Here is a 57,671-nt window from a genome sequence, read left to right on the forward strand (position 1 = left end):
TATGACAGCAGCCTGATGGGTAACGATCTGCATCCCTACTGGCCGAGAACGGTTGAAGTGAACGCGGATAAAGCCAATGTGTTTCAAGCGGAGAGCAAAGTGCTGGAAATCCCCGTGTCCTGGTACCTCGACGATTTCCCTCAAATGGAGTACCTGACAGGCGGACAAGAAGGGCAAAGGCCTACGCAAGACATATTTGACCGTTGGGCCTCCATATACGATTATGCTTGCGATCAGGAAGAAGGCGCCTGCTATGTGCTGACGACGCATCCGCAAACGATCGGCCGGGCTCACACGATTCAAATGCTGGAGAAATTGATTCAATATATGGAATCACGCGGTGCCTGGTTCGCGACCCTCGGAGAAATCTACGACAACTATTACGAAGAATAAAAAAACGATGCGCCAAGTCCTCCACATATACGGGGGACTTTTCTCAAAAGAATGTAATGTCATGGAGGAATAACGATGAGAAAAGTAACGATATCCGCCTGCCAATTCCGTGTTGAACGCGCCCCGAGCTTTGATGCTTTTAAGCAGCAGGTGACTGAACTGATGGATCAGGTTCCGCCGCAGTCGGACTATGTCATTTTCCCGGAATTGTTCACAGTCGGTCTGCTGACCAGCTTTGAAGGCAGCGATGCCTATTCCGCAGCCGATCTGGTGAAGATCGACCAGTACACGGAGGATTACAAACATTTGTTCGGTAAACTGGCGAAAGACAGACAACAGGTGATCATCGCCGGCTCGCACCTAGAGCGCAGAGGCGACAAGTATTACAATATCGCCTACATTTTCAAGCCTGACGGCACGTATGTCGAGCATAAGAAAACACATATTTTCCCGGCGGAAGCGAATTGGCAAACCTCGGAGGGCGACGAATTGCAGGTGTACGACATCGGTCCGGCCAAGATTGCGCTTGCCGTGTGCTATGAGGCGGAAATTCCGGAAATTTCGCGAATTCACAGCATCAACGGAGCCGAAATTATTTTTTGTCCGTCCTACACGTTCACGGAATACGGGTTCTGGCGGGTTCGCCATTGCGCACAAGCCCGCTGCATTGAGAACCAAGTCTATTTCGTTCACTGCCCTACCGTAGGCGAACCCGGGTCGCCGCTGCCGAACGGGTTCGGCCGGGCATCGATCTTAAGCCCGTGCGATACGGCATGGTCGCCTGACGGCGTTGTCGCTGAAGCGGAAACGAATGTAAACATGGTCGTCACCGGTGTTGTAGACCTTGACGAATTGTACGTAAACCGAAAGACCGGGGCTGCAACGACCTTCGTTGACCGTACCCGGAGAGAGAACGTATATACCCGATACGAGCCTTACAAATCCTATAACCGGAAATAAAAGAGTAGAGTTGAATCCCGATTGCCCGAGGAGCATTGCTGCTTCTCGAGCCAATCAGGGATTTTTTTATGTAAAGACGCTGGCTGTTGAACATGTTCGAACCGATTTGAATCTGATGATAGGGGGGTGTATAATTTTACGTGTGTGCTGCAGATAAGCATGTTCCCGTTCCTTCGAGAAAGCGCTTAATTTCGGCGGGCGCAGGACGACAAGATGGGGTGAACTTCTTTGTACTTTAGCATTAAATACAAATATATGATCTTATACTCCCTCTTGACGATTTTCCCCTTAATTATGCTGGAACTGCTCATTTATCAATTTTGGACAATCAAGTATTACGACAACGCCGTGGACGCGCAGACCAGAATGATTCAGCAGCTCGATCATTCCATGACGGTTATTTATGAAAAATGGGGCTCTGATACGGAGAAGCTATTCAGCGTCCAAGACGGTCTGGTGCAAGATCTTGCCGGAGGGCTTCATTTTAACGTACCCAGCGATTTGCTCATTATGAACGCTAACGGACAGATTCTGTACACTTCGAATGACCGGATTAACGGTTCCTCCTCCATTGAAAGTGAAGTTAACGCCAGGGCACCCGAAAGCGGCAATTTCACAATCAAAGAAAATAAACGGAAAATGCTTGTGATCTATCAAAAAAATCCGGTTACAGGGCTTCGTTCGATCAGCATAACGGAAGTGGCGGCTATTTATGAAAATAACGACTACCTCAAAAAGTGGATGACGTATCTGATCCTATTGTCTACGGTGTTCAGTGTGTTTTCGATTGTCCTCATTTCCTTACACGTTGCCGCACCGATTCGTTCTTTGAGAAAACAAATCAATGCGATTGATGATGGGGAATTCAAGAACACATCGGATCAGGTTGTCATCATCAAGGACGAAATTTGGGAGATCGGCATCAGCTTTCAGAAGATTATGCTTAAATTGCAAGAGCAGATCAATCTTCAATTCCAATTGAAAATGGCGACCAACCAATCGAAATTCAAGGCGCTGCAATCTCAAATTAATCCTCATTTCCTTCACAACACGCTGGAAACGATCAATTCGCTTGCGATCATTCATGAGGTGCCGCTAATCGCCCAGATTTCCCGTTCCTTATCCAAGATGTTTCGTTACAATACGGTTCAGGATGCGGAGGATGTGCTTCTGAAGGAAGAACTGGATCACGTAGATCATTACTTGAAGGTCCAGCTGATTCGTTTTGACGGCTGGATCGAATGCGAACAGCGGATTGACCCTCAAATTCTGGAGCATCGGACGATCAAATTTATTCTTCAACCCATTGTGGAGAACTGCTTCACGCATGCTTTCAATCATGTAACGGATAAGGGGATGATCCGGATCGAAGGCACGCTTGAGCAGGATCATATCTTGATCCGTGTCAACGATAACGGCACAGGCATGCCTGAAGACAAGATTCAGAGCATGAACGAGGCCTTAAGGGCGTATGATTCCAAGCCGGAACATGCGGACGATGCCAGAGTCTCTGACAGCATCGGGGTTTATAATGTAAATTATCGTCTGAAAATTGCATATGGAGAAGCATACGGCCTTCAGTACGAGAACATCAGCCCCCGTGGATTAAGTGTGCGGATCAAGATACCGGTAAACCAATCTTGACGATACGATGAAGGAAGTGATTCATGTGCTGCAATTGTTAACAGTCGAAGATGAACCATGGATCAGCAAAGGCATTGAGAAAATGCTCCCTTGGCATCAATATGACATTCAATTGATCGGCCATGCCAAGAACGGCGAAATGGCCCTGGACCTCATGAAGCTGAATAAACCGGATATCATTATTACGGACATCAAAATGCCGGTCATGGACGGTCTCTCGATGATCGAGCGTCTTTCCGGGGATGTCGCCTTCGATTCGAAAGTGATTATTATCTCCGGCTACAACGATTTCGAATATGCGAAAAAAGCGATTAAATACGGGGTCTCCAATTTCATATTGAAGCCGATCGATCCGGAAGAGCTGAAATCGACGATCGAAAGCGTCGTCTCCCAAATTCATAAAGAGAAGCGGGAGCAGGAAAACGTCAGCTCGATCCGTTTGAAAAACTATATGTACGAACGCATCACCCACCAAGAGAAGCCTGCGGATGACGAAATCGTTTTTCCGAAAAAATATTATTGCTTTATTTTCTCCCTGACCGAAATTCCGGAAGCCGAGATGAAACAAAGCGGCTACAGCTTTTCGCTCAGGATGGGAAGACAAATCGTCTATGTGGTATTTGGGGATACACCTGAGGGATTGACTAAGCTGGCTAGGACAACCGTTACGAATTTGCGTGACCGTTACGCTTGCGGAATGAGCCAGGTGCACACAAGTGACGATCTTTCCGTAGAGAAGGCTTACAAAGAAGCGATCCAGGATATGAAATATGGGAGCGGGGAAGAAAACCGGAAGCCATCTCCTACCTATTTAACCGTCGAAGACGAGAGTAGACTGCTTTCCGCTTTGAAGAAGGGAGAGAAGAAGTTATTTACGCAGCAGTTGAACGAATTATTGGACCGTGACCAGACCTTGGAAGCGCATTTGTTCATCTTGTTTCAGCTTTATGTTGAAATCTCCAAGTATTTCAGGGTGTATAACGAGTTGAACGACAACGTTTCGTGGCTGCTTGAATGGAAGACCGTCAGCGCTTGGGGGGATTTGTACCGGTGGAAAGCGACCTTCTTCAATCCGTTAATCGAATTTATCCTGAATAGATGGGACAAGCAATCTAAGGATTATGCGCTGCAGGCGAAAATTTTCGTCGAACAGCATTACGGCAATTCGTCGCTGTCGCTGGACATGGTGGCGGAATATTTGGAATTATCCCCCTCTTACCTCAGCCTGTTGTTTAAGAACGAAACAGGAATCAATTTCACCTCCTACATCGCGAAGAAAAGAATCAAAGAAGCCCAGACGCTGCTTGCCCGAACGAAGCTGAATCTGATCGAAATCAGCAGGGCGGTCGGATTTAACGATGTGAAATACTTTATTAAGGTGTTCAAGAAGGAACTGTCATTGACGCCTATTCAATATAGAGAAATCCATAGGTGAGACAAATGATTGGAGGTCAAGATGAAACATAACTCTCGTGCCTACAGTTCTTTTGTGACGGTCATCGCATTCTTGGGTTGGAGCATCTCCGCGATGGACGCCTCTTTATTTTTCTTTGTTGCGCCGGAGATTATGGATGAGTTCGATTTTTCCTTGTCGGATTTCGGCATCATTGTAGCCGGGGGATTCCTCATTGCGATCTTGTTCAACCTAATTGTCGGCCCGCTCATGGATTATTTAGGAAGAAAAATCGTCTTTCAATGGATTTTATTGCTGATGACGATAGGAACGTTCTTAACCGGCTTATCCTGGAATTTCGAATCGTTGAGCCTGTTTCGAATTTTGGCTACCGGAAGCGCATTCGCCGAGTATGCCGTGGGAGCGACCATATTGATTGAGTCCGTATCCGCCAAAAACCGCGGTTGGATCGTCGGCTTTATGGCGGCCGGCTGGCCTGCGGGCACGGCAGTGTCCATCCTGCTTTCGTTATACATCGTTCCTTCGCTTGGGTGGCGCAGCGCCTTCTTCATTGCGGCTATCCCTGCCTTCCTGATCATCATTATTCGCATGTACATCAAGGAGCCGGGAAGATCCATGGATCTGTTCAAGTTCAGGCAAACAACCAAAACGCTCGGAACGGACTCCAGGCAATATGAAATCATTCCGACCGATTTCAAAATAAATAAGGAAGAAGCCATCAAATTCACGTATTTGCAGTTGACCAAGGGGGAGCTGTTAAAAAATACGATTTTTATATGGATCTATATGAATTTTGTGGTGATTGCTTACGGTTTGTTGATCTGGTTTGCTCCCTATTGGATGAGCCATGCCTATCAACTGAGCTGGTACGAGGCGACATGGGCCGTTGGAGCGGGCAGCCTGATCAGCATATTGGGCTTTATTTGCTGCGGATGGCTCAGCGGAATTATCGGAATCCGATATGTGAACACGCTCTTCATTATTTTATCCATCCCGCTCACCGTATGGATGACTTTCTATGCCGAAACCTACAGCACCTTTCTACCGGCCTACTTATTGTGGAGTTTCTTTGGCGCCGGGATCTGGGGAGTCATCCCGAGAATTTTCACGGAGGCCTTTCCTACAAGGGCCCGGGGTACAGGCTCTTCGATCAACTCGGCTTCCTGCTGGCTCGGGTGGGGGGTCGTCAGCTACTTTGCACCGCGCATTATCGAAGTCAACGGCTACAACAGCGCGATTGCCATTGCCGGAATCATTCTGCTGCCGTTAGCTTTGATTCCGCTCTGGATCATGAGGGAAATTCCTACTTCACGCGAGCTGGAGGACTATATATCCTGAATCATGAATGCTTATCCACAGCATATTTCATGTTGACGGAAGAGGAGCAATCCTCTATAATTTACTTGTATACAACTAGTATTAAAAATCGTATACAAGCTTAATATACTCATTCATGAAGGAGGCTGGCCGATAGAAACGGGAACGACATGACAAGGCTTTTGAAAATAACGGTTGTTATTTGAACAACCTGCAGCAGAAGGAGTGGGAACCTAACTTGCAATCCAGTAAGCAATTGGCAAAAACGTTGAAGCCGATTCATTTGTGGGCGATTACGGTTGGGATGGTCATCGCCGGGCAATATTTCGGTTGGAACTACGGCTTCAAGGAAGGAGGGATTATGGGCTTAGTGATCGCCTCGCTCCTCGTAACCGTGTTCTTTACTTGTTTCACGCTAAGCTATTCCGAATTGGCTACCTCGATTCCGGATGCCGGAGGCCCCTCAGCCTATGCCCGTCAAGCTATGGGCCCGTTAGGCGGCTATATAACCGGCATTGCCTGTTTGCTGGATTTCGTCTTTGCGCCGCCCGCGATTGCCGTATCGACAGGTGCGTATCTTCATTTTCTTATTCCGGCCGTCAATCCGATGTACGCCACGATAGGCATCTTTATTCTTTTCATTGTTATTAATTTGCAAGACATTAAAGGTGTAGCTGTGATCGAGCTTGTAGCGACCATTGCCGCTCTGATAGGACTCGCCGTGTTCTACGCGGCCGGTATTCCGCATGTGGAAACGGCGAACCTTTTTAACGAAAGCTCTTTTATCGGCGGAGGAACCGGCATTATGGCGGCGATTCCCTTTGCCATATGGTTTTTTCTTGCCGTTGAAGGGGGAGCCATGGCATCGGAGGAAATGCAAAATCCGCAAAAAAACATTCCGAAGGGATTAATATCGAGCATATTAACGTTAGCGGTCGCAACGATTCTTACGCTGGTCGTAACCGCAGGATTAGGCGGGGGGATTGGAAACCCGGCCGATCATCCGCTGCCCCAAGCGCTCTCCGGGGTTTACGGGGAAGGCGCGCTCGTTGTCAAAGTAGTTGCTATCATTGGCCTGTTAGGCTTGGTTGCCAGCTTAAACGGCATCATCATAGGGTATTCCCGGCAAACCTATGCGCTGGCGAGAGCGGGTTATTTTCCGGCCTTCATGACCCGATTAAATGGTAACGGCGTGCCGGTATGGGCCTTAATCATCCCCGGGGTGATTGGAATCGTCTGCGCAGCCTCGGCTACCTATTCCGATGCCTTAATTATTTTATCTGTATTCGGCGCTGTTTTGATGTATTGCTTATGTATGATTTCGCTGTTTATTTTGCGCAGGAAGCATCCGCATTTGGACCGTCCTTACAAAGTGTCGTTTCCTTTTGTACCCGGGATCGCCTTACTGCTGGGGCTCGTGTTTTTGTTTTGCGTTATCCGTTACAGTGTGATGAAGCTGTCGCTGCCGATGTTCGGATCGGATATCCCGCTCTGGGCCGTGCTGCTGGTCATGTTTGCAGTCGCCTTTATCTACTACGGGTGGAGAGCGCGTAAACATAGGGGGCTGCTGTCGAATAAGCTGCTGGTGGGGGAGAACGCTTCCGTGAAATAAGGGATTGACGAACGGAACATGGAGCGAATATAATGTGGTTGTATACAACTTGTATATGAAAATCGCAAATCAAGCTGCACAAAAAAGCACACCATGTAACAAGATCAGAACCATTCGACAAAGGAGGTCTTGACTCATGCATCATGACGGCTTATACTGCCATTGTATACAAGTCGTATGTAATCGAGGGTGTGGTTGATTATGAAAAAACGAGTTTTGCTTAAGGATACTGCCTATATAAAAATTAAAGAAAAAATTATGAGGGGAGATTTCCTGGACAGCAACTCCACCTCTGAAAATCAACTGGTCGAAGAACTGCAAATGAGCCGAACGCCGATTCGCGAGGCGCTGCACAAGCTTCAGCACGAAGGCTTGGTTAAGATCATTTCGAATCAGGGGATTGTTATCCAAGAGATGTCCGTGAAAGAAACCAACGATCTGTTTGATATGCGAAGTGCCATCGAGATCTATTCGCTGCGCAAAACGATACATTCGATCACTTCAGATGAAATCTCGCATCTCGAGCAAATTATCGAACAACAGAAACGGAGCAATGAAGAGAAAGACGTTGCCTCGTTTATTCGGCAAGACGTGGATTTCCATCAATATTTGCTGGAAATCGGAAATAACAGTTTGTTTATGCAAATGATGGGCAGCATACGCGAAAGACTGTATTTTGACGTTAACCGTTGGCGCAGAGCCTATCCGGAATCGATCACGCGTTTGATCGAAGAGCATATCCGGATTGTCGAAGCGATTAAAGCCAAAGACAGCGAGCTTGCTGTTGCCGAGCTTGAGGCGCATTTGCAAAACGGGAAAATTACGTTCATTTCATGAGGAGGATCCTAATGAAGCAGGTCAATTATATGAAAGAGATGAGCTGGAAAACGTTTGTCGAGCGGAAAAAAACGACCGATCTGGTCATCATTCCTTCAGGGGCGTTTGAAGTATACGGACCGCATTTACCGCTTGGAACGGATACGTTAGTCGCGAACAAAATTGCCGGTCTCGTTGCCGAGCGGGTAAATGCGATGATCGGACCGGTGCTGGAAGCAGGGGAGTCTTCCGAACTGGAAGACTTTCCGGGCACGATAACGATCAGCTCGGAAAGCTTCAAGCAATATTTATGGGATACATTGCGCAGCCTTGAGAAATGGGGCTTTAAAGATTTCTTGTTTGTCAACACGCATTTGGGCAATGTGCCTATTATTAATCAAATCGCATTTGAATTTCAGCGAACGCCCGGCATCCGCTGTGCACAAATCGACTATTGGAGATTTATTAAGGCGCACTGCGACGGCATTATCGAATCCGGCGAGCTGGCACACGCTCACGCCAGCGAAGCGGGAACGTCGGTTATGATGCATTTATATCCCGATCTGGTCGATGTGAGCCAGTGGGTAAACGAACCTCCAAAGTTTAACGACTTATTTCCCGACGTCATTACATACCCTCCATTCTCGGCCTTTACGAATTCGGGCACTATTGGAAACGCTACCATAGGAACGAAAGAGAAGGGCGAGGCGCTCGTCAACCGTTCCGTGGACCGCATTGTCCAGTTCCTTCAAGAAAGCTGGTATCCGGCTGAAGCCGCAGTCATTCGTTAATCTCATCACGAATTCCCGACACGGGACTTCAGGAGGTAGATAGCTTGAACCACTCTCCGAGAAAGCTTTCGCACTATGACTACGGCGCGTCGACGATGCATGCCTGCCAGTATGACAAGAGATTCTCTTACTGCACCTACATTCCTGCAAATTACGGCCAACCCCATCATGCCGCATACCGTCTAGCCGTAATCGTTCACGGTACGGGCCGAACCGCTCAACATTACAGAGATTTATTCGCAGATTTTGCGGAAGAAACAAATACGATCATTCTCGCTCCCTTGTTTCCCGCCGGAATTACCGAGCCGGGGGAGCTGGATTCCTACAAGTACGTGCATTTTGCGGGCATCCGTTTTGATCTTGCTTTGCTGTCTATGGTCGATGAAGTAGCGGGTAAATACGGGATCAACGCCGACCGCTTCCTGCTTCACGGCTTTTCCGGAGGCGGCCAGTTCGCCCATCGATTCTTTTATCTTCATGCAAACCGTTTGCTGGGTGTGTCTATCGGCGCTCCCGGGTACATCACCTACTTGGATACATCCAGACCTTGGCATGTAGGTACCGGCAATTTCGAGCAGTACTATGGCGTTCCCGTACAGCTTGAAGATATGCGGAACGTACCGGTTCAATTAATTATTGGCAGCGAAGATGTCGAAACCTGGGAAATTAATAACAAGGATGAGCCGCTCTGGATGGATGGAATCGATGCCGCCGGCTTAACCCGTCTGGAGCGCATCAGAGCTTTGCGGGACAATTACGAGCGGGAAGGATTATCGGTTCAATACGATGAAGTCCCCGGAGTTCGCCATGAAGGGTTTAAACTGCTGTCTCCCGTAAAACGTTTTTTTTCAAACATTTTGACCCACCATTCGCGCTGACGAAAAATTGAAGGAGGAACAACGTATGGTTTCGCCTGACCAGGAATCATCCGGGGCCAGATCGTCCAGGACTTTTCCCTACTATCGCTTTCGGGGCAGCCACCGGCAGATCGGTCAGCAATACGGCGAGGCATGTGCCGGTCTGATCGAACGCCACCTCGAATTGGCACAGGAAAGGTTAAAAACGTGGGTTGAAGTTCTGACCCAGGAAGCCTTAATGGAAGCGGTTATGCATTATCGGACTTATGTGCAGCGTTATGCGCCGTATTTTGATGAAGAGATACAGGGGATTGCCGAAGGCGCGAATATTACGCTGGCTGAAGCCTATTTGCTGCAGCTGCGGGCCGAGATCTACCGCAATTTTCAACCCAACAATGAATGCACGACCTTCGCCGTCTCATCTCAGGCTACATCCAACGGCATCCCCTTGATCGGGCAAAATGCAGACCTTCCGCATTTTTATTCCGAAATTGGCGTGGTGGTCGAATTTGTGCCGGATGACCAGCCTGCTTGCTTAATGTTTGCACCGGCCGGTCAAGTTTCGTATATCGGGATTAACAACTTGGGCCTCGGGGTATTTGCCAACTTCCTCACTTGCGACGGATGGCGCTTCGGATTTCCGCGTTACATGCTGTCACGCTATGCGCTGACCTGCTCCTCGACGGTCGAGGAAGCGATCCAAGCCGTGCGCAGCCTGCATCGGGCGTCGTCGAGAAATCTGATCATGATGGATCGATTCGGTCATGCGGCGGACCTGGAGACGATTCCGACTACGGATGCGTTACTGTTGCCGGACGATGGAATTCTGGTTCATTCCAACCATTTTATTGGGAGCGATTTGCAGAAGGAAGAGCGATTGAGCGGACACCAGCTGGTCAACTCGCGCATTCGCCAATCCCGGATGAAAGAGCTGCTGGTCGGCAGAAAAGGGGAGCTCAACGCGGACGTCATGCAGGATATTTTGCGCGATCGTCAAACCTACCCGCATACGCTGAGCGCGATGCCGGAAGATGACGGTACGGATAACATGACCGTCGCATCGGTCATTGCCGAACCGGGCGAAGGCAGATTATGGATCGCCGTCGGTCCCCCGCATCAATACAACTATAAAATGTATGCGTTCTCAAATTAAACAACGGCACTTATTACTTCATTTCGGAAAGGAAGCTTACCATGAGAAAAATTAAAGTTGCGACGGTACAAATGGACAGCCAGCACGATAAGGCATCCAACCTTCAGAAGGCCGAACGGCTCATTCGCGAAGCGGCGGGACAGGGAGCGCAATATGTCGCCCTGCCGGAATATTTCAATTTTGTCGGAACGGAAGAGCAGGAAGAAGCCAACGCGGAATATATTCCGGACGGCGAGACGGTACAGTTTTTGAGCAGGCTGTCCAAGGAACTGAACATCTGGCTCCATGGCGGAAGCATGTTGGAAAAGGTAAGGGGCGAAGTCAAATTCTATAATGCGACGGTACTGTTCAATCCGCAGGGGGAATTGGTAGGAAAATACCGCAAAATCCATTTGTTCGACGTCGAGATTGAGAGCGGACCTTCCTATCTGGAATCGCAAACCAAAGATTTCGGCAGAGAGGTCGTGGTCTGCGATACGGACTTCGCCAAGATCGGCCTTGCGATCTGCTACGATATCCGGTTCCCGGAGCTTTTCCGTCTGCAGTCGTTGAAAGGTGCGGAAATCCTGATGCTGCCTGCGGAATTTACGCTGTATACCGGCCGCGATCATTGGGAGACCTTGCTGCGCGCCCGTGCTATTGAGAACCAGGCCTATGTCATCGCCCCCGGACAAATCGGTAAAAAGCCGTCGTACCAAAGCTACGGCCGCTCCATGATCGTCGATCCGTGGGGGACGGTTATTGCAACGGCGGCCGACGCGGAGATGGTGACGGTAGCGGAAATCGACCTTGATTACGTCCAGCAAATCCGCAAGCAGGTTCCTTCCTTGAAAAACCGCCGGCCCGAAGTGTATTCGCTGCATCTTTCTTAGTTTGCGGGAAAATTCAGGATAACAGGATGCGGGAGGCGGAACCGATTGCGGCATGAACTTGTCAAGCCATCAGGGATAAAGTTTATTTGTAACGATGCCAGAAATCCGGATGCGAACGAGCTTCCACTTTGGCTTTCCGTTAACGAAAGTGCGAAAGCGCTTAATTTCCAAAAATCAATGAGCGGTTACGCCGTTACCCCGCTAATCGCTTTAAACCGCTTGGCCGAAGCTGTGGGAGTTGCCGGCATTGCGGTGAAAGACGAGTCTTACCGGCTCGGGTTGAACGCTTTCAAGGGTTTAGGCGTCACCTATGCGCTCGGAAACATCATTTGCGGGAAATTAGGGATTTTCATCGAAGACACGACGTTTGACTATTTGAAATCGGCGGAAGTCAGGCATAAGCTCGGGGATCTTACCTTTACGACGGCTACCGACGGAAACCACGGACGCGCCGTAGCTTGGGTGGCCCGGCAATTCGGGCAAAAGGCGGTCGTCTATTTGCCGAAGGGATCGGCCGCCAGAAGAGTGGAAGCCATCCGGGAGACGGGCGCTCAAGCCATTGTGACCGAATTCAACTACGACGATACGGTGCAATTGGCCAAGGAGAAGGCTGCGGAGAACGGTTGGGAAATCGTTCAGGATACCGCCTGGGACGGGTATACTCGCATCCCCCAATGGATTATGCAGGGGTATACGACGATACTCGGGGAGGTCGGGGAGCAGATCCGCCATATGGAAATGCCTGAACCGACTCATATCGTTCTGCAAGCGGGCGTAGGCGGAATGGCCGGGGCGCTGCTTGGTTACTGGGCTAATTTATACGAAGGGAAACATCCGGTGACCCTCATCGTAGAGCCGGACAACGCCGCTTGCATCTTCCACTCCGCGTCGGTCGGGGACAGGGAGCCTCACCAGGTGTACGGCAGCTTGGAGACGATCATGGCGGGCTTGGCCTGCGGAGAGCCGAATCCGATAGCGTGGAGCATACTGCGGGACTTCGCGGACGCCTATGTCAGCTGCCCGGATTATGTGGCCGCCCGCGGCATGCGGATGTTGGCCAGTCCGCTGGAGGGCGATCAACGCGTGATCAGCGGGGAAAGCGGAGCGGTCGGTATAGGTTTATTATCCTTGCTGATGTCGGAACCGGAATTTAGCGGGATCCGAAGCAAGCTGAAGCTGGATCAGGACTCGGTCGTGCTGTTCATCAATACGGAAGGGGATACGGATCCGGTCCTGTACAGGCAGATTGTATGGGACGGCAAGTATCCGATGCCGCAGCGGTAGCGGAGGATGACGGCAGATCCGTCTCAGGCCGTGCCGGTAACCGGCCTGTGCGAGCCGGATAAAGACAAAGGCTGGAAGGCGCCTTTGTTTTACCTCCGGCCTTACAGGAAGGCGAGGCAAGTATAGCGGCACGGTCTGCCGTTCAGGGAATGCTGCAAGCGAAAGATTAGGCGGTATTATTAAAAAGGAGCGTGTACACTTATGCAAGCAAAAAAGGGCTGGATCGTTGTTTTAACTTGCATGCTGGTCGTTAGCCTTGTGGGGGCAGGCTGTTCGAAGCCGGCTCAGACGCAGAAGGATGCGGGCGCCGACAGCAAAGCAGCCGCCAGTAAGCCTACCGAGCTTGTTGTCGCACAGGCGGCCAATCCGACGACCATGGATCCGCATGACGCTCAGGATACCTTGTCGCACTCGATTATGAAATCCATGTACGAAGGACTTCTCGGCTTCGATAAAGATATGAAGGTTGTGCCGGTCCTCGCAGAGTCTTTACCGGAACTGGGCAGCGATGCCAAATCGGCAACCTTTAAATTAAGAAAAGGCGTTAAGTTTCACGACGGGGAAGAGTTCAACGCGGAAGCGGTCAAAGCCAACCTGGACCGGATTAAAAATCCGGATAACAAGCTGAAACGCGCCTCGCTGTTCCAGGTCGTGGAGAAAGTGGAAGTGATCGATCCTTACACGGTCAAATTCGTTCTGAATCAGCCGTTCGCGGCTATTACCCAAACGTTCGCCCATCCCGCCTCGATGATGATTTCTCCGAAATCGATTAAGGAGAATAACAAGGAAGTGCAGCGCAAGCCCGTAGGCACAGGCCCTTACCAATTCGTCGAATGGAAGGACGCCGATCATGTGACGATCAAGAAATTCGACGGATACTGGGATAAAGCGAACGCCGCGAAAGTGGATAAAATTGTGTTCAAGCCGGTAACCGAAGCTTCGTCCCGTACGTCCATGCTGAAAACCGGCGAAGTTCAATTCGTTTATCCGTTGTCTGCCGACCAAGTGGACAGCGTGAAGAACGACAACAATATTGTCGTGAACAAAGCGCCTTCCATACTTGAGTTCTATGTCGTGTTTAATATGACGAAGAAACCGTTCGACAATAAAAAGGTGCGTCAAGCCTTGAACTATGCGATTGATAAAAATACGCTGATCAAAGTGGTGTACAAAGGGTTTGGGACACCGGCGGAATCCATCATCGCGCCGAATGTATGGGGCTTCCAGAAACAGCAAATGTACGATTACAATCGCGAGAAAGCAAAGAGTCTTCTGAGCGAAGCCGGTTTTCCTAACGGATTTGAGACAACCTTATGGGTTGTGAATGCCAGCGAAACGGTGAAAGCCGCGGAATTTATTCAACAGCAATGGAAAGAAGTCGGGGTAAAAGTCAACATTCAGCAGATGGAGAAGGGCACCTTGCTCAACCAGTTGTACGTGAAGCCGGAAGAGAGCAAAATGCAGACGTACATGGGCAGCTGGTCTCCGTCCACAGGCGAAGCCGATTGGGGTATCCGTCCGCTGCTGACCAAGGCCCAGTTCCCGCCGGCCGGCTACAATACGGGATTTTATGTGAACGAAGAGGCGGAAAAATTAATCGAAGACGGGCTGCGCTTAACGACCGACAAAGAACGTCTTGAAGCGTACGCGAATGTGCAAAAGTTAGTTGTAGAAGAAGCTCCATGGGGTTTCCTCTACGTGACCGATATTATTTCGGGCAAAAGAAGCAACTTGAACAATGCCTTTGTCCTTCCTGACGGCTCGCTTGATTTGAAGCGTGTTGAATTCAAATAGTGCAGATGCCGAATGAGGAGGAGTGGTCATGCTTATCTATATATGCAGACGTTTGGCGGCAATGCTTCCGATCCTGCTGATCGTCTCGATCGTCATCTTTTTCTTCATTCATCTCATTCCCGGTGATCCGGCCCGCATTGTTGCGGGTCCGGACGCATCGGTGCAGGATGTGGAGAACACCCGCGCGAAGCTCGGTCTGGATCAGCCGCTTTACGTACAATTCGCTAACTTCTTTATCAACGCTTTACAAGGAAACTTCGGCGTTTCCTTCCGGACGCAAGAGCCCGTCCACACCATGATTGTCGAACGCTTCTCGGCAACGCTCGAGCTGACCATGTACAGCATGGTGTGGGCGATATGCGCTGGATTGTTGTTTGGGGTCATCGCGGCCACACACAGGGGCAAATGGCAGGATCGGTTAGCGATGATAGCGGCGATCACGGGAATCTCGATGCCTTCGTTTTGGCTGGGGATTTTGCTTGTCGAGCTTTTCGCCGTTCAGCTCGGCTGGCTGCCTTCAGGAGGAAGCGGATCGTTCCAGCATGTGATTTTGCCGGCCATCACGCTGGGCTCCGGGGTCGCAGCCGTCATTGCACGATTCACCCGCACAAGTCTGCTTGAAAGCTTGAGGGAGGATTACGTCAGGACGGCGAGGGCCAAAGGGGCGAGAGAAGCTGTGGTCGTCTGGTCGCACGCGCTGCGCAATGGACTGATTCCGGTTGTCACGATGACCGGACTTCAGTTCGGTTTTTTGCTTGGCGGTTCCGTGGTCGTCGAAGCGGTGTTCTCCTGGCCGGGGATGGGGCGGCTGTTGATCGATGCCGTCAATTTCCGCGATTACCCCGTCATCCAGGCGGAGCTGCTGCTTTTTGCCTTGGAGTTTATGCTCATTAATTTGTTCGTCGATATTCTTTATGCCACTTTGAACCCGCAAATTCGACTCGTTCGATAGGAGGGAGAGACTATGTCGAAGACTGCTGCATCTACCGGTATAACCGACACGTTAACGCAAAAGGCAGCCCCTGCGGAGTCCCCCTTTCGCCGGTTTGTCCGCAATTTCCAAAGACAGAAGATCGGGGTGGCCGCTCTTCTGATTGTACTCCTGTTGTTCGTCATCTCGCTGATCGGGCCTCAGCTCGTCAGCTACGATCCCGCAGCTCCCGACTACAACGCAGTTTTGGAAGCGCCATCCTTGAAGCATTGGGCCGGTACCGACGAATTCGGCCGGGATATATTCAGCCGGATCGTATCCGGAACGCGCATTTCCTTATCGGTGGGATTGCTGTCGGTTCTCTTCGGTGCTTCAATAGGAACATTTTTTGGTCTTACCGCCGGGTATTACGGAGGCAGATACGACTCCATGGTTATGCGCGTTTGCGACGTGCTGTTTGCTTTTCCGGGGATTCTGCTGGCCATCGCCATTATTGCGATTTTGGGACCGGGACTTGCCAATGTCGTCGTGGCCGTAGCTATTTTCACCGTTCCGATCTTTATCCGCATTGTTCGGGGCAATACGCTGTCTCTCAAAAGCATGACGTATATCGAAGCGGCGCGGGCGATTGGTGTTAAAGACAGCGCGATTATATGGAAGCATATTTTTCCGGGTACGCTGTCCGTCGTCCTGGTTTACTTGACCATGCGTATCGGCTCGGCGATTCTGATTGCGGCCTCGTTGTCCTTTCTCGGTATGGGGGCGCAGCCGCCGACCCCCGAATGGGGCGCGATGCTCAGCTCCGGACGCGGGAGTATGACATCGGCACCTCACGTTGCGATCTTCCCGGGGCTGGCTATTCTCGTCACCTGTCTGGCGTTCAATGTGCTCGGCGATTCGGTGCGGGATGCACTGGACCGAAAGATTACGGAATAAGGAGGCGGTCAGGATGGCTAAAAAGCTGCTGGAAGTGGACAATTTACAAATCCGGTTTCGTTCCCGGGATGCACAGGTTACGGCGGTCTCGGGTGTTTCGTTTTCCGTGAAGGAAGGCGAAACCGTCGGACTGGTGGGCGAGTCCGGGTGCGGGAAATCGGTGACCTCCATGTCGATTATGCGTTTGCTGCCCGGTCGACCGGCTTGCAGGATTGAAGGGAATATCCGTTTCGAAGATTCCGAAATATTAGAGCTGACCGATCGTCAGATGAGGGATCTGCGAGGGAACGAGATCTCCATCATCTTTCAAGAGCCGATGACATCGTTAAACCCGATCTTTACGATCGGCAAGCAGATCGACGAAGTGATTCTGCTGCATCGTGACGTAAGCAAACGGGAGGCGCGGGCGTTAACGGTGGAAATATTAGGGAAGGTGGGCATTCCTCGCCCTGAAGCGATTGCGAAGTCCTATCCGTACCAATTATCGGGCGGGATGCGACAGCGGGTGATGATCGCGATGGCGCTTGCCTGCCAGCCCAAGCTGTTAATTGCGGATGAGCCTACGACGGCGCTGGATGTCACGATACAAGCGCAAATACTTGATTTGATGCGACAGATGAGGGAACAAACCGGGACATCGATTTTGCTTATCACGCATGATCTTGGGGTTGTCGCGGAAATGTGCGACCGTGTGCTCGTGATGTATGCCGGCCAGGTGGTGGAGGAAGCCGATGTAGGCAGCTTATTCCAGGAGCCGAAGCATCCGTATACGATAGGCCTCCTCGAATCGATTCCGCAGCTGGATCGCAAGCTCGAACGGCTGAATTCAATTCCAGGTCAAGTGCCTGCGCTTGCGAATATGCCTGAAGGGTGCCGGTTTGCGCCAAGGTGCAAGCATGCGATGGAGCAATGCTTCACGCATAATCCGGAATTGATACGGATGAAGGATGGACACAGCTGCCGCTGCTGGCTGTATGACGGAGGAGGTGCCTGTAATGAGTCAAACTGCGTTGTTGGAAGTCAAGAACCTGAAAAAGTACTTTGAAATTCGGGGCGGGCTGCTGAATAGAGTGACGGGGTATGTTAAAGCGGTGGATGATGTGTCTTTCTCCGTGCGCAAAGGGGAAACGCTGGGTATTGTCGGGGAGTCCGGCTGCGGAAAATCGACAACGGGGCGTTTGATTCTCAAGCTGCTGGAGGCGACGGAGGGCCAAATTTATTATAACAACACCGAGATTACGGGATTGAGCGGAGAACGTATGAGAAAGCTGCGAAGAGATATCCAAATGGTCTTTCAGGACCCGTACGCTTCGCTGAATCCGCGGATGACGGTAGGCGATCTGATCAGCGAGCCGCTTCTCGTTCATCATTTGATCCATGCCAGGGAAAAGGAGCAGAAAGTAGCGGAGATTCTGGAATTGGTCGGGCTGAACGCCTCCCATGCAAGCCGCTATCCCCATGAGTTCAGCGGTGGGCAAAGGCAGCGCATCTGCATTGCCCGCGCCCTCAGTTTAAAGCCCGAGCTGATCGTAGCCGACGAGCCGGTATCCGCGCTCGACGTTTCCGTGCAGTCCCAGGTTTTGAACCTGATGCAGGATTTGCAGAAAGCCCTTCATCTGACCTATATATTTATTTCCCACGATCTCTCGGTCGTTCGCCATCTCAGCGATCGGGTAGGGGTGATGTACTTGGGACGCATGGTCGAGCTCGGCAAAACGGACGATTTGTTTAAAAATCCGCGCCACCCGTACACGCAGGCTTTGCTGTCCGCGGTTCCGTCAGCGAATCCGCAAAGGAAGCGGGAAAGGATCATTTTGCAGGGAGACGTGCCTTCCCCGGCGAATCCGCCGAAAGGATGCGTGTTTGCCCCCCGCTGCCCGAAGGTCATGGACGTGTGCAGAACCGAAAGGCCGGGCATGCTCCCGCTAGGGCACGAGCATCAGGCCGCCTGCCACTTGTACCCGTAAGCCCATGCTTCATTCAACGGACTAAACCGGCCTCTCGTCTCGTGACTTGAGACATGAGGCCGGTTCACGGATCATTAACTTGCCTTGATAGGCTCTCTGACGATCTTCACGTCGTAGAACGAGATCTGATTGGAAATAATATATTCCGGCATGCCTCCACGATGGGAATGGGCTTCCTGGAACGCTTCGCTTCGCGTCCAGGCCTGAAAATCCTCCTTCTGATTCCAACGTGTGCTTACTGTGACCTCATCGTATTCGGGCGTATTCTCGGTCAGCAGCACCTCCAGACCCAGAAAGCCATCCATGTATTCCACTTTGCCTACCTTATCGAACCGTTCGATTAACTTATGCGCGTTTCCTTTGGTGATTTGCGATTTGTTCGTCACGATGACCATGTGTACCGCTCCTTTTTATTGTTTTCGAATGGGGATAATAATCGGATATTCATCTTCGAATTTGACCTTTGCTTCGATTTGATAAACATCCTTCAAAAATTCCGGACTGAGTACGTCCTTAGGCTTACCTGTTGTCTGGATCCGGCCATTCTTCATGGCGATCAAATAATGGCAGTAATGGACCGCCTGCTGAAGATCGTGCAGCACCATGACGATGGTGAGCTTATGCTCCTGATGAATCTTCCGCAGCATTTCCATGACATCCAACTGATGCGCAATATCGAGAAACGTGGTGGGTTCATCTAGCAGAACGATGTTCGTTTTTTGCGCTAAAGCCATGGCAATGCGCGCTTTTTGCTGTTCACCTCCCGATAAAGTATGGAACATCCGCTGCTCGTATCTCCGGGTGCCGGTAACATCCATCGCCCAATCTACAATATGTTCATCGTTGGATGTCATCCGGTCGAAGATCCGCTTGTACGGGGAGCGGCCGTAGGAGACCAGCTCCCGGACGGTCAAATCGGGCAGCGAATGCCTGGATTGAGTCAGCATGGACAACGTTCTGGCATATTGGATCGTTGTGAATTCCGCAGCCTTCCTGTTGTCTACATACAGTTCTCCTTGATCGGCATGAAGCAGCCGGGTAATCACTTTCAGCAGCGTGGATTTGCCCGATCCGTTCGGACCGACGATCGCCGTCATTTGCTCTCGCTGAAACGAAACCGTAATGTCACGCAGCTGAAAAGCGCCGGATTGATAGTGAAGATACTCGGTTTGGATAGCTGTCATCATGCGATTCTCCGTTTCTTCAGCAAGTATAGAAAGAACGGTGCGCCTAAGGCGGCCAGCAGAATGCCGACGGGAAGCTCGATCGGATCAAACCACGAGCGGGCGATCGTATCGGCAAGCACGACAAGACTCGCTCCCCCGATGACGGAAAGCGGAAGCAAGTAACGGTAGTCGTCCCCGACAAGAATACGGATCGCGTGCGGAACGACTAATCCGACAAAGCCGATTAACCCCCCGACGCTGACGGCCGTACCGGCCAATAAGGACGACAATAAAATAATAAAAAGCCGCTGCGTCTCAACCCGTTGGCCCAGCAATTGAGCCGAATCGTCTCCTAATAGCATGAGATTGGACGGTTTTATCGCAAATACGCATGCGGCAAGGCCAGCAATAGCGTAAGGGGCCATGAAGGAAAGATGGTGCCAGCTTTTTCCGCTGAGCCCGCCGGCAAGCCAAGGCAAGACGGCCTGCACGCGATCGCTGAAGACGACCATGAATCCGTTGGTTCCGGCGCCTAGCAGAGCATTGATGGCGACTCCCGCCAAAACGATTTTAAGCGGGGACGCCCCCTTATCCCAAGCCAGCAGGTAGATGACGATGGATGTTGCCAGAGAACCGAGAAATGCCACCGCCGGTAGCAGATAGCTGTATTGCGGAAAAACGATCATCGAAATAATGGCCGCGAGACCCCCGCCGGCTGACACTCCGATAACGCCCGGATCGGCCAACGGGTTTTTCATCACGCCTTGAAGCAGAGCGCCGGAAGCGGCTAGACAGGCGCCGACCAACAATCCGATCAGAACCCTGGGGAATCTTAGGTTATAGATGATTTTTTCGTGCAAAGGTTGGCTGTCGGTTGTGAAGACCGCCCAAATTTCCTGGAGCGATATCGGGACTGATCCGTAGGACAGGCCATAAAAAGTAGCCAGAAGCAGCAGAAGAGGGGCCAGTATGACGAGCCCTTTTCTTCGCATGTTGCGCCGATCTGCCTTCATGACCGTCACTTCGCGGATTGAAGCAGCTTTTGCAGCAAATCGAGCGCTTCAATGACTCTCGTGCCGGGATTTGTGCCGAACAGATCGGACGGCAGCACTTCGATGCGGTTTTGCTTCACGGCGTCCAAGCTGGTCCAAGCCGCGTTCTGCTGCATTTCTTTCACGAATCCTTCCTTCACGGTCTCCGGGTTTCCGTGGCTCATCAGCAGGATGAGCTGCGGATCGGACTGTATGATTTTTTCCGTGTTTAATTGGGCGTATTGCGGATAGTTCTCCAGCTTCGGGTAGTCGGCGGCAATGTTTTCTCCTCCCGCCATGACGAGCATGTCGCCGCTCAACGAATTGTTCAAGGCGGCCATATACGTCCCCGGAGCTCCATACACGAGGAGAACTCTCGGTTTTTCGGCAGCGCGATTATGCTGGAGCTCTGTCAGCTTCTTATCGATGCTCCCAATCAGCTCCCGGGCTTTATCGTCCTTTTGCAGCAATTGGCCGATCAGCGCTATTTGTTTTTTGATGTCCTCGACCGAATTGGCCGAAGTGAGCACCATCTTCGCTCCGATACTTTCAATACTCGGAATATCCTTCGTGTTCATCGGATGATTGCCAAGGACAAGATCGGGGCTGACTAATGCGATTTTTTCCAAATCGATGCCGTGCGTCGTCCCGATTTGTTGGACCTTCTCGGCTTCCTTTACTGCAAGAGGCGCCGAAGTGGTCGGTCTGCCGACCAGCTGGCCGCCAAGCGCGTATACAATATCCATCTCTCCGCTGCTTAGCGCGACAATTTGTTGGGGGACAGCCTGAAAGCTTACCGTACGGCCTGCAAAATCCTGGACGGATACGGCAGCAGATTTGGGAGCGGTTTCGGAGGCCGCGTTTGCCCCCGTTACAGGCCGGGCGGAATCGGGGGTTGCGGTTTGCCCGCAGCCTATAATTACCGAGAGAGAAAGTGCCATAAAGGCAACCCATTTAAATTTCATGAAAGGCCTCCTGTCTGACGATGTAGGGGGAATACACAGTATAATAAAAAGATAATTGAAAATGATTATCATTGTCAACTATTATTTAGAAAATTTTATCCAATTAAAAACTTATTCTGGCAATTATCAGACCCGACCGTGCTGAATTTGCCTGTAATTTTTAAAGTTTATACAGGAAATAGATGGCCATAAAGTGATTGACAAAATGAAAGCGGCTAATATAAGATCATCTCGTAGGCGGGACACAGTTGGTAAATTTTTGTTTATCGGAGGGAAGCCGGAACAATATGGCTTATTTAGCGGCGTTTTAGTTGGAAGATAAACAAGGGTTATTTTTTTTTAGCTTTTTTATTGAGAATGATAATCATTATCCGATTTTTATCTGGAATTGCAAAGCATGACGTGAGACATTCCCATACTTCATTGTGAACAAGGAGAGTAATGACTTTGAACAGGCTACTCAAGAAAAATATTTCAATTCTGCTCATGCTGTTCGTGCTGCTGGCTGCTCTGCAAATTCCGGTAGCCGGAGCAGAAGCAGGTCCTGAAGCGAAATTAAACACCAACACCGTTGCTCAAACCGTGTACTTGGGGAATTCCTTTAGAGCGACGATTAACATCAGCGGTGTGACAGACACCGTCTATCAGCAAGTATACGAGCATGAAGCTACGGTAACTTTTGATCCCGGTCAATTGGAATTAACACAGGTCTTGGCTCCGTACAATACCTTCAATGAGCCTGTGCTGACGGAGCTGTCACCGGGCAAGATTAAAGTTTACACCAGCCTTAAAGAAGGCAAGGCCGGTCTCGCTTTTAATCAGGGCGCGAGAAATTTCGCTGTGTTTCTGTTTAAGCCTAAAACACTTACGCAGGCCGCTTCTGTTTCAGTGAGCGATATCTCCATTACAAACGGACAAGGAAACAAGCTGGAGCTGAACGATGCCTCGACTACGGTAAGCGTATTGCCCGCCGGCGATAAAGAACCGCTAAAGGCATTAGTAACCGTCGCTCAGAATGTGCATGATTCGGCTGTTGAAGGGACTTTGGACGGGCAGTATCCGTATGGTTCGAAAAATACGCTGAAGACGGCGATTAATAAAGCCAAGAGCTTAGCCAACAGCACCGAGGAGCAATCTCAGGATAAGCTGGATCAGGAGGCCGCCTCCCTGCAAGCAGCGCTGGCGGCGTTTGAAGCATCGGTCATTGTAAGCAATCCGGGATCCGGCTCGCTGCAGGACGGGGAGTATACGCTCGGGTTTACGATTTACAAGAAGGGCACGAATGAACCTTCGGTCATGTATGATTATGTCGATCGAAACAGCGGGAAGCTGCAGGTGCAGAACGGGAAAAGGTATGTTTCGTTCACCCTGAAGCAAAGTGCCGAGACGCTCTCGTTCAAGACGGAGAAGAACGGGGCTTTGGTTGAAACGACCACGTTAAGCAGCGATGCGGCAACCAACACAAGAGTCGTCCAATTCGAAGTGGACGATTTGTCGGCAAGACTGAACGGCTGGGTTAAGGTGTATTGGGTGCTTCCTGCGCCAATAGGCATTTACGACCACGAGTATGAAATTGAACTGGGATTCGGCGCCGTTTCCTCCGAATACCCTCTTCAGTTTACGGCGCTGCACTCGACGAAAGATCAGCCTTCTTCCATGGATAACTATTTGCTTAAACCGGGCAAATTGATTGTACAGCAAGATAAGAAGAAAGTGTCTTTTACCGTGAAAGACAGCACGACCGTTACGAGCCTGAAAGTAGAGAAGAACGGAACTTTCGTTGAAACGCAGGTTGTAAGCACGGACCCGGCGGCAAATACTAGAACGGTTGAATTCGAAGTCACCGACTTGACCGCGTTGCTTAACGCTCAGGTGCACATCTCGACTACGATGCCGAACGGCACTCCGTACGAGATGGACCATACCATCCGCCTGAAGTTTAATATCGGCAGCAAAACGGCGCTGAATGCTTTAATTGCCGACGCTCAAGCGAAATATCATGCAGCCGTGGAGGGAAGCTACAAAGGCCAGTATCCGGCCGGCTCCAAGAGCGAACTGCTGACCGTCATCCAAGCGGCTAAGAAGTCGGCGGAAAATCCGGCGTTGAGCCAAGAGCAGGTGGATAACACGGCGGCGGCTCTGCAGCAGGCATTGGCGAAGTTCCAGGCAGCCGTTCATGCAAGCAATCCTTTACCGGCAAATCCGAACGATTTGGCCGACGGCGAATACATGATTCCATTCTCGGCGCTGCATGCCACCAAGGAACAGTTATCCAGCATGGAAAATTACTTCCTCAAGCCGGGCAAATTAACGGTGCAGCAGGGGAAAAAGAAAGTGTCTTTCACCGTAAAAGAAAGCTCTGTCATCCCGCAATTTCAAGTGGAGCAAAACGGTGTATTGACCGATACGACCATTGTAAGCACCAATGCGGCGAATGACACAAGGGTCGTACAGTTCGAAATAGCCGATTTAACGGCCGAATTGAAAGCGGCAGTTCAAATCAGCACAACGTATAACGGCGCGCCTTATAACATGACGCACAGCATTCGCTTGAAATTCGATGCGGGCAGCGTGCTGACTCAGCCTGTTGAAGGGGCAGAATATACGTTTAACATTGTCGTAACCTCCGGCGATCAATCGGGAACGCCGGCGAATACGTACCTTGAGGATTCCGGCAAGTTGAAGGTGCAGAACGGCAAGAAAGTGGTGTCGTTCAAGACGAAATCCGGCGTACAGATCAGGAAATTACAGAAGGTGCTCGCGAGTGGCGGAACCGAAGATATTTTGCCGAAAACGGTGGCTAAACAACCGGGCGCGGTGAAGGTGTTGGCAGCCGTAAATGGCTCCCAGGAGGTTCAATTCGAGCTCGAGGATTTGACTGCTGCCTATATCGTCAACCTTGAAGTCCAGCAGGGAGAAGGAACGGAAACGCGCTCGTTCCAAATCGCCTTCAGCCAAGTGACGCCTGTCGCCACGAATCCGGGAACTGGAACAAACCCGGGGACAGGTCCGGGTGGCGGCGGAGTCTCAAATCCGCCGGCTACGTCGAACATTCACGGGCTCGCAGACGGTACTTACAGCATCAATTATAGAATAGTGAAGTTCGAAAAACCCGAGCAAACGTCGGTCATGCAGGATTACGTTGTCACGCCCGGAACGTTAACCGTGACGAACGGTGTGATGTACGCCGCCTTTACGTTAAAGCAAAGCAAGCAGATTACCGATTTCAAAGTCGAGCAAGACGGCAGCCTGTCTGACTCGACCGTAGTGAGCACGGATGAAAAAGCAAACACGAGGGTCGTTCAATTCAAGGTAGCCGACCTGACGGCCAAGACCAAAGCATGGGTTAGCATTGATTGGCCTGAATTTAATTATGATCATAATTATGACGTTTACATTACCTTCGACAAATCGAGCCTGAAGGCTGCTGCCGCCGGCGCAGGTGCAACTCAACTGGAGGCTAAACCGCTGGCAGAAGCGCTGACAAACGGCGAATACGCGTTGGATTTCGTCATGAACGTGCGCGGGAAGGACCAGAAATCGGTAGTTGACGAGTATGTGCTGCATCCGGCCAAGTTGACGGTGAAAGACGGGAAAAGCTATGCAGCCTTCACCTTGAAACGCAGCAAAGAAATGCCCGGGTTCAAGATCGAGAAGGACGATGCTCTGGTGGACGCGGAGGTTATCGGGACGAATGAGCAAGAAAATACAAGAACGGTCCAATTGGAAATCAAGGACGCAAAAACGAAGGTCAACGCGCAAATCCAAATGGCCATCCCGAATCAATATAACGGCGATTACCATGTAGAAATCTTGTTTGATGCGAACAGCATTAAGCCGTACGTCCGGGCACAGAATGGCAATGCCCCGAAAGACGGCGATGCTTCGGCCTCGAAGCCCGGGCAGGCAAGCCTGAACGATCTGGAGAACCATTGGGCGAAAGCTTTGATTGAACGGGCCGTCGGTCTCGGCATCGTGAACGGCTATGAGGACGGCTCCTTCCGTCCGGACGGTCAAGTGAGCCGCGCCGAGTTTACGGTCATGATCAATCGGGCGCTCAAATGGGAAGAAGCTGCGAAAGTTCCGGAACTGCCCTTTGCCGATCTCGACAGCATTCCGGAATGGGTCAGACCAAGCTTGGCGCAAGTGGCGGGCGCGAATGTGATCAGCGGCTATGAAGACGGAACCTTCCGGGCGGACCGGTCGATCAGACGTGCCGAGCTGGCGGTCATGATCGTCCGGGCGTTGGGACTTCCGTTAGATCCGAATACGCAGCTGACCTTTGAGGATACCGATCAAATTCCGCAATGGGCGCAAGCGCACGTGGCTGCGGCGTTCCAGCTTGGGATGATCAGCGGAAGAAACCCTAACCTCTTTGCACCGAATGAGAGCGCAACCCGCGCGGAAGCGGTCACCCTCATTCTGGCCATGCTGAACCATGTCAAGTAATATCCCACTGTACAACCGATAATCGCATGATGACGGAGATGCCGGATGACCGGTATCTCCGTGATTGAAAAACTCCCTCCGCCTGTTAGCTGAGGGAGCCTTTATTATCCCATTCGTTCGATTAACCGCTTCGCTTTGTCGGTGACCCAGCTGTAATTGCCGCTGTGAATTTCCTTCAGGTTGACGAGCGAGCCGCCAATCCCAAAGCCGTAACATCCGGCATCGAGGAACTGCCTGATATTTTCCTCGTTGACTCCCCCGACAGCTACCATCGGGATGTGGCTCAGCGGTCCCTGGAGCTCTTTCAAATAGCCGATCCCAAGGCTCGCGCCGGGGAATATTTTAACGGCCGTCGCTCCCGCTTTCCATGCTTTCACGATCTCCGACGGTGTCATGGCCCCCGGAAATACCGGCACACCTTGCTCCACGCCATACCTGATGACGTCCTCGTCCGTATTCGGCGTAACCAGATACGCAGCTCCGGCGGCAATCGCCTTCTTGGCGTCGTCCAGATCGATGACCGTTCCTGCACCGATATACATGCGCTCTCCTACACGATCCTGCAGTCGGGGGATGATGTCCAGTGCGCCAGGCGTATTCAAAGTCACTTCCATGGCCTTAATGCCGCCGTCGTACAGGGCGTCAGCCAAACGGTCCATATGCGTTTCCTCAACACCCCGGATAATGGCGATAATACGTGTTTGCTCAATCAAGGCAAGCCCTTGTTCTCGATTCATCTCATACACCTCGTCTTAGGATATAGCTGTATTATGCCATGTTTTTTTTGTATTGCAAACCAGGATTGCATGAGTGAGACCGTGCGTACCGCGCCGGAAGCCGGAAATCAAAATCTATTAAATATTTAATTGACAGCATTTTAAACATATAGTACTATCAAAAAAGTAATCGACAAAATTCGTGAACGTGGTTCTATAATGTAGAACGTTTACATGATTAAAGTTTGGCACACTCCCATTCGACTTTCTAATATTCAGAACTATGTTCTATAATATAGAACAAATGGAATAACGAAGCAGGGGGCGGGGCAAAACTGAACTGCCGCGGTATTGTCGGAACAGAGTTCTATAATGTAGAACTACGGCTTGATATCAAATCTCTTGACATGTGTCTTCAATGAAATCGCTTTCAATATTATTGTTCATTTTGGAAAATATCAAAATGAAACATCCACGATGAACATCATTTAAATATTTTAGGGGGCGTTGGAATGAAAATCAGTAACCGTTTGAAAGTTGCAGTTGGAATGACGCTTGTCGCTTCTTTATTCGTTTCAGGGTGCGGAAATGGAAACGCTTCAGGCCAGAACGAAGGAAACGGGGAGTCAGCCAAGCCGGCCGCCGCGAAAGCGATTACAATCAAAGTGGCCAATTATTTCGCTCCTGACCATCCGCAGAACGTTGCGCTTCGGGAGAAATTCAAGCCGCTGGTTGAGAAAAATTCAGGCGGATCGCTCAAGGTAGAAATTTACGAGAATAACAAGCTGGGGGCAGAGAAAGAGTTTTATGACGGCATCCGCAACGGCTCCATCGAGATGGGGATTCCCGGCTTGATCATGCAAACAGAGATTGAGAAGCTTCAAGTAGGCGAGCTGCCATTCTTAATCGAAAGCTTCGCGCACGCTCAAAAGGTATTCCAAGGACCGATCGGCAAAGAACTGACGGTCGACCTTGAACAAAAGCACGGCGTTAAGGCTTTGGCCTGGAGTGCAAATGGCTTCAGAATGTTCTCCAGCAATCGTCCTATTAACCAGATGAGCGATTTCAAAGGTCTGCGCATGAGAATGCCGAACGCTCAAGTCTTCCTCGATCTTGGCAAATCACTCGGGATGAACGTAACGCCGCTGCCGCTTTCCGAAGTGTTCACGGCCTTGGAGCAGAAGGTTGTGGATGGACAGGACAATCCGCTTGCCAGCTTACGCGCTTCAGGGTATTACGAGGTTCAAACCGATGTGCTGGAATCCCAGCATATTTTCAGCCCGAACATGTACATCATCAGCAACAAGTTTTTCCAAAAGCTGACACCTGAACAGCAGAAGGTGGTTCAGGAAGCGGCTACGGCCTCTGCGGAGCATGAGTGGAAGCTGATGGAGGAAAGCTATGAAACGGATAAAAAATTCCTCCAAGAGCATAAAATCAAATTCACGACTCCGGATGACAAATTCCGCGATGAAATGAAAAAATCGGTTCAACCGATGTATGAGCAGTTCTATAAAAAGTATCCATGGGGCAAGGAAATCATCGAGAAAATTCAAGCCGAAGCTAAAGGTTTATAAAACCCGGGGCTTTTATGCCCCTTTTACCAGGTTAAGGAGGGTTTGAAGTCAGCATGTTTATTCGTTTGATTAATGGATTGACCGCCGCTTTTCTCGCTATTATGTCAATTTTGGTCTTTGGGAACGTCGTTTTACGTTATGCCTTTAACTCGGGGATTACATGGTCCGAGGAAATGGCCCGCTTCTTGTTCATTTGGCTCATATTGATCGGTGCGATCAGCACATTGAAAGACAATCAGCATCTGGGTGTCGATATGTTGGTTAAGCGGTTATCCAAAACGGGGAAAAAGATCGTTTACGTTGTGAGCAACGGAATCATCTTGTACATCTTATGGATCGTTTTCTTTGGAAGCTGGGACATGACGATGTTGAATATGGATAACAAATCTCCGGCAACGGGGGTTCCGCAATCGCTCATCTATGGAACAGGGCTCGTGATGAGTTTTTGTATGGCTTTAATTATTTTAGGCAAGTTGTACCAGCTCTTTTTTGGCAAGGCGGATATCGATGAGTTGACTCAGGTACTGGATTCCGAAGAGCTGATTGGTGAAGCTGATGGCCATTCGGATCAAGGAGGTGCCGTGAAGTGACTATTGTTATTTTCTTAGGAGTTCTTTTAGGCGCTATGGCATTGGGTATGCCTATCGCGTTCGCGCTTCTCGCCAGCGGCGTGGCGCTAATGTTCCATCTGGATATGTTTAACAACCAAATTGTGGCGCAAAACTTGGTTAACGGCGCAGATAACTTTCCGTTAATGGCCGTTCCGTTCTTTATCCTGGCTGGCGAATTGATGAATGCCGGCGGCATATCCAAGCGGATTATTAATTTCGCTATGGCTTTGTTTGGACACGTTAAAGGTGGACTCGGGTATGTCGCGATCTTGGCGAGCGTCATATTTGCCGGGTTGTCCGGTTCCGCTGTCGCCGATGCTGCAGCGCTTGGCGCGATTTTGATCCCGATGATGGTGGCCGCAGGGTACGACCGCGCTCAATCCGGCGGCTTGATTGCTGCCAGCAGTATCATCGCGCCGATCCTTCCGCCGAGTATTCCGATGATTATCTTCGGCGTAACTGCAGGAGTATCGATTACGAAGCTGTTTATGGCGGGAATTATTCCCGGTTTATTGATTGCCGTTGTATTGACCATTTCCTGGTGGTCCATTACCCGTAAAGGGAATTTCAAAGTTCAGCCGAAGAAATCGTTTAAAGAAATTATGCAAGCTTTCCTGGCGGCCTCTTGGGCGCTCTTCCTGCCGGTGCTCATTATCGGCGGTCTTCGCGGCGGAATATTCACACCGACGGAAGCTGCGGTTGTGTCTGCTGTCTATTCTTTGATCGTAGGACTCTTTATATACAGAGAAATAAACTTGAAAAAAGTATACCACTTGCTGGTGGCCGCTTCCAAAACGACAAGTGTCGTCATGTTCCTTGCCGCCGCAGCGATGGTCTCTGCATGGTTAATTACGGTAGCGAACATCCCGGCCGAGCTCGCCGACGTGCTTGGGCCGTTGATTGAAAACAAAGTGCTGTTGATCCTTGCTATTAACTTGCTTGTGCTGCTTGTCGGAACGGCGATGGACTTGACGCCGACGATCCTGATTTTAACGCCGGTGCTCATGCCGATTATTGAGATGGCGGGTATCGACCCGATCTTCTTCGGATTGATCTTTATTCTGAATAACTGTGTCGGTCTATTGACGCCGCCTGTAGGAACGGTGTTGAACGTTGTAGCCGGTGTCGGCAAGCTGAGCATGGAGCAAATCATGAAGGGCGTCTGGCCTTTCCTGGTAGTGGAAACGCTGCTCTTGCTGATCTTGTCGTTGTTCCCGGATCTTGTGCTCATCCCGCTTGGCTGGTTCACCTAAAAAGCTTCAGGGTGCGACATAAACAATATTTTTTCAGGAGGAAACAGACAGAATGCGTAAGTTTAAAGTAGTCGTAACGGATTGGGAGTATGCAGATTTGCGGTTTGAAGAAAAAGTATTTCAAGCCTATGAAGAGATTGAACTCGTTCCGGCTCAGTGCAGAACGGAAGAGGATCTGATTCGGGTTTGCCAGGATGCCGATGCGTTGATCAATCAATATGCTCCGATTACGCGCAGAGTCATTGAATCCCTTCAAAATTGCAAGGTCATTACACGCTATGGCGTCGGTGTGAATACCGTTGATTTGGACGCTGCGACGGAAAAGGGCATTTGTGTAGCCAATGTTCCGGATTATTGTATGGATGAAGTATCGGATCATGCGCTCGCTTTGCTGTTAAGCTGGGCGAGAAAAATAACAGCGGCGGATCATCATGTGAAAAACGGCGTATGGGATTTCAAATTAACGCAGCCGATTTACCGCCTGCGTGAAAGAACGATCGGGTTGGTCGGATTCGGCCGAATTCCGCAAGCGCTGGCCGAGAAGGTCAAGCCTCTCCATCTTCGGGTTATCGCCTATGACCCGTTCTTCCCGGCCGATGTCGCCAAACAGAAAGGGGTGGAGCTGGTATCGCTGGATGCTCTTTGCGAGCAATCGGACTTTATCTCGGTTCACGCTCCATTAACTGCGGATACGAAAGGACTTCTCGGGGAAAAGCAGTTTGCGCTTATGAAGAAAGACGCGGTCGTGATCAATACCTCCCGCGGTCCGGTTATTGACGAGCAGGCATTAATTGCCGCGCTGGAGAAAGGGCAAATTGCAGGAGCCGCTTTGGATGTCGTCGAAGAGGAGCCGATCGCTTCCGATAACCCGCTTCTCCGGATGGAGCAAGTGATTCTGACACCGCACGTGGCCTGGTATTCCGAAGAATCGGCGGCCGAATTACGGGCGAAAGCGGCGATGGGCGTAGCGGACGTCCTGGTGTTCGGCGAATATCCGAAATATTTGGTGAATCATAAGGTGAAGGAACAAGGTAAGCTGGAGGCCAGCCAACCTGAAGCGAGATATGCAAAGCTAGTCTAGGTATTCATATAACTAATAAATAAAGGCGGGGTTATCAATGAAACAATGGATTAAACGCAGTATGATCGCTCTAACAATTCCAAGCTTGCTGCTGGCTACCGCTTGCGGCGCATCAGGACAAGACGGCCAGGCCGCCGGCAAGCAGCCGGAAGGAAAAGTGCGCATACTCAAGTCGGGTATCGGATTCAACGAAGATCATTCTCAGGCGCAAGGTCTTATTAAATTTGCGGAAATCGTCGAGAAAAACAGCGGCGGCAGAATCAAAGTACAAAACTACTTCTCGTCCCAGCTTGGTGACGATATGAAAATGATGGAAGCCTTAAAAGCGGGAACGCAAGAGCTTACAATGCCTTCCACGTCGCCGATCAGCAACATGGTGAAAGAGTTCGGGATTTTCGATTTCCCATTCGTTTTCAACAACGAGCAGGAAGCCTATGCCGTACTGGATTCTCCATTCGGACAAAAGCTGTTGGATAAGCTGCCTCAGCACGGACTCATCGGACTCGGTTACTGGGAGAACGGCTACCGGAACTTGACGAACAGCAAGCGGCCTGTTGCAACGGTAGAAGACTTCAAGGGGTTAAAGATCCGCACGCTGCAAAATAAAGTGCATTTGGAAGTGTTTGGCGCATTAGGCGCGAATCCGGTGCCGATGCCGTTCTCCGAGGTGTTTACCGGTCTGGAGAGCAGGACGGTTGACGGGCAGGAAAATCCGATTGCAGCCATTGAATCCAGCAAATTTTACGAAGTACAAAAATACTTAAGCTTGACGAATCACGTGTATACGCCGTTTGTTTTCTTAATGAGTAAGAAGATTTGGGATCAGCTGACGCCTGAAGACCAAAAAATGTTGAAGGATGCCGCAGCTGAAGCGGGTAAATACCAAAGAGCGCTCAACATTGAACAAAACAAAAAGTCGTTAGAATCGCTTAAAGCGAAAGGTATGCAAGTGAATGACATTTCTCCTGCGGAAAAAGAGAAAATTCAACAAATCGTGAAGCCGGTCGTTGATAAATTTGCCAAGGAATTCGGCGAGGACGTTGTGAAGGAAATGTACGATGGCGTTCAAAAGGCCCGCAACAAATGAGCATCATTGAAGAGCTTCTAAGCGACATCCCGCTTCCCAAAATGGTGAAAGTTAAACAGCATTTTCACGCACCCGAGCTGCCGGACGTTCCGGCAGCAGTTCGGGAAGCATTGGCATCGAGGGACGTGTTGTCAAGAATCAGCTCCGGGGACCGGGTAGCCATCGCCGTCGGCAGTCGGGGCGTCGCAGATCTTCCGATTCTTACGCGGGAAGTGGTGTCAGCCGTTAAATCGGTTGGAGGAAACCCGTTTATCGTACCGGCGATGGGGAGTCATGGCGGCGCTACGGCCGAGGGACAGACCGAAGTGCTGGAAGAGCTTGGCGTAACGGAGTCTTATGTTGGGGCCCCGATCGTTTCCAGCATGGAGGTTGTCGAATTGGGGAAGCTGGACAACGGACTTCCCGTTTATATTGACAAGCATGCGTACGAGGCCGACAAAATTATTGTCATCAACCGGATCAAACCGCATACCGCTTTTCGGGGACCTGTAGAAAGCGGCCTGATGAAGATGATCACGATCGGGCTGGGCAAACAAAAGGGTGCCGAAGCGGCTCATGCCTACAGTTTTAAATATATGGCCAAGCATGTGCAGGAAATGGCCCAGATGGTCATCGAGAAGACGCCGCTTATTTTCGGACTGGGATCGATAGAGAATGCTTATGATCGTCCCGCGCGGATTGTCGCTGTACCGGCTGAAGCGCTGTGGGAGGAAGAGCCGAAATTGCTGCTTGAAGCCAAATCGCTCATGCCCAGAATCATGTTTAACCCCCTGGATGTTCTCATTGTCGACGAAATCGGGAAGGACATTTCCGGTGACGGCATGGATCCGAATATTACGGGGCGTTACGCTACTCCCTATGCCAGCGGCGGTCTGGAAGCGACAAGAATCGTAGTTCTCGGCCTGACGGAGAGAACGCATGGCAACGCGAACGGATTGGGGATGGCGGACATGACCACCCGCAAGGCGTTTGATTCTATCGTGTGGGAAAAAGGCTATGCCAATGCGCTGACAAGCACGGTGGTAGCCCCCGTTAAAGTGCCGATGATCTTCGATACGGAGAGTCTTGCCGTCAAGGCCGCGATTAAAACCTGCAATACTTTTGACATGACGAAAGCCCGTGTGGTCCGGATTCACAACACGCTTGAGCTGAAGGAAATTTGGATTTCCGAAAGTTTGCTGGAAGAGGCCAGAGGGCAAGAAGCGATTGAGATCGCAGGAGAACCGGAAGGTCTTTTCTAACCGCATCGTTCTTGTTCTTTGAGAGTCCCTATATGGCATTTATCATTGGCAATTTGTTATCGTGTACGCTAGGATTTTTTATTTCAACTATGCTAATATTTAATTGACACGAAAATCCTAATGAGGGAAAAAATTCATGCCTATTATTCAGTCGATAGAACGCGCTCTGCGCATCCTGGATTTATTTGATGAGAACGAAACGGAATTGAAAATTACAGAAATCAGCGAACGAATGGGGCTTAGCAAAAGCACGGTGCATTCCCTGTTAAAGACGCTTCAGCTGTATCGTTATATCGAGCAAAATCCTGAGAATGGCAAATACAGGCTCGGGATGAAGCTGTTTGAACGAGGTAATTTTGTCATCAGTCGTTTAGACATTCGGACGGTGGCCAAACGTTTTTTGGTTCATTTATCCGAACGGACAGGCCAAACGACGCATTTGGTTATCCTGGACGGCAAAGAAGGGGTATACATTGACAAGGTAGAGGGAGAACAGGCGATGATTCTCTCCTCCCGGATCGGCCGCCGCATCCCGCTGCACGCCACTTCCGTAGGCAAAGTGTTCCTGGCTTTCAAGTCTAAGGAAGAGCTGGCCAAGCTGTTGGACGGCTATGACTTCTACGAGAAAACGGTGAATACGATCACAACGAAGGAACGGTTAATGGCGGAGTTGGATGAAATTCGCCGTCAAGGCTATGCGGTGGATAATCAGGAATATGAGCCGGGTGTGCGCAGCGCAGGAGTCCCCATCTATAATTATGCGGGCGAGGTCGCTGCCGCGATTAGCATCACGACTACGATCGCTCGTGTGGATGACAAGGCTTTCGAACAACTGATTCCCCTGCTGGTTCAGGTAGGCCAGGAAATATCGGAACGAATGGGGTATGGCATCTTAAACTAATGGACATGCGGGGGGACTCCTAAAGAGCTCCCCTTTGTTTATCCAATAACAGCTTAACCCCATGTATGGAAAGGAGAATCCTATTGAGCTGGTTTCATCATCTTAAAATTTCTTTGAAATTTATGGTTTGTTTTGCGCTTGTGTTGATCATTTTACTGGCTACGGGTGTATTGGGACTGACGAATAGCCATAAAATCAACAATAATCTTGTGGATATTTATGAAAACAAGCTGATCACGATTAAGGATTTGGGGGAAATTTCCAGTTCTTTTCATAGAATCAATACGCATCTTGGCAACTATTTGCTAACTGCCAATTTGGACGAACGCATAAAGTCAAAAGAAAAGATGATGGAAAACCAGAAGCATATCGATCTTTTACTGGAAAATATGGCTTTGCGGCCTTTGCCCGAGGAATACGTCAAGGAGCTTGAACTGTTCAAAGGCTTATGGGTCAATTACTCCGAGAAGGGCAACAAAGTGACCGAATTGGCGGATCAAAACCAGAAGGCCAGTGCTCAGCTTATTTACGAGAAGGAAATGCTGAATAAGGTCGAAGGCATCGATCAAACGTTTCACAACTTTATCGAGCTGAATAAAGAGGAAGCGGAGCAGTCTTATTTAAGCTCCTCTGCCATGTATAAGAAAGTTACGGCTATTTCCATCGGATTTATCGCAGGCTCCTTTCTTATTTCCATCGCGCTGGGCTATATCATTACGTCTTCTATGGTGAATCCGATCAAGGAACTTCTTCGCAAGTTCCAGCTGATGGGATCCGGCGATCTGTCAGCGCCTATTTCCATTCAACGCAAGGATGAGCTCGGCCAATTGGCACTAGCCTCCGAACAGATGAGACAGAGCATAGCTTCTATTATTAATCAGGCCCAAAACTCGGTCTCAACCTTATCCGGCGTGTCGGACAAGATCAAACAATCGGCGATTCTGACCGGGAATTCTTCCCAGTTTATTCTTCAAGGGCTGCAGCATTCTACCGAACGGTTCAAGCACCAATCCGAGATGGTTTCGGGCGACGCAGCCATTGTGAAAGAAATGTCCATGGGCTTGCAGCAAATGGCTGGCGACGTCGACCAGATGAACCGCCGTGCACTCGATATGGAAACGGTGTCCGCCCAAGGGGATGTCGCCGTTCGCGACGCGATCGATAAGATGAACGGACTTCAACAGCAAGTAATGCAATCGACCGAGTCCGTTCGGAATTTGGCTCAGCTGTCGAAGGATATCAACCAGGTGATCACGACGATCATGGAGATTGCGGAAGAAACCAATCTGCTCGCTCTCAACGCGTCGATTGAAGCGGCTCGGGCGGGTGAAGCGGGTCTCGGCTTTGCTGTGGTTGCCAGTGAAGTGAGGAAGCTTGCCGAGAACAGCAGGAGCGCGGCCGATCGTGTGCGAATGGACATCGGCAAAATGCAGGCAGGCACGTTGACTGTCGTGAATTCCATCCAAATTTGGGCGGCTGAGATTTTGGACGGCCAGGAGAAGGTGGAGAACGTTAGTCTGGCTTTCCAAAACATTCGCGATTGGGTGTATAAAATGAACAGCTCCATTCAAGAGGTGTCGGCCAACATCGAAGAATTGGCTGCCGGGAGCTATCAAATCGATCAATCGATGCGAAGAATCGAAAATTTCTCGGTGGAGGTATCCGATTCGACGGAAAGCTATGCGAACACATCGGGGGAACAGGTGAAATCGATGAACGAAGTGATTGTTTCCATCGAGTCGATATTGGCCATATCCGAGGAATTGAATAAGGCAACAAGCCGCTTTACCGTCTCTCCCCAAGGATGAAGGAAATTCGCCGGAGCGGAGTCTAGGACGACATTTTAATTTGGAGGTTTAGTGATGGCGACAATGAAAGCAGGACTCTTTCTCGGCGCAAAAAACGTTCAGGTAGGCGAATTGGAAAAACCGTCACCCAAGCAAGGGGAAGCGTTGATCCAAGTAGCTTATGCCGGAATATGCGGAACCGATATGATGATTTATGCCGGCAGACATCCAAGAGCAAAGGCCCCGTTAGCGATGGGACATGAATTTTGCGGTGAAATCGTCGAAATTGCGGGCGACAGCGCTTTTGTTCCGGGTGAGCGGGTCGTGATCGAGCCGACGCTTAGCTGCGGGACTTGCGAAGCTTGCTTGGCAGGCCAAACCCATGTATGCAAAACGCTGCGGCTTATCGGCATTGACGGCCACGGCGGGTTTGCCGAATATGTTGTCGTTCCATTAAACAGACTGCACCGCATTCCGGAAAGCTTGTCGGATGCGCATGCCGCGTTGACGGAGCCACTGGCTGTAGCTGTTCATTCGGTGCGCCGTTCCAACATGAAAGTTGGCGACCGGGTTGTTATTTTGGGAGGCGGCCCTATTGGTCTGATGATCGGCATGGTGGCGAAGCTGGCGGGCGCCCGCGAAATTATCGTGTCGGACATTAGTCCTTATCGGCTGTCCAAGGCGAAGGAGCTTGGATTTGTAGCGTTGGATGCCAAGACCGCGAATGTTGGGGAAGAAATCCGGACGATTACCCAAGGAGTAGGGGCGGACATCGTATTTGAAGTTGCCGGAACACCCGCTACCGTGAGCCTGATGGTGGAAGCCGTCAGAATTCAAGGTCAGGTCGTCGTGGTCAGCTTGTTCAAGCAGCCTCCGGCTGTAGATTTGGCCAGCATGCACTTTAAAGAAATTTCCTTGACGACAACTCGATGCTACAGCACGGGGGATTTTGAAACGGCGATTCAATTCATGGCGAAAGGAATGCTTGATATCTCGCCGATGATTTCACATGAGCTTAAGCTGGATCAAGTTGCACAGGGATTCGAGTACATGGAAAATCCGGATCAATCGTTGAAAGTATTAATTCAACCTTAAGTTGGATGAAAGAGATCTAAACAGGTATGGCCGGGCCCTATTCGCGGGGCTCTTTTTTTTATACAAGCCCATTAATTACCGGAGTGGAAGCAAAAAAATGCGCTTTTTCCACAATTGTCCAAACAATACGTACATTAGCCGTCTCAACTCCTCGTTACTGCCATAATATAAAGCATATTAGACTATGACCAGTTGAGGTGTCCGAATGACAAATGAATTCAATCCGCGGGACCCTGTCGCGAAGCCGAAATTGTCCGTCGTCATTCCAGCCAGGAACGAGTCGACAACGATTGCCTATGTCATAGAGGAGGCCAGGAGCGTTCATCCTGAATCGGAGGTCATCGTTGTTGTCAACGGAGCAACGGACAGAACGGCGGAAATTGCCGCACAGATGGGGGCTAAGGTGATCCGCTATTCGGCGGCGCTTGGACACGATGTCGGGCGAAGCTTGGGAGCCAAGGAGGCCAGGGGCGATATTATCCTATTCCTGGATGGCGATATCGTGATTTCTACCGATCTGCTCACTCCGTTTGTCCAAGCGGTAGAGAATGGGGCTGACGTCGCTTTAAACAAATACCAAGGCCGTGTGAATACGAAAAATGTGCATACTGTCGTTTTATCGAAGCGGGTGTTAAACGCTTTGCTTTCGTCATCCGAACTGGGCGCTTCGTCCATGACAACGATCCCGCACGCCATTAGCCGAAAAGCGCTGCGTGTCATTGGCTGCGACAATTTAGCCATCCCTCCCAAAGCTCAAGCGATAGCCCTGACAAGCGGACTTCATGTCGCGCAGGCATGCTTTGTAGATGTCGGGAAGGTCAATCCTAAACGAAGGAAATCCCCTGATCCACTCTCGCAGCTCATTGTGGGGGATCATCTTGAAGCCATTCATTGGCTGTTTAGTCAAAGCGATTCTCGTGCTAACCGTTCGGATCTTGGAAGGCAGCGGGAAAGGGTGAGAGATTAGCATGAAGATCATACCGAAAAAAGCAGCTGTAAAAAAAAAGCGGCCCTTACGCAAACCCGTTGCGGCAAAGAGCGTAAACTCCCGGAAAAAAAAAGCTTGGGACAAAGGGGCTTATGCGGCAGGATGCCGTTCGGTCGGATGGTTCTGGCCTAAATCGATCGATGGGGAACCGCCGGAGAACATTCAATGGGAGCGCACAATCAATGTGCGCTGGGCCAAATGGTTTGGGAAGTATGCATTCAGACGCGTGCCCCAGTTAAGCTACCCTCTCGCGTGCAGACGGTTCATTCGCGGTTTTTGCGAAACGGCAAATATCGATATAAGTTCGGATCTGTTGCTTCCGACAACCAAGTCGGTCTGTTGCGTACTTACGGTAAAGAATGAGGCTGCTACGTTGCAAACTCAATTAAATGAGCTTAGGCGTCTTCCGTTTGAAGAAATAATTGTAGTTGTTAACGGGTCTACGGACAATAGCTACGAGGTTGCCCGCAATCATCCCGTCCAGGCAACGGTCGTTCATTTCGATTCGGCGCTTGGTTACGATGTAGGGAGAGCGGTCGGAGCCAGAATGTCACATTCCGATATGATATTGTTTTTGGACGGGGACATGACGATTCGGGTGGATCTGCTGCTGCCGTTTATTTATGAGATTGAAAAGGGGGCGGACGTCGTTCTGAACCCGATTTCGTCCCTGCTGCCGACATTCGAACGAAGGGATTCCGTCTCTAATATCAAACAGTTTTTAAATATATGTTTGGGAAGGCGGGATTTGCATGCGGATTCGCTAACCGCCGTCCCCCATGCGCTTTCACGACGTGCGATCGAAAAGCTGGGAACCAGCGTACTGGCTGTCCCGCCTGTTGCGCAGGAGAGGGCCGTTCGTTTAGGACTGTCCGTTGTCCGTTCGCCGGTTACGGTCGATGTGATTACCCGCAACCGGCTCCGTAAACAAAATGTCGGGTTAGGAAACCGCGTTGAGCATCTCATACTCGGGGACCATCTGGAAGCCCTTCATGAGCTAATGGGTAATTTCGGTCCGCGGCTGCACTTTCCCGACTCCATGCGACAACGTCACATCATCGAGGAAGGAGCCGACGAAAGTGTCTAAAACAAGTATAATCATTCCCGTTCATATGGCGAAGGAGCTTCTCGGAAAATGCATCGCTTCCATTCGCAACCATACGGACATTCCGTATGAAATCATCGTCATTGACAATGGATCGAATGATGGTACGGACGAATATTGCCGCAAGGAGCGTATAACTTTTGTTTCATTGCCGTGGAAGCATGCCGTTTCCGATGCCTGCAACCTTGGTTTAAGATTGTCAACCGGAGAGAATCTGCTTCTGTTGAAACACGATGTCCTGGCTTCACGCAATTGGTTGTCCGGTATGCTTCAAGGTTTGAACAGTCAGGACGATATCGGTATCGTCCGCCCTTCGTTGATCCCAATCCAAATCCATCTAAACAAGCATGTCGCGGATGAGGATGTGTTGGAGCGTTGCATCTTGTTCAAGCGGGACTTGCTCAACAAAATTGGCTTCCTTCAGACCCCGCAGTTGTTTGCCGATCGTGTGTTTCATGATTATTGTTCCCGCGCAAGCCAAGCCGGGTATCTATTGATGATTGCCGGTAAGGTGAAGTTAAATCCGGATTCCACCATCGAACGGGTTGCTGCACATACGCCATGAGAAAAAAAAAGGAAACGGCGTGTGCCGTTTCCTTTTCATACGAAATCCCATACCTTGCAAAGAAAGCAGTCGTGCGTAAGGAGGGAAGCATATTTGAGGATATACAAAATATTTTTTTTGAATCATCTCTCCTGCTATATCAACAGCTTGGCAGATACGTTATGCCAAATGGGCCATCAAGTATATTACCAATCTTCGTGGGATATGAGAGAGATTGAAGCGGGAATTGATTATTATAAGCCGGATCTGTTAATTACCGTAGGCATCGACAAACCGGTATTCAATCCTGCCCTGAACGTCATACCGGCTTTGTGTGAAAAATACGGACTGCTGCACATTTATTGGGCGACGGAAGACAAAATCCATTTCGACGCCATATCGCTGCCGTTTGTTCAACGCATCAAGCCGGACATCGTCTGGACCATTCATCCGGAATGCGTACCCAAATACCGCGAGCTGGGAATGGGCTCGGAATATTTCAATTTTGCTCTTAATCCGCGCTTGTTTCCTCCTAAACCGGAAAGCGCCGAAGAAGTATACGATGTCTCTTTTGTCGGCACGACACATTTGGAAACCCGAACCTTCCGATACGATAGTCTGAAGCAATTATTATTTCCGCTTATTCCGACCGAAGTGGAAATCAACGTTTGGGGAAACAACTGGTTGGAGAGCAGGGAATTTCAAGTAAAGGAATTCGGCGCTTCCGTACCGCTTCATCGTTATCATGGTTTTTTGCCGTACAAGGACACGGCGGACATTTATCACAAAAGCAAAATTATGCTCGGCGTTCAGAACGCCCAAGATCAAGTCACGCAGCGCACATTTGAAATTTTAGGCACCGGCGCCTTTATGATAGCCAGCCGAACGGAAGAATTGGAGAGTCTGTTTGAGGATAAGAAAGAACTCGTTCTCAGTTCCGGCGAGGAAGAAACCGTAGAGCTTGTGCGCTATTATTTGAGTCGTCCGGAAGAACGGATGCTCATTGGCAAGCAGGCGCGGGAGAAAGTCATGGCTAACCATACGTTTGCTCATCGGATGGAGAACGTTTGGCCCGCGATTCATGAATCTTTAATGGAAAAAAGGAGAGTTCGTCGATGATTGAATTAGTTCCGCTGGTGCGTCAATTTCAGTCCATGAAGCAGGACATCTTGCAAGCGATGGCCGATACCATCGATTCGGGTAAATTTATTCTCGGCCCGAACGTTCAACGTCTGGAGAGCGATATCTCCGCTTATTTGGAAGTGTCTGACGCGATCGGCGTTGCTAACGGGACGGACGCTCTGGTACTTACGCTGGATGCTTACGGGATCGGGCCCGGTGACGAGGTCATCACGACTCCCTTTACGTTCTTCGCTTCGGCAGAGGCCGTTTCCCGTGTCGGCGCTACCCCCGTGTTCGCCGATATTGATCCGCAAACTTATAACATTGATCCGGCCCGTATCGAAGAAAAAATAACGCCGGCAACTAAGGCCATTATTCCCGTTCACTTATTCGGACAGCCTGCAGATATGGACGAAATGATGAGCATCGCGAACAAGCGCGGATTAGTGGTGATCGAAGACGCATGTCAAGCGTTCGGAGCCGAATATAAGGGAAGACGCGTGGGCAGCATCGGTCACGCGGCATGTTTTTCCTTCTTTCCAACCAAAAACTTGGGTACGATCGGCGACGGGGGCCTGATTACGACTTCTGATAAAGAGGTAGCGCAGCGAATCCGCCGGCTCCGTCAGCATGGCAGCAATAAAAAATATTATCATAGCGAGATCGGCTATAACAGCCGGTTGGATGAGCTTCATGCCGCCATCGTCCAGCTTGCTTTATCGAAGATCGATTCGTGGAATAAGGAACGGATGCGTCTGGCAGTCCGTTACCGGGAAGCGTTCAAGGATCTTCCGTATTTGCGCGTAGGCCCGGAACCGCAGGACCGGTCGCACATCTACCATTTATTTTGCATACAGTCCGAACACCGGGATCAACTGCAGGAAGCGCTGACTCGCAAGGATATACAGAGCGGCGTTTATTACCCGCGTCCGCTTCACCTTCAAGAAGCCTATGCGTCTCTCCATTACGGACCCGGTGCATATCCCGTATCGGAACGATTGTCGGAGCAGCTGCTCGCTTTGCCGATGAGCCCCTTCCTTTTAGAGAGCGAGCAAGACCAGGTAATCGACGTATTAATCGGCTTAAAAGGAGAATTAAAGCCATGATGGGGTTTGGTATAATCGGCTGTGGACGAATATCCGACAGGCATATCGCTTCGCTTGCCAAATGCGATCGCGCCCGACTGGCAGCCCTTTGCGACGTTCGGGTGGAACGCATGGATGAAATTGAACAGGAGTATAGGAAGCTTTCGGGTTCGAAATCGGAGGTAGCCAAATATCAGGACCTTGCCGAACTGCTGCAGGATGCAAGCGTTCAAACGGTCATCATCGCCACTCCTTCCGCGCTGCACGCCGAATTGGCCAAAGCGGCGATTGCGAAGGGAAAGCACGTCATTCTTGAGAAGCCGATGGCCCTTTCCCTTCGCGATGCGGATGAGATCGTGAAGCATGCGGAGCTGCATCAGGTTTGTGTGCACATGTGCCACCAATTGAGGTATAAGCCGATCATGAAGCGGTTGAAGCAGCTCATAGATGCCGGGGCTATGGGCACTCTTTATCTGGGCGTTATCTCCATGAGGCTGCAAAGATCGCAGGCCTATTACGAAGCGGCCCCGTGGAGAGGAACATGGGATCAAGACGGCGGCATGCTGCTCAACCAGGGCATCCACCTCGTCGATCTGATGCAGTGGTTCATGGGGGATTACGACCAGGTGTTTGGCAGTATGCTCCGCGGTCCATTGCCCAAGCAAACGGAGGACGTTGCTGCCGGAATCGTTAAATTTAACAATGGCGCAATCGGCATCATTGAAGCGAACACCTTGACTTACCCGAGCAATTATGACAACAGCATCACGCTCTTCGGAAATAAAGGAACGGTATGTATCGGAGGAATCGGGCTCAACGAGATACGCAAATGGTCGTTTGACGATCCAACGCTCGAAGCTCCAGCCGGGAGCAACGATTCGGATGAGCACCTTCTCATGTACGAACAGTTTATTCAAGCCGAGGAAGGAAACGCAAACGCCATGGTCATTCATGCCTCCGAAGGGAAGAAGGCGCTCGAGCTCATATTTGCGTTGTACGATTCCGTTCGAACGCAACAAGCCGTACAGGTACCCTTAACCTCATTTTCTACAGGGATGATGGCGAATGAGGGATGGCAATGAAAAATACCTTTGGTCATGTGCTCGTGACAGGAGGAGCAGGCTTTATCGGATCTCAGCTTCTGCGCAAGCTGCTTCCGATTTCGCAAAGCGTGACGGTGATTGACGACTGTTCAACGAGCAGGCGGGAGAACCTTCCCGTCTCGGAACGGCTGACGTTCATTGAAGCCTCCTATGTGGATGAACAGCTGTTGGAGCGGGTATTGCCCCGAACCACTCATATTTATCACTTGGCTTGCAGGAATTTGGTCAAGTCCGCGCAAAACATGGACGACGATTTGCACGTCAATTTATATGGAGGATACTTGCTGTTGAAAAAAGCGAAGGAAGCCTGCCCGGACTTGCAGCGTTTCGTGTATACGTCGACAGCATCGGTTTACGGGAATGCCGACGTTCTTCCAACACCCGAGAGCTGTTACCAGACGTCGGTTCCTTATGCAGCCAGCAAATTTTCCATGGAGCATTATTGTCAAGTTTTTCACCATATGTATCAAATGCCCATATCGGTTCTCCGGTTGTCTAACGTCTACGGGCCCGGTCAATTAACGACGAACCCTTACTGCGGGGTGGTGGCCAAATTTTTCGAGGCGGCCGATCAGGGTCAGCCCTTCATGATCTATGGCGACGGTACGCAAACGCGGGATTACACGTACGCCGATGATGCCGTTGATGCGCTTCTGACCGCAGGGCTTCATACAGGCGCTATAGGAAGGGTGTTTAATGTCGGAACGGGAGAGGAGACGAGCGTGAACCGGTTGGCAGAAATCATATCGGACATAAGCGGCTTGTCCTCCCCGCAGCTCGCCTATCATCCGAAGCGGGCCGTGGATGTCGTTTACCGTCGCTGTCTGGATGCCGATTATCTGCGCCGTACCTTAGGCTGGGTGCCTAAGACCGGATTGGCCGAGGGCCTGCGAAAGACAAAAGAGTGGATAAAAAGGGGGAACCGTTCCGAATGAAAATCTTTCACGGAACGATTGAGATTGCCGGGCAAATGGGGATTCTGAGCGGAGAGCAAAAAAAAGAGGACATTTGGCTGCAGGCTACAACATCTTTCATTCCTATTTGGGCTACAAGGATCATCTCGTGAATACGAACCCGGATGAAATTCAAAAGACGCATAAGCACATCGTAAATTTCTTTGATCAGTTTCATTTCCATTACGCGACCAGTCTTCTTCCCGATTATCAGGATCTCGAAATCATTAAGCATAAAGGCAAAAAAATGATCATGCATCATTGGGGAAACGACATCCGATTTCATGATAGGGCACGAGTTCATAATCCGTATGTGTATACGGGCGATTCTCCGGCAAATGAAGTGATACACCACCGATTGACCCAAATCAGCCGGTATGTGGACGAAGCGATCGTACAAGATTATGAGGTTTACGCCTATGCCCAGCCTTATTATAAGAAAGTTCATGTCGTGCCGATCTCCATCGATCTTACGCCAATCGTTCCGTTTTACCCTAAGAACGATGTCAAGAGGCCGCTCATTCTTCATGCGCCGACAAACCCCGAATTCAAGGGGACGATGGCCATCGAAGCGGCGATTCAGGAACTGCAGAAATCGTACAGCTTTGAATATCGGCGTATTCAGCACTTGAATCATGAAGAGGCGATTCGGCTTTACCGGGAGGCCGACCTGATCGTCGACCAGATTCGCTGCGGCTCCTACGGCTTGCTTAGCGTTGAAGCGATGGCGCTGGGGAAACCGGTTATTGCCTATATTCGGAACGATATCGTCGCTCAGTTTCCTTCTCAGCTGCCGATTATGAATGCGAACCCGGATAATGTGCTCACAGCTATTCAGTCATTTCTCGAGAACCCCGCGCTTCGAGTGGAGAGGGGCTTGCAAGGGCGGGAGTATGCAGAAAAATATCATGCCAAGGAAGTTGTGGTCGATAGGCTGGAGCAGATTTATGATAACCTGCCTTCTTAATGGAGGGAAATGGAGGATTAACAGTGGACTCCCTAGAGAAATCCATGTTTTTTATTCCTAATCGCTTATTTGTCCAGGACAACGAGATGTACGTTTCCTTTAATATAGCGGGAATCCCCTCGGATATGGAAGTCACCTCGATGATTTTGTACGTCCCTTTACCTGAGGTGGGCTCGGAGGTGCGTCTCGATTTGCACGAAATCGTCGCAGCGTGGGATGAGCAATCGGTTACGCATGTCCGTCCTGTCTATACGCAAGCAAGAAGCAAAGGTTATTTTTGTTCCGAAACGAAGGAAGGCAGCTTTGCGCTGGAACATCTTGCTCATCCTTGGCGCAGTCACAGCTTGGAAAACCATGGGGTATATGTGCGTGTACACAGCCTTGATCCGGTATTGTTGTCCGAAGAACACCCGCCCTACCTCATCGTAAAAACAGTTTAATACGAGATCAGCATGCAAAAGAGCCGCCGGATGGCGGCTCTTTGCGATGCGAGAAAATCAGTAGCTAATGCCGGGGTAATTGATTTTCTGATATAGACCTTTAACAAACAAATAGAGCTGGATATAACCTGCGAGATCATTCCTATAGATCGATTCCAGCGTCTGATTCTGAAATTGATACACAAGGAACGATTCGTTCATATAGCTGTTTTGATCTTCCAAGCCCCGATTAAAGTAGTCGAGATGATGCGTATCGTTATACATCAAGCCTTTGCCCCAGGTCACCTGGATGCCTGTTTTGAAATATTTGGCAAATAAGCAAGCATTGTTTATCCAACCGGCATCAAAGCTGGAATTTCCACTATAGTTGGAGTGCAGGGCTGTCACGTGGAACCCCAATACCTGCCAATCGATAAGGCCGCCGGAGCCATAATTGGGCAGCCACATACTAAGAAGCTTCTTCGCATGGATGGCAGCGTTAATCCATTTCACAAGCATTTCATCATCGCCGTCAATCACTTCCCTTTGCCATAAAAATCCTCTTAATTCCAGCTTATCGTGAAGATGAGAATGTTCCCGCCAACGGTCCAGCAGCTGATCCAGCCACCATTGGATAGCGGTTAGACGGTCGATGTCCGACTCGAAATCAAGATTACGCCCTTGAACGACGCCGAAGCTTCTCTGGAAGGGATGGGGATAAGGAAAAGAAATCCAAACATCCATTTTGTCGTTTCCGGATAAACGATGCAGGGCATGCAAATTTGCTTCAGGGGCAAACAAAGCATCAATCCAGCTCAGCCAATCCGTCATGTCCGAAGGCTCGGCAAAGCCGATAAACAACGGATGGATGGAATGACTTTCCCGGGCCTGGTATCCATTGAAAATAAACCCTTTGAACATGCTGTCGATCGGTTGTCCGTTTAGTATATAACCTGTGTAGTACTTCAGCTGCTCGTCACTCCATTTGAGCGGGATGCCGTTTAAGAAATCTCCGCATGGAATCATGCATACCTGATTGCGTAAGTCGTAAGCGCTCGGCGATAAGTATCCGCTTGAGGATGTTGGAACCATCTTTTCACTCCTAATTTTATAAGGTTTGTATTGATATTAAATAGTATGTTTCTAAAAATGTTGATGACCTACACAACAAACCATTTTTTACGAGAGTACAGGCGATTATTGTTAGACTTGAATAAATTCTAGTATTGATTAATTATCCATAACTTCGTGAAGGAGGCAACATATGATCATTGTTCATGCGCCGACAGAGATAGCGGGGCAGATGAGGGCGTTGGTAAGCGGCTTAAGGCAAGCTGGGTATAAGGCAAACGGATACAATTGGTTCCAATCCTACTTGAATTATATCGGCAGCGTGATCAATACGGATGCCTATGAATTAATTAAGCTGATAGACCCGCTGGTGAACTATGTAGATTTGTTTCATTTTCATAACGGCAACACCTTTGTCGTCAATAACTATGATGTGCCGCTTATTCACGAGAGAGGGAAGAAAATGGTGATGCATCATTGGGGGAATGACGTCCGGACGGTCAAGGGCGCCTTAATGATGAATCCTTATCCCATTCCCCCCAGCTATATGACGGATGAAACGATACACGAGAACCTGACATTTTTAAGTAAATATATGAAACACGCGATTGTGCAGGACTACGAGATATATCCGTATGTCTCGGATTATTACGAACATGTTCATGTGCTTCCTCTCGTTTGTGACTACCAGAAATTTCCTTATGTTTATCCATCGCCGGGTAATCTCAATCCGGTTATTATTCACGCTCCTACGAATAGGGAATTTAAAGGATCGTACTATATTGAGAAGGCGGTAGGGGAACTGAAGCTAACCCATAACTTCACCTACTTTGCCGTAGAAAACATGAGCCACCAGCAAGCGATGAAGTCGTATTTGAACGCCGATATTATCGTGGATCAAATTTTATGCGGCACCTACGGCATGCTTAGCGTCGAAGCGATGGCCATGGGAAAAGTGGTTGTAGCTTACGTAAGGGAAGATGTCAAAAGCAAATTTCCTCCGGATCTGCCGATCGTGGTAGCCAATCCCGACACGATTCGCGATGTGCTCCTTCATCTTCTTCATAACCCAGAACTTCGCCATAGTATCGGAAAAGCAAGCCGGGCTTATGTCGAGAAATATCACAGCGTAGAACATGTAATCCCCAAGCTGCTTGAGATTTATTCGAAAATCCAGTAAGCGCCGTTGGAAATTGTCCGGCATGCGCATCTAGATGAGGATTGAAAAGGAGACAATATCCATGGATCAAGGACAGCAAATTAGTTATGGGAAAAACGTAACGACCGGCCTTCATGTTGTCATCGAACCGGATGTCACGATAGGGGACGATGTAACGATCGGAAACCATGTGGTCATTAAAAGCGGTACGCAAATCGGCAGTGGCGTTCAAATCGGCGATTTGTCCGTACTCGGAAAGGGCCCTGCGTCCAACAAAAAAATGGCGCTGAAGCCGGCTGCAGACCTGCCTCCGCTTCTCATTGGCGATGATGTGAAAATCGGCTGCGGAGTCGTCATCTATGCCGGGGTAGCCTTGGAGAACGATGTTCTTGTCGGGGATATGGCCAGTATTCGAGAACGCGTTACGGTTGGGGAGAGCAGCATTATTGGTCGAAATGTCATTGTCGAACCGAAGACGACGATAGGGAAACGTGTCACCGTCCAAACCTCATCTTACATTACAAGCGACATGATTATTGAGGATGATGTGTTTATCGGTCCCTGCTGCTCGACCGCCAATGATAAATATATGGGACGGGGCAACTATCATCACCAAGGCCCCATTATTAAACAACGGGCGAGAATCGGAAATAACGCCACGTTACTACCGGGTATCACAATCGGCGAAGAGGCCATAGTAGGTGCGGGAGCGGTCATTACCAAGGATGTTCCATCCGGGCAAACCTACGTCGGTAATCCCGGCAGACCTATAAAATAATTTAACAAGGAGGTAGTTTCGTGCCCAGCAGCATAGATCGTCCGTTTCAAAAAATAGCAGTAATCGGTCAAGGATATGTAGGGCTTCCGTTGGCCCTTCTGTTTGTAAATAAAGGTCATACCGTTTATGGCGTTGATGTGGACCCGAAAAAAATTGAAGGGTTGCGCCAGGGTGTCAGCTACTTGCCTGATGTCCAAGACGAAGAATTGCGATGGAGCCTGGCGACAGAGCGGTATCATCCTACCGATCGTTATGAGAAAGTCGCAGAGGCCGATGCGATTATTATTTGTGTCCCCACACCTCTTAACGCTTCCCATTCCCCCGATCTTACGATATTAGAGAAGGCCGTTGTAGAAATCGGCAAGTTTTTGCACAAAGGCCAGATGGTCATTCTGGAGAGCTCCACGTATCCGGGAACGACGCGGGAAGTTCTGCAGCCCTTGCTGGAGAAGGAAAGCGGCTTGACGGCCGGCATCGACTTCCACATCGGTTACTCGCCGGAACGAATTGATCCCGGAAACAAAGACTATAAAGTGGAGCAAATACCAAAAATAGTAAGTGGACTAACCGCTACCTGTGTAGAATGTGCCCAAGCCCTGTATAGCAGCGTCTTTGATAAGATTGTGAGAGTCTCTTCTCCGGAAGTAGCGGAGCTTACGAAGCTCTTGGAAAATTCCCACCGTCTAATCAACATCAGCTTCATGAACGAAATAGCGGCAATTTGCGATAAGATGAACATCGATGTATGGGAAGTAATCGAGGCGGCCCAAACGAAGCCGTTCGGATTTACCGCTTATTATCCCGGTCCGGGAATCGGCGGACATTGTATTCCGGTAGATCCGTTGTATTTACAGTGGAAGGCCCAGAAGTTCGGTACCGAAAGCAAATTCATCCAGCTATCCGATGAAATCAACCGCTCCATCCCGTCCTACATCATGAACCGTGTGAAGGCTATACTTGCCAAGCAGTCCGCACCGGAGCATGCCAGCATTCTTCTTTATGGCGTCGCTTATAAAAAAGATATTAACGACGTCCGGGAATCGCCGGCGCTTGACCTCATTCACTTGCTTGCGGAAGCGGAATTCTCGGTCTCCTATCATGATCCGTTTATTCCTGAAATTCAAGTGAACGGTCAGCGCTATACGAGTGTCGAAATCGATGAGGATACGCTTCGCAGCGCAGACTGTGTCATTATTTTTACGGACCATTCCGTCATTCCGCTCGACCAAATCATCGAGCATGCGCCGCTTGTGTTTGATACCCGAAACGCTACGGCCGGTGTGCAGGATAAGCATCATGTGTACCGCATGGGAGCGGGGAAATAACGATGCTCCCGGATGAAGCCGCTAATGGCGCAAACCCACCCGCCCTGTTGGCGGGTCTTTTTTTTGAGCATCTTTTTTGGGAAAATGAGGGACTTTTTTATATTGACTGTAAAAAGTTATCGATATATTTTAGAAATAACCAATAAAATAAACAAATCTTCAACCAAAGTCGACTTTAAGGAGTGGTCGCAACGTGAATATGCCTCGGGTAACTCTTGAAGTGCTACAGGCGATTCGACGCAGCCGGAAGCCGGTATCCAAAGCGGAACTTGTCCGGCTAACCAACTATAGCCTGGCAACCATCACGGAACATACCGAAATCTTGCTTCGAAATCATTTGGCGCTGGAATCAGACAGAGGCCCCTCCACAGGCGGACGCAAGCCGCAGCTTCTATCCTTTAACGCTGAAGCGGGCTATATCGCGGCTATCGATCTGGAATCCACGCATGCGGGAGTCGGCATAACAGACCTGAACTGCAATATTCTGATATCCGAATCGTCTAACGATATCGATGTTGCCGCAGGACCGGCGGCGGTGCTTAAGCAAATCAAAGATTTGGTTCTTGCCTTGCTCCGGAACAAAGGGATTGAACGATCCCAGGTCAAAGGAATTGGAATGGGGTTGCCGGGTCCGGTTGAGTACAGTCGGGGCCTGCCGGCATCGCTATCCATTATGCCCGGATGGGATCGGTATCCGATCCGCGAATTTTGGGCGCAGCACTTTGAATGTCCCTTATACGTAGACAACAATGTACATACGATGGCTCTCGGGGAGCAAATGCTTGAGCAGGACAGCAAGGTCGATAATTTAATCTTCTTGAAGATTGGCAACGGCATTGGAGCCGGCATCATCTGTAACGGGCACATTTATCGAGGCTCCACGGAGTGTGCAGGGAATGTCGGACATATCAATATCGGCCATGACTTTCTTTGCTATTGCGGAAACCGGGGATGTTTGGAAGCGCTTGCCGGAGGGAGGGCCATCGCCGCAAGAGCCGAGCAGATGGCGCGGGACGGTCAAAGTGAATTATTAGCTGCGATCCTTGCCGAGAAGAAAAAGCTAACCTTGGCGGATGTCAGGAAGGCGGTGGAAGAATCGGACCCGGTTGCCGTAGAGCTTATGCGGGAAGGCGGCACGGCTATCGGGAATGTGCTGGCGAGTTTGGTTAATTTTTTTAATCCGGCCCTGGTGTTGATCGGCGGCGGGGTATCGCAGGTAGGCGATGTGCTGTTAGCCTCGATCAGGCAGGCGGTTTATCAACGGTCCTTGCCGTTAACGACTCGCAACCTGTCCATTCAGCATTCTTTATTAGGGGAGCAAGCAGGCATTGTAGGAGCAGCAGTATTAACGTTCAATGAAATTATGCATATGCCGTTTGTTAACAGAGAACTGACCTTTACTTACAAGTGAACATTGGATTACACACATTCAATCAATTGTAACCGGTTACATCCCATGATACAGACATTGTGGAAAATAAAGGGTGGTGTCTTGTGGTGAATAAACAGGTCGATGATGTTCAAGGAACCCCGTTCTTGGAAATGCGAAATATTTCAAAGAGTTACTCCGGCGTTAAAGTGTTACATAACGTCAATTTGAAGATGAATTCCGGCGAAATCCTGGCTCTCGTCGGAGAGAATGGGGCCGGTAAATCGACGTTAATCAAAATTCTCTCCGGCGCCATTAAAGCCGATACCGGCGAAATATTCATGAGCGGCCGGCAAGTGGAATTTCATACCCCTCTCGATGCCGAGAAAAACGAGATTGTAACCGTGTATCAAGAGCTTAATTTATTTCCTCATCTTTCCGTTACCGAAAACCTATTCTTTACCAGTTATCACCAGACGAAAGGCTTCATCAATTGGAGAGCGCTGCAAGAGGAAGCGCAGCGGTTCCTTAGCGAGTTCGGCGTGCATTTGCCGGTTGAGAAGCCTGTCTCCGCGCTTAGTATAGCCGAGAAGCAAATGCTTGAAATCGCCAAAGCGCTTTACCGGAATGCGCGTGTTATGATCTTGGACGAACCGACTGCCGTCCTGGGCGGAGAAGATGTGGATAGGCTGCTTCACATTGTGCGGATGCTGAAGGAGCGCGGCGTCTGCGTCATCTTCATCTCCCACAGATTGAATGAAATATTCGGCTTGGCGGACCGGTATTTAGTCTTGAAGGACGGGCAGCAGATCGACGCAGGCAGCATGGAAGAGACGAATCCCGACGATTTGGTCGGGAAGATGGTGGGACGTCATATCAGCAGTGCCCCCGCGGGCAGGTCGGGCCATGAGAAAAGTCGGGAACTGCTGCGGGTCGAAGGGCTGTCCCGAAGAGGGGTCCTTAAGGATATCCATTTCTCCCTTTACGAAGGGGAGGTTCTAGGAATTGCAGGTCTAAGAGGGGCAGGCCGAACCGAGCTGGCCAGAGCGATATTCGGAGCAGATCCGATAGACGCCGGCAAAATATTCGTTCGCGGGCGCGAGATCAAAATCGCCTCCCCGAGAATAGCGGTCGATAACGGGATTGGCCTGGTTCCCGAAGACCGCGGGAGCCAGGGATTGTTCAAAAATCTTTCCGCGCTGCAAAATATGTTCATGGCCTGTTCAAAGCCGAAATGGATACACCGCCGCAAAGAACGAATCGTTGCCAACCGCTATGTGGAATCGCTGCAGATCAAATTGCCGGGATTGGGGATTCTCGTCGGGAGTTTATCCGGCGGCAACCAGCAGAAGATCGTTCTGGCCAAGTGGCTGGAAACAGGCATCGGCATTCTCCTCCTGGATGAGCCGACCAGAGGGATAGATATCGGGAGCAAGGCACAAATATATAAAGTCGTCCGGGAGCTTTGCGAGCAGGGCATGGGTGTGATTTTAATATCGTCCGAGCTGCCTGAAATTTTAGAAAATAGCCATCGCGTTCTTGTCATGCATAAAGGACAGATCGCCGGAGAATTGGATCGACAGTTCGCTTCCGAGGAAACGATTATGAAATATGCCGTAGGAGGGATGACACAGTGAAAAGCGAAGCGAATCATCAGGTGAATCATGAAAGCGCAGTTGTACCCAAGAGCCATGCAGGCAGCGGTAAGATGGTCTTCCAAGTGATGCAAAATTATCAGGTGACTCTCCTTCTTTTTATCGTCATGTTTATTCTCACCGCCATCCTGGCGCCGGAATTTTATAACTTGCAGAACATGATCAATGTGGCGCGTCAGGCTTCCATAACCGGCGTAGTGGCTGTCGGCATGACCTTTGTCATCCTGACGGGCGGTATCGATCTTTCCGTAGGCGCCATTCTCGCTGTCGTCGGGGTTACATTCGCCACGATGATCAAGCAAGGGATTCCCGTAACGGGAGCCATCCTGATCGCGCTGATCATCGGCGTATGCGGTGGCCTGATTAACGGAATCGGGGCCACGTTTCTAGGCATTCAACCGTTCATTATGACGCTTGCGACGATGGCGGCAGGCAATGGCGTTGCGCTGCTTCTGACCAAAGGAACGCCTATCGACTTCAAGGCTAACAGCGCCATGATCGAGCTGCTTGGCAACGGCAAAATAGCGGGCATACCCGGGCCGGTTCTGCTTTTTATACTAAGCGCGGTACTCGCCGGAATCGTTCTGCGTTATTTGCCATTCGGCAGATTTGTCTACGGGATTGGCGGAAGCTTGGAGGCGGCGCGTCTTTCCGGCGTGAGAACGACCCGGATCCTGCTTGCAGTTTATGCGGTTAGCGGTTTGTCGGCAGCGCTCGCCGGATTAATGACGACCGCCAGGCTGTATGTCGGCCATCCGACAGCGGGCAGCTTCATTATGCTGGACAGCATAGCTGCCGTTGTCATCGGCGGCACCAGTTTAATGGGCGGGCGCGGGAGTGTCGCAGGCACGGTTGCCGGGGTTCTTTTATTAGCCATGGTTGCGAATCTTCTGAATCTGCTGGGCGTCTCTCCTTTCAATCAGCAAATAGCGAAAGGGGTCATTATTGTAGTCGCCGTATTGTTTACAACCCAGGGCTTGAAGCAGCGGATCAAACAGCAGTGGTCGGGTCTTTAATAAGGGCTTTGATTACATAAAGGGGGGATCGTATCGTCGTTCGTGGAGCAGGAAGGTTGTTGAAAGCAAAAAAAGGAGGATTGAAAAACAATGAATCTCATGAGAATCATGACTTCGGCAGCACTTTCCGCGTTATTGCTGTTCATGACGGCATGCGGCAGCGGCAGCAGCAACAACAATGGCACCGGGGCCGGCACCGGCAGCAAAGAATCGGCTTCGTCAACGGAAGGAGCAGCCAAAGCGGGGACTTCCGCTACGCCCGTTCCAATCGACTATGGGCTCTATTGCGGCAAGGAGTGTCAGGAGGCATTAACGCTGAAGGCTTCCCCCGATTCCATTAAAGGTAAAGTTGGTTTTGCAGTCGCTTCTTTGACTTTTCCTTACGGCGCGGCTTTGAAGAGCAGAACGGAAGAAGCGGCCAAGAAATATTTTCCGAACATGGAGCTGCTGGTAGGCGACGGACAAAACGATCCGAGCGTTCAAACGAGTATCGTGGATGATTTTATTTCCAAGGGCGTGCAGGTTTTAATCATTAACGCGGTCGAGAAAGATGCGCTTGTTCCTGCCGTTGAACGGGCTGTGAAAGCGGGCATCAAGGTGATCTCCGTCGATCGTACCGTTAACACCAAAGTGCTGACGACGATCAAAGCCAATGATTTGGATTTGGGGATGAATGCGGGCCAATCTCTTGTTACCCTGTTGAATGGAAAGGGCAACGTTGTTGAACTGCAGGGAAGCCCTTCGGCATCGCCTACCATCGATCGGCACAAAGGGTTCACCGATGCCATCGCCGGCTCTCCGGACATTAAAGTCATCGCCAGTCAGCATGCCAACTATGACCAGGCACAGGGACTGAAAGTGATGGAAGATCTGCTGCAGCGGTTTCCCAAGGGGCAAATCGACGCCGTATATACCCACGCCGACATGATGACCATGGGCGCCTTACAGGCGATTAAGGCGGCCGGCAGACAGAACGAAATTAAATTGATCAGCATCGATGGTATGCAAACGACATTCGATGCCATCTCGGATGGAGAAATCGCGGGTACGGCCGTTTATCCGGTCATTGCGCCGATGAACGTGATTGCGGCTGCCAAGGCTTTGGTCGGCGAACCGATGCCTGAATTCATTAAACTGGAATCCCCGGTTGTGACCAAAGAGAACGTAGCGAAGTATAACGGCACCACTTATTAAAATAACTTTGGGAGGTCTTCGATCATGACGATGAAATTGTCCTTTAACACTTGGCCCTATGCGAGTTTCCCGGTTTGGCTGCCCGCTTATCCGCTGGAAGAGGTGATCAAGCGCCTCTCCAAAATCGGTTACGAAGGGATTGAGATCGGCGCAGCCAGTCCCCATGCTTACCCGCCCACGACGACCAAGGAGAGGCGCGAGCATATCAAGAAGGTGCTGGAGCATTACGGAATGGAAGTATCCAGCATGCTGCCCGGCCTTAGCGGCGGTCCCGGCCATAATGTCGCTTCGCCGATCCCGGAAGAGAGACGCCACACGATCGAGCATTATAAAGACGTCATCGAATTGTGCGCCTATTGGGGAGGCAAAACGGTGCTGTACATTCCCGGCTGGCAAGTTTTCGGCACAAGCCTTAAACAAGCGTGGGCTTGGAGCGCCGAGGCATTGAAGGAAATTTCCAAGACGGCTGCGGATTACGGGGTAACGCTTGTCATCGAGCCTACCTCGCATGACAGCAACATTGTGGACCGGTGCGACGATGCCCTGAATTTGATGGAAGAGGTTAACGAACCGAACGTCAAGGTGATGTTCGATACGTTCCACGCTCTTTACCGTAAAGAGGTGTCCTCAGATTACATTTACCGAATGGGCGAACATCTTCACCACATCCATATTTCGGATAATGACCGGCTTGCGCCGGGACAAGGCAAAGGGGATTTCGTCTCCGTCATTAACGCGCTTAAGGATATTGGCTACGACGGTTATCTGGCGATGGAAATCGGATTTGACCGCCGGGATGTGGAGCCGGATCTTGTAGCCCGCCAAGCCTACGAATACCTCAAGCCGTTAATCGATCAAGCGGAAGGGAAAAAATAAGAGCAAATTCGAGAGGAGGCTTTCTGGATGAGCGGTAAACATTTCGTTATCGAGACGCATGAAGTTGAGACGATGCTGTTTGACTGGGGCCGCATCGTGATGACATGCACGCCCGAAGTGACCGGCTCGGCCGGCTTTAGCGCCGGTATCGTCGAGATGCAGCCGGGACAGGGGCACGACCGTCACAACCATCCGGGCGCGGAGGAGCTTATCTATGTCATCTCCGGCGAAGGGGAACAGATGGTGGAAGATGCAAGCGGCAATCCCATCGTTTATACGGTCGCTTCAGGGAGCACCATCTATGTTCCCGAAAGCAGGTACCATTATACCGTTAATACGGGTAAAGAGCCGATGAAAGTATTCGTGGTGTATTCGCCCCCGGGCTCGGAGAAGGAATTGCGGCAGCTTCCCGACTTCAGATCGGTTCCCCCCGTTCAGCAGCCCAAGCGTTAAAGGGAGACAAAATGCCGACGGAGGTTCTGGCGATGGAAACGGTAGTTCTTATAGGAACATTGGATACGAAGGGCAATGAATATGAATTTGTGATGGATCGTATTCGGTCTGCAGGCTGCGAAGTGATCGTTATCGATGTCGGCGTCCTGGGCAGTCCCCGGATTTCGCCGCACCTGACCAGGGAAGACGTGGCCCGGGCAGCCGGAACCGATATCGGCGTTCTTATTGAGCGAAACGACCGGGGATTTGCTATGGAGCGGATGGCGGCCGGGGCGGCGGAGTTGGTTCGCAAACTGTATCAAGAAGGACGGCTGCACGGCGTGCTGGCGTTGGGGGGCTCGGGGGGATCTTCGATAGCTACTCATGCGATGCGCGCACTGCCGGTCGGCGTTCCCAAGCTGATGGTATCCACGATCGCGTCCGGCGATATTCGTTCGTATGTGGGCCAGTCGGATATTACGATGATGTATTCCGTTGTGGACATCGCCGGGATTAATTCCATCTCGGAGAAAATACTTGCCAATGCGGCTGCCGCCATCTCCGGAATGGCCCGGGCGAGCGCCGCCTATAAGCCGCACCAACAAGCAAGGCCTCTGGTGTCCGTTTCCATGTTCGGGGTTACATCGCCCTGCGTGCTGCAAGCGCGCGATTGGCTGGAAGCACGCGGTTATGAAGTGCTGGTGTTTCATGCCAACGGCTCGGGAGGGCGCGCCATGGAGGGACTCATGAAGGACGGCTTCATCCGTGCGTCACTTGATTTGACGACCACAGAGCTTGCGGACGAATGG

At 50.3% G+C, this 57,671-nt stretch carries 52 protein-coding genes (1 of these 52 running past the window's edge); 46 read left to right on the plus strand and 6 right to left on the minus strand.

The genetic code is table 11. The features are described 5' to 3' along the window. The 17 genes from JMF85_RS09870 to JMF85_RS09950 form a co-directional block, all read left to right on the plus strand. Positions 1-393: polysaccharide deacetylase family protein (locus tag JMF85_RS09870; protein WP_483874220.1), on the plus strand; the 393-nt coding region annotated here is incomplete at its 5' end. A gap of 75 nt (positions 394-468) precedes the next feature. Beyond that, positions 469-1,353, plus strand: coding sequence for a nitrilase-related carbon-nitrogen hydrolase (locus tag JMF85_RS09875; RefSeq protein WP_054796416.1), 885 nt, complete (start codon positions 469-471; stop codon positions 1,351-1,353). A gap of 228 nt (positions 1,354-1,581) precedes the next feature. Continuing rightward, positions 1,582-2,997, plus strand: a complete 1,416-nt coding sequence (locus JMF85_RS09880; protein ID WP_201318127.1) for a sensor histidine kinase — start codon at positions 1,582-1,584, stop codon at positions 2,995-2,997. A 25-nt stretch (positions 2,998-3,022) separates the two neighbouring features. Further along, on the plus strand, positions 3,023-4,432 hold the full coding sequence (locus JMF85_RS09885) for a response regulator transcription factor (RefSeq protein WP_196426894.1): 1,410 nt from the start codon (positions 3,023-3,025) through the stop codon (positions 4,430-4,432). Between the two features lie 21 nt (positions 4,433-4,453). Next, complete coding sequence (locus tag JMF85_RS09890; RefSeq protein WP_127604828.1) at positions 4,454-5,749, plus strand: MFS transporter; 1,296 nt, start codon at positions 4,454-4,456, stop codon at positions 5,747-5,749. A 217-nt stretch (positions 5,750-5,966) separates the two neighbouring features. Further along, complete coding sequence (eat, locus tag JMF85_RS09895) at positions 5,967-7,340, plus strand: ethanolamine permease (RefSeq protein ID WP_155614601.1); 1,374 nt, start codon at positions 5,967-5,969, stop codon at positions 7,338-7,340. A gap of 201 nt (positions 7,341-7,541) precedes the next feature. Then, positions 7,542-8,177, plus strand: coding sequence for a GntR family transcriptional regulator (locus tag JMF85_RS09900; RefSeq protein ID WP_127604824.1), 636 nt, complete (start codon positions 7,542-7,544; stop codon positions 8,175-8,177). Positions 8,178-8,188: 11 nt separating this feature from the next. Further along, the gene (locus JMF85_RS09905) at positions 8,189-8,947 is read left to right on the plus strand and encodes a creatininase family protein (RefSeq protein WP_196426893.1); all 759 of its coding nucleotides are present in this window, start codon (positions 8,189-8,191) and stop codon (positions 8,945-8,947) included. A gap of 44 nt (positions 8,948-8,991) precedes the next feature. Beyond that, on the plus strand, positions 8,992-9,825 hold the full coding sequence (locus JMF85_RS09910) for an alpha/beta hydrolase family protein (protein WP_155614600.1): 834 nt from the start codon (positions 8,992-8,994) through the stop codon (positions 9,823-9,825). A gap of 25 nt (positions 9,826-9,850) precedes the next feature. Further along, the gene (locus JMF85_RS09915; protein ID WP_201318128.1) at positions 9,851-10,957 is read left to right on the plus strand and encodes a C45 family autoproteolytic acyltransferase/hydrolase; all 1,107 of its coding nucleotides are present in this window, start codon (positions 9,851-9,853) and stop codon (positions 10,955-10,957) included. A 41-nt stretch (positions 10,958-10,998) separates the two neighbouring features. Next, positions 10,999-11,829 carry a carbon-nitrogen hydrolase family protein gene (locus JMF85_RS09920; protein ID WP_054796405.1) on the plus strand — a complete coding sequence of 277 codons (831 nt, stop codon included), beginning with the start codon at positions 10,999-11,001 and terminating at the stop codon, positions 11,827-11,829. A gap of 45 nt (positions 11,830-11,874) precedes the next feature. Further along, entirely contained in the window at positions 11,875-13,113 is a 1,239-nt protein-coding gene (gene dpaL, locus JMF85_RS09925) for a diaminopropionate ammonia-lyase (protein ID WP_236595804.1), read from the plus strand. 201 nt (positions 13,114-13,314) lie between these two features. Next, entirely contained in the window at positions 13,315-14,907 is a 1,593-nt protein-coding gene (locus tag JMF85_RS09930) for a glutathione ABC transporter substrate-binding protein (RefSeq protein WP_201318129.1), read from the plus strand. A gap of 28 nt (positions 14,908-14,935) precedes the next feature. Continuing rightward, positions 14,936-15,859 (plus strand): nickel ABC transporter permease, encoded by a 924-nt coding sequence (nikB, locus tag JMF85_RS09935; protein ID WP_155614596.1) that lies wholly within the window; start codon positions 14,936-14,938, stop codon positions 15,857-15,859. 12 nt (positions 15,860-15,871) lie between these two features. Beyond that, positions 15,872-16,774 carry an ABC transporter permease subunit gene (locus JMF85_RS09940; protein WP_127604816.1) on the plus strand — a complete coding sequence of 301 codons (903 nt, stop codon included), beginning with the start codon at positions 15,872-15,874 and terminating at the stop codon, positions 16,772-16,774. A gap of 13 nt (positions 16,775-16,787) precedes the next feature. Continuing rightward, positions 16,788-17,819 (plus strand): ABC transporter ATP-binding protein, encoded by a 1,032-nt coding sequence (locus tag JMF85_RS09945; protein WP_201318130.1) that lies wholly within the window; start codon positions 16,788-16,790, stop codon positions 17,817-17,819. Continuing rightward, positions 17,770-18,741 carry an ABC transporter ATP-binding protein gene (locus JMF85_RS09950; RefSeq protein ID WP_127604812.1) on the plus strand — a complete coding sequence of 324 codons (972 nt, stop codon included), beginning with the start codon at positions 17,770-17,772 and terminating at the stop codon, positions 18,739-18,741. The genes JMF85_RS09945 and JMF85_RS09950 overlap by 50 nt, the downstream gene beginning before the upstream one ends. A gap of 74 nt (positions 18,742-18,815) precedes the next feature. Here JMF85_RS09950 and isdG read toward each other — a convergent pair whose 3' ends face one another. The 4 genes from isdG to JMF85_RS09965 are packed head-to-tail and all read right to left on the minus strand — an operon-like array spanning position 18,816 to position 21,903. Next, positions 18,816-19,136: a heme oxygenase gene (isdG, locus tag JMF85_RS28015; RefSeq protein WP_236595805.1), complete on the minus strand. Its 321-nt coding sequence runs from the start codon at positions 19,134-19,136 to the stop codon at positions 18,816-18,818. Positions 19,137-19,151: 15 nt separating this feature from the next. Beyond that, on the minus strand, positions 19,152-19,925 hold the full coding sequence (locus JMF85_RS09955) for an ABC transporter ATP-binding protein (protein ID WP_236595810.1): 774 nt from the start codon (positions 19,923-19,925) through the stop codon (positions 19,152-19,154). Beyond that, on the minus strand, positions 19,925-20,920 hold the full coding sequence (locus JMF85_RS09960) for a FecCD family ABC transporter permease (protein ID WP_155614594.1): 996 nt from the start codon (positions 20,918-20,920) through the stop codon (positions 19,925-19,927). Before JMF85_RS09960 ends, JMF85_RS09955 begins: the two co-directional genes overlap by 1 nt. 5 nt (positions 20,921-20,925) lie before the next feature. Next, a complete protein-coding gene (locus JMF85_RS09965) occupies positions 20,926-21,903 on the minus strand; it encodes an ABC transporter substrate-binding protein (protein WP_127604808.1) in 978 nt (325 codons plus the stop codon). A gap of 447 nt (positions 21,904-22,350) precedes the next feature. On the opposite strand from JMF85_RS09965, the gene JMF85_RS09970 reads away from it, so the two are divergent. Next, complete coding sequence (locus JMF85_RS09970; RefSeq protein WP_201318131.1) at positions 22,351-26,352, plus strand: NEAT domain-containing protein; 4,002 nt, start codon at positions 22,351-22,353, stop codon at positions 26,350-26,352. 104 nt (positions 26,353-26,456) lie between these two features. Here JMF85_RS09970 and JMF85_RS09975 read toward each other — a convergent pair whose 3' ends face one another. Beyond that, a complete protein-coding gene (locus tag JMF85_RS09975) occupies positions 26,457-27,089 on the minus strand; it encodes a bifunctional 4-hydroxy-2-oxoglutarate aldolase/2-dehydro-3-deoxy-phosphogluconate aldolase (RefSeq protein ID WP_127604804.1) in 633 nt (210 codons plus the stop codon). A 491-nt stretch (positions 27,090-27,580) separates the two neighbouring features. Here JMF85_RS09975 and JMF85_RS09980 point away from each other — a divergent pair, with 491 nt between their 5' ends. The 18 genes from JMF85_RS09980 to JMF85_RS10065 all read left to right on the plus strand — a co-directional run bounded on the left by JMF85_RS09980 (position 27,581) and on the right by JMF85_RS10065 (position 46,008). Next, complete coding sequence (locus tag JMF85_RS09980) at positions 27,581-28,645, plus strand: TRAP transporter substrate-binding protein (RefSeq protein WP_236595806.1); 1,065 nt, start codon at positions 27,581-27,583, stop codon at positions 28,643-28,645. Between the two features lie 53 nt (positions 28,646-28,698). Next, positions 28,699-29,235: a TRAP transporter small permease gene (locus JMF85_RS09985; RefSeq protein ID WP_127604802.1), complete on the plus strand. Its 537-nt coding sequence runs from the start codon at positions 28,699-28,701 to the stop codon at positions 29,233-29,235. Next, positions 29,232-30,509 (plus strand): TRAP transporter large permease, encoded by a 1,278-nt coding sequence (locus JMF85_RS09990; protein ID WP_127604800.1) that lies wholly within the window; start codon positions 29,232-29,234, stop codon positions 30,507-30,509. Before JMF85_RS09985 ends, JMF85_RS09990 begins: the two co-directional genes overlap by 4 nt. Before the next feature lie 52 nt (positions 30,510-30,561). Next, positions 30,562-31,590: a C-terminal binding protein gene (locus JMF85_RS09995; protein ID WP_141335618.1), complete on the plus strand. Its 1,029-nt coding sequence runs from the start codon at positions 30,562-30,564 to the stop codon at positions 31,588-31,590. Positions 31,591-31,627: 37 nt separating this feature from the next. After that, positions 31,628-32,677 carry a TRAP transporter substrate-binding protein gene (locus JMF85_RS10000; protein WP_127604798.1) on the plus strand — a complete coding sequence of 350 codons (1,050 nt, stop codon included), beginning with the start codon at positions 31,628-31,630 and terminating at the stop codon, positions 32,675-32,677. Beyond that, on the plus strand, positions 32,674-33,918 hold the full coding sequence (locus tag JMF85_RS10005; RefSeq protein WP_141335619.1) for a nickel pincer cofactor-dependent isomerase, group 22: 1,245 nt from the start codon (positions 32,674-32,676) through the stop codon (positions 33,916-33,918). The genes JMF85_RS10000 and JMF85_RS10005 overlap by 4 nt, the downstream gene beginning before the upstream one ends. A gap of 136 nt (positions 33,919-34,054) precedes the next feature. Then, positions 34,055-34,819 (plus strand): IclR family transcriptional regulator, encoded by a 765-nt coding sequence (locus tag JMF85_RS10010; protein ID WP_127604794.1) that lies wholly within the window; start codon positions 34,055-34,057, stop codon positions 34,817-34,819. A gap of 83 nt (positions 34,820-34,902) precedes the next feature. Then, positions 34,903-36,627: a methyl-accepting chemotaxis protein gene (locus JMF85_RS10015; RefSeq protein ID WP_164751707.1), complete on the plus strand. Its 1,725-nt coding sequence runs from the start codon at positions 34,903-34,905 to the stop codon at positions 36,625-36,627. A gap of 54 nt (positions 36,628-36,681) precedes the next feature. Then, positions 36,682-37,701 carry a zinc-dependent alcohol dehydrogenase gene (locus JMF85_RS10020; RefSeq protein ID WP_236595807.1) on the plus strand — a complete coding sequence of 340 codons (1,020 nt, stop codon included), beginning with the start codon at positions 36,682-36,684 and terminating at the stop codon, positions 37,699-37,701. Between the two features lie 205 nt (positions 37,702-37,906). Next, positions 37,907-38,668, plus strand: coding sequence for a glycosyltransferase family 2 protein (locus tag JMF85_RS10025; RefSeq protein WP_201318132.1), 762 nt, complete (start codon positions 37,907-37,909; stop codon positions 38,666-38,668). A gap of 1 nt (position 38,669) precedes the next feature. After that, positions 38,670-39,776 (plus strand): glycosyltransferase family 2 protein, encoded by a 1,107-nt coding sequence (locus JMF85_RS10030; RefSeq protein WP_201318133.1) that lies wholly within the window; start codon positions 38,670-38,672, stop codon positions 39,774-39,776. Further along, the gene (locus tag JMF85_RS10035; RefSeq protein ID WP_201318134.1) at positions 39,769-40,359 is read left to right on the plus strand and encodes a glycosyltransferase family 2 protein; all 591 of its coding nucleotides are present in this window, start codon (positions 39,769-39,771) and stop codon (positions 40,357-40,359) included. Before JMF85_RS10030 ends, JMF85_RS10035 begins: the two co-directional genes overlap by 8 nt. Before the next feature lie 93 nt (positions 40,360-40,452). Beyond that, complete coding sequence (locus tag JMF85_RS10040) at positions 40,453-41,457, plus strand: CgeB family protein (protein WP_201318135.1); 1,005 nt, start codon at positions 40,453-40,455, stop codon at positions 41,455-41,457. Continuing rightward, a complete protein-coding gene (locus tag JMF85_RS10045; protein ID WP_127604782.1) occupies positions 41,454-42,566 on the plus strand; it encodes a DegT/DnrJ/EryC1/StrS family aminotransferase in 1,113 nt (370 codons plus the stop codon). The genes JMF85_RS10040 and JMF85_RS10045 overlap by 4 nt, the downstream gene beginning before the upstream one ends. After that, a complete protein-coding gene (locus JMF85_RS10050; protein WP_201318136.1) occupies positions 42,563-43,627 on the plus strand; it encodes a Gfo/Idh/MocA family protein in 1,065 nt (354 codons plus the stop codon). Before JMF85_RS10045 ends, JMF85_RS10050 begins: the two co-directional genes overlap by 4 nt. Beyond that, positions 43,624-44,583 (plus strand): NAD-dependent epimerase/dehydratase family protein, encoded by a 960-nt coding sequence (locus tag JMF85_RS10055; RefSeq protein WP_201318137.1) that lies wholly within the window; start codon positions 43,624-43,626, stop codon positions 44,581-44,583. The genes JMF85_RS10050 and JMF85_RS10055 overlap by 4 nt, the downstream gene beginning before the upstream one ends. 73 nt (positions 44,584-44,656) lie before the next feature. Further along, a complete protein-coding gene (locus JMF85_RS10060) occupies positions 44,657-45,568 on the plus strand; it encodes a glycosyltransferase (protein WP_201318138.1) in 912 nt (303 codons plus the stop codon). 140 nt (positions 45,569-45,708) lie between these two features. Then, complete coding sequence (locus JMF85_RS10065) at positions 45,709-46,008, plus strand: hypothetical protein (RefSeq protein ID WP_201318139.1); 300 nt, start codon at positions 45,709-45,711, stop codon at positions 46,006-46,008. Between the two features lie 57 nt (positions 46,009-46,065). Here the strand turns inward: JMF85_RS10065 and JMF85_RS10070 are convergent, their stop codons facing one another. Further along, positions 46,066-47,079 (minus strand): DUF4855 domain-containing protein, encoded by a 1,014-nt coding sequence (locus JMF85_RS10070; protein WP_201318140.1) that lies wholly within the window; start codon positions 47,077-47,079, stop codon positions 46,066-46,068. A gap of 172 nt (positions 47,080-47,251) precedes the next feature. Here JMF85_RS10070 and JMF85_RS10075 point away from each other — a divergent pair, with 172 nt between their 5' ends. The 10 genes from JMF85_RS10075 to JMF85_RS10120 form a co-directional block, all read left to right on the plus strand. Beyond that, the gene (locus tag JMF85_RS10075) at positions 47,252-48,238 is read left to right on the plus strand and encodes a glycosyltransferase (protein ID WP_201318141.1); all 987 of its coding nucleotides are present in this window, start codon (positions 47,252-47,254) and stop codon (positions 48,236-48,238) included. 61 nt (positions 48,239-48,299) lie between these two features. Continuing rightward, a complete protein-coding gene (locus JMF85_RS10080) occupies positions 48,300-48,995 on the plus strand; it encodes a DapH/DapD/GlmU-related protein (protein ID WP_141335627.1) in 696 nt (231 codons plus the stop codon). 20 nt (positions 48,996-49,015) lie between these two features. Beyond that, the gene (locus tag JMF85_RS10085; protein WP_236595808.1) at positions 49,016-50,320 is read left to right on the plus strand and encodes a nucleotide sugar dehydrogenase; all 1,305 of its coding nucleotides are present in this window, start codon (positions 49,016-49,018) and stop codon (positions 50,318-50,320) included. A gap of 199 nt (positions 50,321-50,519) precedes the next feature. Continuing rightward, a complete protein-coding gene (locus JMF85_RS10090; RefSeq protein ID WP_236595811.1) occupies positions 50,520-51,731 on the plus strand; it encodes an ROK family protein in 1,212 nt (403 codons plus the stop codon). A gap of 86 nt (positions 51,732-51,817) precedes the next feature. After that, positions 51,818-53,326, plus strand: coding sequence for a sugar ABC transporter ATP-binding protein (locus JMF85_RS10095; protein WP_201318143.1), 1,509 nt, complete (start codon positions 51,818-51,820; stop codon positions 53,324-53,326). Beyond that, positions 53,323-54,360 (plus strand): ABC transporter permease, encoded by a 1,038-nt coding sequence (locus tag JMF85_RS10100; RefSeq protein ID WP_054796384.1) that lies wholly within the window; start codon positions 53,323-53,325, stop codon positions 54,358-54,360. Before JMF85_RS10095 ends, JMF85_RS10100 begins: the two co-directional genes overlap by 4 nt. A gap of 90 nt (positions 54,361-54,450) precedes the next feature. Then, a complete protein-coding gene (locus JMF85_RS10105) occupies positions 54,451-55,554 on the plus strand; it encodes a substrate-binding domain-containing protein (RefSeq protein ID WP_201318144.1) in 1,104 nt (367 codons plus the stop codon). 24 nt (positions 55,555-55,578) lie between these two features. After that, positions 55,579-56,430, plus strand: a complete 852-nt coding sequence (locus tag JMF85_RS10110; RefSeq protein WP_127604762.1) for a sugar phosphate isomerase/epimerase family protein — start codon at positions 55,579-55,581, stop codon at positions 56,428-56,430. A gap of 27 nt (positions 56,431-56,457) precedes the next feature. Further along, on the plus strand, positions 56,458-56,883 hold the full coding sequence (locus tag JMF85_RS10115) for a cupin domain-containing protein (protein WP_054796380.1): 426 nt from the start codon (positions 56,458-56,460) through the stop codon (positions 56,881-56,883). Between the two features lie 32 nt (positions 56,884-56,915). Further along, positions 56,916-57,671, plus strand: partial view of a Tm-1-like ATP-binding domain-containing protein gene (locus JMF85_RS10120; RefSeq protein ID WP_201318145.1) — the 5' portion only. 480 nt of this gene lie beyond the right edge of the window; 756 of the gene's 1,236 nt are visible here — the first part of the coding sequence; its start codon is at positions 56,916-56,918; the stop codon falls past the right edge of the window.

The organism is Paenibacillus sp. EPM92 (assembly GCF_016586185.1).
Lineage (GTDB): Bacteria > Bacillota > Bacilli > Paenibacillales > NBRC-103111 > Paenibacillus_G > Paenibacillus_G validus.

Coding starts and splice junctions, on each gene's coding strand:
- JMF85_RS10045 (WP_127604782.1), top strand. CDS start 41,454: ATGATTGAATTAGTTCCGCTGGTGCGTCAATTTCAGTCCATGAAGCAG.
- JMF85_RS09975 (WP_127604804.1), bottom strand. CDS start 27,089: ATGAATCGAGAACAAGGGCTTGCCTTGATTGAGCAAACACGTATTATC.
- JMF85_RS09955 (WP_236595810.1), bottom strand. CDS start 19,925: ATGACAGCTATCCAAACCGAGTATCTTCACTATCAATCCGGCGCTTTT.
- JMF85_RS10075 (WP_201318141.1), top strand. CDS start 47,252: ATGATCATTGTTCATGCGCCGACAGAGATAGCGGGGCAGATGAGGGCG.
- JMF85_RS09995 (WP_141335618.1), top strand. CDS start 30,562: ATGCGTAAGTTTAAAGTAGTCGTAACGGATTGGGAGTATGCAGATTTG.
- JMF85_RS10025 (WP_201318132.1), top strand. CDS start 37,907: ATGACAAATGAATTCAATCCGCGGGACCCTGTCGCGAAGCCGAAATTG.
- JMF85_RS09920 (WP_054796405.1), top strand. CDS start 10,999: ATGAGAAAAATTAAAGTTGCGACGGTACAAATGGACAGCCAGCACGAT.
- JMF85_RS09965 (WP_127604808.1), bottom strand. CDS start 21,903: ATGAAATTTAAATGGGTTGCCTTTATGGCACTTTCTCTCTCGGTAATT.
- JMF85_RS10050 (WP_201318136.1), top strand. CDS start 42,563: ATGATGGGGTTTGGTATAATCGGCTGTGGACGAATATCCGACAGGCAT.
- JMF85_RS09960 (WP_155614594.1), bottom strand. CDS start 20,920: ATGAAGGCAGATCGGCGCAACATGCGAAGAAAAGGGCTCGTCATACTG.
- JMF85_RS09985 (WP_127604802.1), top strand. CDS start 28,699: ATGTTTATTCGTTTGATTAATGGATTGACCGCCGCTTTTCTCGCTATT.
- JMF85_RS10080 (WP_141335627.1), top strand. CDS start 48,300: ATGGATCAAGGACAGCAAATTAGTTATGGGAAAAACGTAACGACCGGC.
- JMF85_RS09940 (WP_127604816.1), top strand. CDS start 15,872: ATGTCGAAGACTGCTGCATCTACCGGTATAACCGACACGTTAACGCAA.
- JMF85_RS10070 (WP_201318140.1), bottom strand. CDS start 47,079: ATGGTTCCAACATCCTCAAGCGGATACTTATCGCCGAGCGCTTACGAC.
- JMF85_RS09875 (WP_054796416.1), top strand. CDS start 469: ATGAGAAAAGTAACGATATCCGCCTGCCAATTCCGTGTTGAACGCGCC.
- JMF85_RS10115 (WP_054796380.1), top strand. CDS start 56,458: ATGAGCGGTAAACATTTCGTTATCGAGACGCATGAAGTTGAGACGATG.
- JMF85_RS09905 (WP_196426893.1), top strand. CDS start 8,189: ATGAAGCAGGTCAATTATATGAAAGAGATGAGCTGGAAAACGTTTGTC.
- JMF85_RS10005 (WP_141335619.1), top strand. CDS start 32,674: ATGAGCATCATTGAAGAGCTTCTAAGCGACATCCCGCTTCCCAAAATG.
- JMF85_RS09890 (WP_127604828.1), top strand. CDS start 4,454: ATGAAACATAACTCTCGTGCCTACAGTTCTTTTGTGACGGTCATCGCA.
- JMF85_RS09915 (WP_201318128.1), top strand. CDS start 9,851: ATGGTTTCGCCTGACCAGGAATCATCCGGGGCCAGATCGTCCAGGACT.
- JMF85_RS09945 (WP_201318130.1), top strand. CDS start 16,788: ATGGCTAAAAAGCTGCTGGAAGTGGACAATTTACAAATCCGGTTTCGT.
- JMF85_RS10090 (WP_236595811.1), top strand. CDS start 50,520: ATGCCTCGGGTAACTCTTGAAGTGCTACAGGCGATTCGACGCAGCCGG.
- isdG (WP_236595805.1), bottom strand. CDS start 19,136: ATGGTCATCGTGACGAACAAATCGCAAATCACCAAAGGAAACGCGCAT.
- JMF85_RS09900 (WP_127604824.1), top strand. CDS start 7,542: ATGAAAAAACGAGTTTTGCTTAAGGATACTGCCTATATAAAAATTAAA.
- JMF85_RS10000 (WP_127604798.1), top strand. CDS start 31,628: ATGAAACAATGGATTAAACGCAGTATGATCGCTCTAACAATTCCAAGC.
- JMF85_RS10020 (WP_236595807.1), top strand. CDS start 36,682: ATGGCGACAATGAAAGCAGGACTCTTTCTCGGCGCAAAAAACGTTCAG.
- nikB (WP_155614596.1), top strand. CDS start 14,936: ATGCTTATCTATATATGCAGACGTTTGGCGGCAATGCTTCCGATCCTG.
- JMF85_RS10110 (WP_127604762.1), top strand. CDS start 55,579: ATGACGATGAAATTGTCCTTTAACACTTGGCCCTATGCGAGTTTCCCG.
- JMF85_RS10010 (WP_127604794.1), top strand. CDS start 34,055: ATGCCTATTATTCAGTCGATAGAACGCGCTCTGCGCATCCTGGATTTA.
- JMF85_RS09980 (WP_236595806.1), top strand. CDS start 27,581: ATGAAAATCAGTAACCGTTTGAAAGTTGCAGTTGGAATGACGCTTGTC.
- JMF85_RS10065 (WP_201318139.1), top strand. CDS start 45,709: ATGATTTTGTACGTCCCTTTACCTGAGGTGGGCTCGGAGGTGCGTCTC.
- JMF85_RS09930 (WP_201318129.1), top strand. CDS start 13,315: ATGCAAGCAAAAAAGGGCTGGATCGTTGTTTTAACTTGCATGCTGGTC.
- JMF85_RS09950 (WP_127604812.1), top strand. CDS start 17,770: ATGAGTCAAACTGCGTTGTTGGAAGTCAAGAACCTGAAAAAGTACTTT.
- JMF85_RS10055 (WP_201318137.1), top strand. CDS start 43,624: ATGAAAAATACCTTTGGTCATGTGCTCGTGACAGGAGGAGCAGGCTTT.
- JMF85_RS10030 (WP_201318133.1), top strand. CDS start 38,670: ATGAAGATCATACCGAAAAAAGCAGCTGTAAAAAAAAAGCGGCCCTTA.
- JMF85_RS10105 (WP_201318144.1), top strand. CDS start 54,451: ATGAATCTCATGAGAATCATGACTTCGGCAGCACTTTCCGCGTTATTG.